The organism is Microcoleus sp. S13_C5 (assembly GCF_036700845.1).
Taxonomy (GTDB): Bacteria; Cyanobacteriota; Cyanobacteriia; order Cyanobacteriales; family Microcoleaceae; genus Microcoleus.
In genome coordinates this window covers 53,105-96,970 of sequence record NZ_JAUBPR010000006.1, presented here as the reverse complement: position 1 = coordinate 96,970, position 43,866 = coordinate 53,105, and the positions used below count along the sequence as shown (strand labels likewise).

46 protein-coding genes and 1 pseudogene are annotated in these 43,866 nt (G+C 45.0%); 20 read left to right on the top strand and 27 right to left on the bottom strand.

All coding sequences use genetic code 11. The annotated features are described in order from the left end of the window. The first annotated feature begins 1,093 nt into the window (after positions 1-1,093). Positions 1,094-1,930 carry a cyanoexosortase A gene (gene crtA, locus QUA04_RS03415; RefSeq protein ID WP_333253772.1) on the top strand — a complete coding sequence of 279 codons (837 nt, stop codon included), beginning with the start codon at positions 1,094-1,096 and terminating at the stop codon, positions 1,928-1,930. Positions 1,931-2,099: 169 nt separating this feature from the next. Beyond that, complete coding sequence (locus tag QUA04_RS03410) at positions 2,100-2,597, top strand: 2TM domain-containing protein (protein WP_333253770.1); 498 nt, start codon at positions 2,100-2,102, stop codon at positions 2,595-2,597. A 137-nt stretch (positions 2,598-2,734) separates the two neighbouring features. Here QUA04_RS03410 and QUA04_RS03405 read toward each other — a convergent pair whose 3' ends face one another. The 9 genes from QUA04_RS03405 to QUA04_RS03365 all read right to left on the bottom strand — a co-directional run bounded on the left by QUA04_RS03405 (position 2,735) and on the right by QUA04_RS03365 (position 9,156). Continuing rightward, a complete protein-coding gene (locus tag QUA04_RS03405) occupies positions 2,735-3,739 on the bottom strand; it encodes a CHAD domain-containing protein (protein ID WP_333253767.1) in 1,005 nt (334 codons plus the stop codon). A gap of 388 nt (positions 3,740-4,127) precedes the next feature. Continuing rightward, on the bottom strand, positions 4,128-4,466 hold the full coding sequence (gene petJ, locus QUA04_RS03400) for a cytochrome c6 PetJ (RefSeq protein WP_333253764.1): 339 nt from the start codon (positions 4,464-4,466) through the stop codon (positions 4,128-4,130). 125 nt (positions 4,467-4,591) lie between these two features. After that, complete coding sequence (gene psbV2, locus QUA04_RS03395; RefSeq protein ID WP_333253763.1) at positions 4,592-5,089, bottom strand: photosystem II cytochrome PsbV2; 498 nt, start codon at positions 5,087-5,089, stop codon at positions 4,592-4,594. A 154-nt stretch (positions 5,090-5,243) separates the two neighbouring features. Beyond that, positions 5,244-5,732: a photosystem II cytochrome c-550 gene (gene psbV / locus QUA04_RS03390; protein WP_333035576.1), complete on the bottom strand. Its 489-nt coding sequence runs from the start codon at positions 5,730-5,732 to the stop codon at positions 5,244-5,246. 145 nt (positions 5,733-5,877) lie between these two features. Beyond that, complete coding sequence (locus tag QUA04_RS03385; protein WP_006633443.1) at positions 5,878-6,069, bottom strand: hypothetical protein; 192 nt, start codon at positions 6,067-6,069, stop codon at positions 5,878-5,880. Positions 6,070-6,449: 380 nt separating this feature from the next. Beyond that, entirely contained in the window at positions 6,450-7,400 is a 951-nt protein-coding gene (gene accD / locus QUA04_RS03380; protein ID WP_333253761.1) for an acetyl-CoA carboxylase, carboxyltransferase subunit beta, read from the bottom strand. Positions 7,401-7,529: 129 nt separating this feature from the next. Then, positions 7,530-7,751, bottom strand: a complete 222-nt coding sequence (locus QUA04_RS03375; protein ID WP_006633441.1) for a hypothetical protein — start codon at positions 7,749-7,751, stop codon at positions 7,530-7,532. Positions 7,752-7,812: 61 nt separating this feature from the next. Beyond that, entirely contained in the window at positions 7,813-8,643 is an 831-nt protein-coding gene (locus tag QUA04_RS03370; protein ID WP_333253759.1) for a prepilin peptidase, read from the bottom strand. A 252-nt stretch (positions 8,644-8,895) separates the two neighbouring features. Beyond that, positions 8,896-9,156, bottom strand: a complete 261-nt coding sequence (locus QUA04_RS03365) for a hypothetical protein (RefSeq protein ID WP_333253757.1) — start codon at positions 9,154-9,156, stop codon at positions 8,896-8,898. A gap of 89 nt (positions 9,157-9,245) precedes the next feature. On the opposite strand from QUA04_RS03365, the gene QUA04_RS03360 reads away from it, so the two are divergent. The 9 genes from QUA04_RS03360 to ssuC all read left to right on the top strand — a co-directional run bounded on the left by QUA04_RS03360 (position 9,246) and on the right by ssuC (position 19,824). Further along, positions 9,246-10,823: an adenylate/guanylate cyclase domain-containing protein gene (locus tag QUA04_RS03360; RefSeq protein ID WP_333253755.1), complete on the top strand. Its 1,578-nt coding sequence runs from the start codon at positions 9,246-9,248 to the stop codon at positions 10,821-10,823. A 272-nt stretch (positions 10,824-11,095) separates the two neighbouring features. Beyond that, the gene (locus tag QUA04_RS03355; protein ID WP_333253753.1) at positions 11,096-12,160 is read left to right on the top strand and encodes a sulfonate ABC transporter substrate-binding protein; all 1,065 of its coding nucleotides are present in this window, start codon (positions 11,096-11,098) and stop codon (positions 12,158-12,160) included. Positions 12,161-12,184: 24 nt separating this feature from the next. Beyond that, entirely contained in the window at positions 12,185-13,888 is a 1,704-nt protein-coding gene (locus QUA04_RS03350; protein WP_333253751.1) for a fumarate reductase/succinate dehydrogenase flavoprotein subunit, read from the top strand. A 336-nt stretch (positions 13,889-14,224) separates the two neighbouring features. Beyond that, on the top strand, positions 14,225-14,452 hold the full coding sequence (locus QUA04_RS03345; protein WP_332959817.1) for a 4Fe-4S dicluster domain-containing protein: 228 nt from the start codon (positions 14,225-14,227) through the stop codon (positions 14,450-14,452). Positions 14,453-14,484: 32 nt separating this feature from the next. Then, positions 14,485-15,459 (top strand): HEAT repeat domain-containing protein, encoded by a 975-nt coding sequence (locus QUA04_RS03340; protein ID WP_333253749.1) that lies wholly within the window; start codon positions 14,485-14,487, stop codon positions 15,457-15,459. After that, a complete protein-coding gene (locus tag QUA04_RS03335; protein ID WP_333253747.1) occupies positions 15,452-16,564 on the top strand; it encodes an Mrp/NBP35 family ATP-binding protein in 1,113 nt (370 codons plus the stop codon). The genes QUA04_RS03340 and QUA04_RS03335 overlap by 8 nt, the downstream gene beginning before the upstream one ends. 194 nt (positions 16,565-16,758) lie before the next feature. Beyond that, entirely contained in the window at positions 16,759-17,841 is a 1,083-nt protein-coding gene (locus QUA04_RS03330) for a sulfonate ABC transporter substrate-binding protein (RefSeq protein WP_333253744.1), read from the top strand. 22 nt (positions 17,842-17,863) lie between these two features. Then, positions 17,864-19,042, top strand: a complete 1,179-nt coding sequence (gene ssuD / locus QUA04_RS03325; RefSeq protein ID WP_333253743.1) for an FMNH2-dependent alkanesulfonate monooxygenase — start codon at positions 17,864-17,866, stop codon at positions 19,040-19,042. Then, positions 19,039-19,824, top strand: a complete 786-nt coding sequence (gene ssuC, locus QUA04_RS03320) for an aliphatic sulfonate ABC transporter permease SsuC (protein WP_333253741.1) — start codon at positions 19,039-19,041, stop codon at positions 19,822-19,824. The genes ssuD and ssuC overlap by 4 nt, the downstream gene beginning before the upstream one ends. Positions 19,825-19,927: 103 nt before the next feature. Here ssuC and QUA04_RS03315 read toward each other — a convergent pair whose 3' ends face one another. From QUA04_RS03315 to QUA04_RS03295, 5 genes are all read right to left on the bottom strand, one after another. Next, positions 19,928-21,136, bottom strand: a complete 1,209-nt coding sequence (locus QUA04_RS03315) for an acyl-CoA dehydrogenase family protein (protein ID WP_333253739.1) — start codon at positions 21,134-21,136, stop codon at positions 19,928-19,930. A 63-nt stretch (positions 21,137-21,199) separates the two neighbouring features. Then, positions 21,200-22,021 (bottom strand): class I SAM-dependent methyltransferase, encoded by an 822-nt coding sequence (locus QUA04_RS03310; RefSeq protein WP_333253737.1) that lies wholly within the window; start codon positions 22,019-22,021, stop codon positions 21,200-21,202. A gap of 184 nt (positions 22,022-22,205) precedes the next feature. After that, complete coding sequence (locus QUA04_RS03305) at positions 22,206-22,958, bottom strand: ABC transporter ATP-binding protein (RefSeq protein WP_333253735.1); 753 nt, start codon at positions 22,956-22,958, stop codon at positions 22,206-22,208. Positions 22,959-23,010: 52 nt separating this feature from the next. Further along, a complete protein-coding gene (locus tag QUA04_RS03300; protein ID WP_333253733.1) occupies positions 23,011-23,838 on the bottom strand; it encodes an ABC transporter permease in 828 nt (275 codons plus the stop codon). Positions 23,839-23,974: 136 nt separating this feature from the next. Next, positions 23,975-25,021, bottom strand: a complete 1,047-nt coding sequence (locus QUA04_RS03295) for an aliphatic sulfonate ABC transporter substrate-binding protein (protein ID WP_333253731.1) — start codon at positions 25,019-25,021, stop codon at positions 23,975-23,977. 290 nt (positions 25,022-25,311) lie between these two features. Between QUA04_RS03295 and QUA04_RS03290 the strand changes: the two genes are divergently transcribed. The 3 genes and pseudogenes from QUA04_RS03290 (at position 25,312) to QUA04_RS03280 (ending at position 26,745) form a co-directional block, all read left to right on the top strand. Next, the gene (locus QUA04_RS03290) at positions 25,312-25,704 is read left to right on the top strand and encodes a carboxymuconolactone decarboxylase family protein (RefSeq protein WP_333253728.1); all 393 of its coding nucleotides are present in this window, start codon (positions 25,312-25,314) and stop codon (positions 25,702-25,704) included. Positions 25,705-25,740: 36 nt separating this feature from the next. After that, positions 25,741-26,127 (top strand): annotated as a pseudogene (locus QUA04_RS03285) (2-oxoglutarate and iron-dependent oxygenase domain-containing protein); the annotation flags it as partial. Next, positions 26,113-26,745 carry a 2OG-Fe(II) oxygenase family protein gene (locus QUA04_RS03280; RefSeq protein ID WP_333253790.1) on the top strand — a complete coding sequence of 211 codons (633 nt, stop codon included), beginning with the start codon at positions 26,113-26,115 and terminating at the stop codon, positions 26,743-26,745. The pseudogene QUA04_RS03285 and the gene QUA04_RS03280, both read left to right, overlap by 15 nt. A gap of 280 nt (positions 26,746-27,025) precedes the next feature. On the opposite strand, the gene QUA04_RS03275 is transcribed toward QUA04_RS03280, so the two are convergent. The 4 genes from QUA04_RS03275 to ssuE all read right to left on the bottom strand — a co-directional run bounded on the left by QUA04_RS03275 (position 27,026) and on the right by ssuE (position 29,227). After that, entirely contained in the window at positions 27,026-27,253 is a 228-nt protein-coding gene (locus QUA04_RS03275) for an EF-hand domain-containing protein (RefSeq protein ID WP_172190219.1), read from the bottom strand. 66 nt (positions 27,254-27,319) lie between these two features. Continuing rightward, positions 27,320-27,478 carry a tyrosine-type recombinase/integrase gene (locus tag QUA04_RS03270; protein WP_333253725.1) on the bottom strand — a complete coding sequence of 53 codons (159 nt, stop codon included), beginning with the start codon at positions 27,476-27,478 and terminating at the stop codon, positions 27,320-27,322. Positions 27,479-27,604: 126 nt separating this feature from the next. Next, positions 27,605-28,636, bottom strand: coding sequence for a sulfonate ABC transporter substrate-binding protein (locus QUA04_RS03265; RefSeq protein ID WP_333253723.1), 1,032 nt, complete (start codon positions 28,634-28,636; stop codon positions 27,605-27,607). A 33-nt stretch (positions 28,637-28,669) separates the two neighbouring features. Further along, a complete protein-coding gene (gene ssuE, locus QUA04_RS03260) occupies positions 28,670-29,227 on the bottom strand; it encodes an NADPH-dependent FMN reductase (RefSeq protein ID WP_333253721.1) in 558 nt (185 codons plus the stop codon). A gap of 541 nt (positions 29,228-29,768) precedes the next feature. Between ssuE and QUA04_RS03255 the strand changes: the two genes are divergently transcribed. Further along, on the top strand, positions 29,769-30,587 hold the full coding sequence (locus QUA04_RS03255; protein ID WP_333253719.1) for an ATP-binding cassette domain-containing protein: 819 nt from the start codon (positions 29,769-29,771) through the stop codon (positions 30,585-30,587). A 97-nt stretch (positions 30,588-30,684) separates the two neighbouring features. Here the strand turns inward: QUA04_RS03255 and QUA04_RS03250 are convergent, their stop codons facing one another. From QUA04_RS03250 to QUA04_RS03235, 4 genes are all read right to left on the bottom strand, one after another. Next, positions 30,685-31,194: an N-acetyltransferase gene (locus QUA04_RS03250; RefSeq protein ID WP_333253717.1), complete on the bottom strand. Its 510-nt coding sequence runs from the start codon at positions 31,192-31,194 to the stop codon at positions 30,685-30,687. Positions 31,195-31,427: 233 nt separating this feature from the next. Then, positions 31,428-32,444: a tetratricopeptide repeat protein gene (locus QUA04_RS03245; protein ID WP_333253715.1), complete on the bottom strand. Its 1,017-nt coding sequence runs from the start codon at positions 32,442-32,444 to the stop codon at positions 31,428-31,430. Between the two features lie 129 nt (positions 32,445-32,573). After that, on the bottom strand, positions 32,574-32,858 hold the full coding sequence (locus QUA04_RS03240; protein ID WP_333253713.1) for a hypothetical protein: 285 nt from the start codon (positions 32,856-32,858) through the stop codon (positions 32,574-32,576). 105 nt (positions 32,859-32,963) lie between these two features. After that, positions 32,964-33,221, bottom strand: a complete 258-nt coding sequence (locus QUA04_RS03235; RefSeq protein ID WP_333253710.1) for a hypothetical protein — start codon at positions 33,219-33,221, stop codon at positions 32,964-32,966. A gap of 297 nt (positions 33,222-33,518) precedes the next feature. On the opposite strand from QUA04_RS03235, the gene QUA04_RS03230 reads away from it, so the two are divergent. Then, positions 33,519-34,451: a LysR family transcriptional regulator gene (locus QUA04_RS03230; RefSeq protein WP_333253708.1), complete on the top strand. Its 933-nt coding sequence runs from the start codon at positions 33,519-33,521 to the stop codon at positions 34,449-34,451. 165 nt (positions 34,452-34,616) lie between these two features. On the opposite strand, the gene QUA04_RS03225 is transcribed toward QUA04_RS03230, so the two are convergent. Together QUA04_RS03225 and ispD are read right to left on the bottom strand one after the other, a co-directional pair. Then, positions 34,617-34,949, bottom strand: coding sequence for a hypothetical protein (locus tag QUA04_RS03225; RefSeq protein ID WP_333253706.1), 333 nt, complete (start codon positions 34,947-34,949; stop codon positions 34,617-34,619). Between the two features lie 76 nt (positions 34,950-35,025). Further along, positions 35,026-35,712 (bottom strand): 2-C-methyl-D-erythritol 4-phosphate cytidylyltransferase, encoded by a 687-nt coding sequence (ispD, locus tag QUA04_RS03220; protein ID WP_333253704.1) that lies wholly within the window; start codon positions 35,710-35,712, stop codon positions 35,026-35,028. A 172-nt stretch (positions 35,713-35,884) separates the two neighbouring features. Between ispD and QUA04_RS03215 the strand changes: the two genes are divergently transcribed. Further along, positions 35,885-36,847, top strand: a complete 963-nt coding sequence (locus QUA04_RS03215) for a glycosyltransferase family 9 protein (RefSeq protein ID WP_333253788.1) — start codon at positions 35,885-35,887, stop codon at positions 36,845-36,847. Positions 36,848-36,943: 96 nt separating this feature from the next. On the opposite strand, the gene QUA04_RS03210 is transcribed toward QUA04_RS03215, so the two are convergent. The 3 genes from QUA04_RS03210 to QUA04_RS03200 form a co-directional block, all read right to left on the bottom strand. Further along, positions 36,944-37,663, bottom strand: coding sequence for a response regulator transcription factor (locus QUA04_RS03210; RefSeq protein WP_333253702.1), 720 nt, complete (start codon positions 37,661-37,663; stop codon positions 36,944-36,946). 54 nt (positions 37,664-37,717) lie between these two features. After that, entirely contained in the window at positions 37,718-38,350 is a 633-nt protein-coding gene (locus QUA04_RS03205) for an ATP-binding protein (RefSeq protein ID WP_333253700.1), read from the bottom strand. Positions 38,351-38,555: 205 nt separating this feature from the next. After that, complete coding sequence (locus QUA04_RS03200; protein ID WP_333253698.1) at positions 38,556-39,182, bottom strand: ATP-binding protein; 627 nt, start codon at positions 39,180-39,182, stop codon at positions 38,556-38,558. Between the two features lie 344 nt (positions 39,183-39,526). Between QUA04_RS03200 and QUA04_RS03195 the strand changes: the two genes are divergently transcribed. The 3 genes from QUA04_RS03195 to QUA04_RS03185 form a co-directional block, all read left to right on the top strand. Further along, complete coding sequence (locus QUA04_RS03195) at positions 39,527-40,897, top strand: ATP-binding protein (protein ID WP_333253696.1); 1,371 nt, start codon at positions 39,527-39,529, stop codon at positions 40,895-40,897. Further along, positions 40,884-43,139, top strand: coding sequence for a WD40 repeat domain-containing protein (locus QUA04_RS03190; RefSeq protein WP_333253694.1), 2,256 nt, complete (start codon positions 40,884-40,886; stop codon positions 43,137-43,139). Before QUA04_RS03195 ends, QUA04_RS03190 begins: the two co-directional genes overlap by 14 nt. A gap of 1 nt (position 43,140) precedes the next feature. Next, positions 43,141-43,866 (top strand): WD40 repeat domain-containing protein (locus QUA04_RS03185; RefSeq protein WP_445242278.1); only part of this gene is annotated, 726 nt, incomplete at its 3' end.

Here is a 43,866-nt window from a genome sequence, read left to right as displayed (position 1 = left end):
CCGCTGTTGGGTTTGGTACTATGTTCAAAAAGCAACGCGCTCAAGCTCAAAAAGCTCAATAGGCTATCATTTGAACTGGTTTTCGATTCTGGCTTGATGCCAAACTGATTATTTTATGTTCGAGCTAAAAACCTGGTTTCACCAAGAAACCAGGTTTCTTAGTATCTGATAGCGCGCCACCGTGAAAACCCCAGACTTGGAAGCCTATCTCAAGAGAGCATCTCACATTTGTAAACACACTTCTTCTGGCTCGTTCCTTCTTCCTATTTCCTCCTGGCTCCCAACTCCAATTTTGGGCTTGGCTGCTTTCATTGAGATGCTCCCGTCAAATCGCCCCTAGACAGCGCATTTAAAAACTACCGTAAGGCTGTTTCTGAAGCATTTCCGATATATAGCAATCCTTGCAGAAGTCGTAAATTTTTTACCCCACCTTAACCCACCCCAACCCGTAGGGAGAAAGTAAGAAATTCACAAATGATGCGAGGATTGCTATAAAGACACGCTCGATTCTTGAAAAGCCGATAATCACCATTGAGCATGGCTCGAACTCTAACTCGCTCAGCCGTATTTACTCAAACCTCAGTGTCACACCATGCGCGGTGCCAATTGCGTCTACTCTCAAGAAATGCAAGCATCATTGAGGCTACTTATTTTTAATTATTGTTGATTCACTTCCTTTTTAGTCTTTGCTTACAGCGGCTGAGTAAGCAAGTGCTAGACACCCAACCAATCATTTGGAGTAGCAGTCTTTTCAATAGGTGTCCTAATGCTGAGCTATGCGTGGCCTCTGAGTCTCACCATTCATCAAATTCCAGAGTGTTTACTAATCTCATATCAAAAATTTACGGCGATTAAAATCCTCCAAGTCCTTTCCGTAGGAGGGGTTCAAGCTACTGAGTTGTCCACATCCCGTACTATTTTTATGATATGATCTAACAATAGTCTGGACTGTTTTTAGTTCGTAGTCTGAAACCCTCGATTTTCCTTGGGTACTTTGATTGCCGAATCGCCTTGAAACCCTTATTCTACGGTTGAAAATCAAAAACTGTCCGAAGTATGGCTCTCATCAATCAACTAATAACTAATATCTAAAATGTTCAAGAGAAAACTTTTTTGGCTCATCATTATCGCCACAGCTTTAGTAACTCTGAATATGACACTCCTGTGGAAACTGGGGGATATTGCTCATTTTTGGATGAGTATAGTTTTTTGGTTCGCTGTGGGTTCCCTGCTTTGGGACAACCAGGATATTCTCAAACAGAATGAGATAAAAAGTGACCTATTATCGACAGTAGCAGGGACTCTCTTAATAGCTTTTATTTTATTTGAAAGTGCTGTGGTTTCCAGTAAATTCGATCCTTTTTTAAGACTTGCACCTTTTTTGTCTGGTTTAGGTTTGAGCCTGATTGCAGTAGGTTTTCATAACTTAAAACTATATTGGCGTGAATTGGTAATACTATTTTTTCATGGCACCCCCAGTGTCATTACGTTACCTTTAGTGGATTTTATTACCTCGCTTACTGCGAAATTTGCTTATTATTCTTTGTGGTATATCGGTTTTAATGTAACACGTGACGGTAATTATGTTGCTTTACCTACAGGAAGGGTGTTGGTAAATGGGGGTTGTTCGGGTATAGAGGCAATGAATTACTTATTAGGTTTAGCTGTAGTTTGTTTGGTGATGTTTCCTACTAAACAAAATAAGGCTTTGGTAATAGGTGTCGCTGTTATTTGTGGTTTTATTATTAATGCTTTTCGGGTGGCGGGAATGGCTTTGTTAGTGGCATCTAATCGCCTAGATTGGTTTAAATATTGGCATGAGGGTGAAGGTTCTTTAGTCGTGGGAATGATTGCGGTGGTTTTGTTTGGGATATTTTATCAATTTATGTTGAAACGAGATAGCAAACTTAGTCAAAGTTCGGGAAATTAATTAGTTGCAATTTGAGGAAATATATCCGTTCTTCGATTTCCCCTCCCATAGTCACGAGTCTCGCTCACTCAAATGTCCGGGTGTTGAAATCCGCCAATGTCACTACCTGTCGTTTAACGGCCTCTATATCTATCATAGAAAGGATGTCAGGAATTATAGGAAACTTGTTATGGCGACAAATGAAAGTCAAATAAATCACATTTACGGTTCAGAGGATGCTCAGGGTATTTTACAGCTTGCGATCGCACGCCGACAAGATGAAGGGGAATTATCCAGAGTGCAGCTTTTCGAGATTGCAGCGGAATTGGGCATTTCCGAACAGGATATTGTAGCGGCGGAACAGCAATGGTTAGCAACTAGAGGAGAATTTCAAGAAAAGCTGGTTTTTAACTCTTACCGTCGTCGCAAATTGCAGAAAAATGTGACCAAGTACGGCATTATCAATACTTTTCTAGTTCTGTTTAATCTAGCAGGAGCGCACGAGCTTTCTTGGTCGCTGTTCATTTTACTAACGTGGGGATTGGGATTGTCGCTGAATGCTTGGAATGTTTATCAAACTGAAGGCGAAGATTACGAACAAGCTTTTCAGCGGTGGCGGTTGAAGAAACAAGTCGGAGAGTCTATTGGTACTGCGACAAATAAGTTTATGAAGTGGTTGCAGTCGTGATTTGCTATGGTAAAAAACGCCATCGCCCTTTATTTTACGTCATACTCCAAAGCGCTCGCCCTTTTCCTTCCCAAGGCGCGATCGCACTTTAAGTCCCCGAGTTCTTTTATAAATCGGGGATCGGCGTATAGTTACAGCTAATCGAGCTTAGCACCATCTTCAACCACAGGATGAATTAAAGCAGAGCGAAAACCTTGCCGAATTTCCGAACTCAAATACCTGCGCTGCAAAATTTGCCATTTTTGCCAAGCTGCATAGCGATTTTCTGTCAACAAACCAGTCAACTTCGGCAACTCTTTTTTCAGATCGCGAGCGACAAAATCTGTCAGAAACTCGCCTAAAACTTCGCTGTCTTGAATATCACCCAAACATTCCTGAATAGCTTTCACATCTTCGACATAAACTTCGTAAGTCTCGCTGTAAAAATCGCCAAACAGATTCATCAAATAGCGAACCCGCTTCGCTTGCTTCCGCAAATCGTGCAGAATAGTTCCCTCCGCTGCTAACTTCTCTTCGACAGCCTCAGCATTCAAATCATCAGCAATTTTAACTTTGCCATCCTCATATTCCGTGCCCAACAGCCAAGCCGGATGCAGGAAAAACTCGCTGACTTGAGGTAACAGTAAATCTGGCAAAACCTCAGCAATTGGCAAATGTTCGATCGCCTGAAACTGCGGTTTTTTCAGCCAATCCTCGATCGACTGCTTCAGCGATTCGTAGGTTTTGTGTTCTAAAATCGCCCTCACCCCTTTCAAAGCCCGGTGGCGCTGTTTGAGCAAATTCAACAAAGCTTTATCCAAAACTTCCTGTTCGTCAGCCGGCAAATTCGGGTAATAGCGGTTTTGGAGACTTTCGAGCATCACATCCAAATCCCTGAGCGTTCCCAGAATCCGCCCCACCTTACCAATTTTACGTTCCGAAGCCTCTTTTGGCCAATCTAAAACCGGAGCAAAACCAGTCACAGCCGATCGCAAACGTCTCAATCCCACGCGCATTTGATGAAGTTCTTCCGCGTCTTTGTCTTTGATAACTTCAGCCTCGTGCGCTACACTTTTGCGGAAATATTTCTCAATTGCCCCAGATGCAGCGTCTCCGAGAGTTTTAACTTGAGTTTTAACTTTTGCTGATGTTTTTACGTTCATAACAGGTGTAGATTGCGGATCACCGAGCAACTTTAATTTGGATTTCAAGGCTTTGGTAGTAAAGGGTTTACATCCTAGCACACAAGCCCAATTTATGAACCGCTTCCCTACATAAACCTTAATATAAGATGCTTGACAATTTATACAAAGTCAGCATTTAGCAATCTTCAATCTTCAATCTTCAATCTAAAATCTAAAATCTAAAATAAAATTACCCTCCCTCGCCCTTGAGCTAATAAAAATCGGATTTCTGGCGCGCTTTCCCAAATAGGTTAAGATCGCTGCAAACCGCTATTTATTCGCCAAAGGGTGAGAGAGGGTGCGATCGGGAGGACAAGTTTTAAATTAAATCAAGCCCGCCCAGCTTGTCCGACTTCAAAGAAGCAGTTTAGCCTTTCCAGTCTTTCTCAGATTGCTCGAGCACGTAGGTTGCTACATCCTCGATTTGTTCGGGCTTCAACTTGGCGCCGAAAGCAGGCATAGCATTTTTGCCCTTAGTTACCTGAGTGGTAATAGCTTCGAGAGAATTCATGCCGTACTTCTCAAGAGCACTCTTTTTCAAGGTTTTCATGGCCATAACCACGTTGCCGCCACCGATGTGACAAGCAGCACAGTTGGCGCTAAAGACTTTAGCTCCTTTAACGGCATCTCCTGCCAAAGCAGGGCGGCCAAAGCCGACGGTAAAAATTGCGATCGCTAACAGGGCGATCGATAAGAGTCTTTTCAACGCAGTTCTCCTCTAATGGACACGCAAAGGGTGATTCTTTAGATATTTTACCTGTTAAAACAGGCGCGATCGCGCAGTCGTATCGCCTTCTTCCGAGTAATTTACCACTTTTTGGCAGTGGCAGTTCAACTCTCAAAATTCTCCACGCCCCAGCCCGGAGCTTTCTGAGCAGCCCGGATCACAAAAGCCGCTAAATTTTCAATCTCAGCCTGTGGCATCCAGCTTTCCGGCACTTGGCGGCACCAAAAAGTCTCCTCAGTACCGTCATAAGTCATCGGTTCTCTCAGATACGCCACCAGACTATTGATGTTGTTGCGGGGAGGCGTTGCCCCCTGGAGGTCAGCCAAAGACAAAGATATCGTCGGATCAGGCAAATTAGCTCCTCCGACGTGACAATTCAGGCAATTTTGCTCGAACAATACCTTGCCCGCAGACAAATCCTGAGCCGAAAACAAGCGAGTATGTCCCTCAGAGTCCAACTCCAGAGCCACAGGTTCGCTGGCTTGTAAATACCTATTCACGTAAGAATCGGCAGCAGCCAAAACAGGTTGAGGAGCCAACAGCACGGGCAAAATAATTAACATCCCCAACAGAAAGCAGACAAAAGCACCACGACGCAGCATGAGGGACTACAACCTTTTGCGAGAATCAATGAGCCGGAGGTAAATTTTAGATTTCAGATTTTAGAGCGAAAAACGACGAGCCAGCAATTCTTGCCGAACTTCAGCGCTCTCCCAATCCAAAATCCAAAATCTAAAATCTAAAATCTAAAATCGATTAGCGAGCGCCTTTGCCACCAGCCCACTGTTTGGAAACAATTTTCGGCTGCAACAGAATGTGACCGGCAATCGCGTACAAATCGTCATCCGAGAGATTTCTCATCTCAGCGAAAATATCCGCGCTCTTCATGCTCGGATGCAGTTCCGAAATTTCCTCAAACCCGTCATAAGTGGTGGGATTTTTCATAAAGTCCACCAGCGACTCAATATTATTCCGGGGCGGGTTGGCCAAAGCCAGAGTTTCCGGGCTCAAATTCACGTTCGGGTCAGTTTTTGTCATGCCCGCAGCGTGACATTGAGCACAAGCCGAATTGAACAGGCGTTTGCCTTGCTGAACTTGTTTGAGGCTCAGCACCACCGGAGCACCCTTGTCATTCAAAGTCACAGTGCGAAGTTCAGGACTCAGTTCGACAGCCATCGCACTGCTGACAAATAACTGAAAGCTCAAGAATACAGCGGTCAGAGCAATGAAATATCTTTTAAGCATGGTTCTCCTTAAAAAAATCCGGCAAATTATTGAACGCTAAGAGATCGTACCTGGCAAACAGATTTGTGTTCAAAATTCCCTGATTCTGCAACAACTGGCGAAAGTTTCTGCAGCTATACCTTTAAAGGTAGAGGAATTTTGCGATCTAATCTGCAAGAAGTTTTGAGTCGCGCCTTTTTTCGAGAGTGGACATAATTGCCTTAACATCCTCCAAAGCCAAACGGGTTTGAGGGTGCTTGTAGGCAATTTCCAACTCGTCGCACAAACGGATCACGTCTTCAACAGGGACGTTGAAGTCCTCTGCTATTTCTGCGATGGACAGGTCTGCAAAACCCATAATTTTTAGGTCGCTGACAGGTCAAAATTGAGTTGACGGCTATTAACTGAAAGCCGGACAATTTTAGAAAGCGCTGTTAGCTTGTTCTGTTAGTTTGTTCTGAGATTTTGTTCGATCGCAAGCTAACTAACCGCTAACTGCGACTAGGCATTTTTGCCCAGCCCAACTTCAGGGCCAATCAACTTCCGATCAATATCATCCCACTGCTGGGTCGTTATTACCAATAGGAGTTGCGCGCTCTGGGATCAAAACCCGGTGTCTGCGTGAACGTCTCGTTACCAAACTAAATATTTTTGGTAGAAGCCAGGTTTTTGGCAACTCCTCAGAAATTTCCCTCTGTACCCCGCACTCACCAACAGACAATCCTCCAGCGCGGCAGCTTAGGGAGAAAGTTTGAAAGCGTGAGTCTGCGGGGGCAAAGCGTGGTTATCGCTGGCTTCGAGGGCGGGGAATTCCGAGCCGGCCAAGAAAGGCTGGGGCTGGTGGAGGCTGATGAGCTGACCAAGAGTTTTCTTTAATTGAGTCCGGGGTACAATCAAATCTACAAAACCGTGGGCGAAGGAATATTCGGAAGTTTGATAATTTTCCGGCAGCTTTTCCCGCAGAGTTTGCTCGATTACCCGGCCGCCCGTAAAGGCCACAGTAGCTTTTGGCTCTGCAATTATAATGTCTCCCAGCATTGCAAAACTGGCGGTGACGCCGCCGGTGGTCGGGTGGGTCAAAATCGGGATGTAAAGCAGTCTCGCTTCCCGGTGGCGTTCCAGAGCCCCGGAAATTTTAGCCATTTGCATCAAGCTGAGCATTCCTTCTTGCATTCTTGCACCACCGGAAGCGCAGACAATGATCACGGGCAAGCGTTCCCGCGTGGCGTGTTCGATGAGGCGAGTCAGCTTTTCTCCGACTACTGAACCCATGCTGCCGCCGATGAACTGAAATTCCATGACTCCGAGGGCGACGGGCAAATTTTCGAGTTTGCCGATGCCTGTTTCTACGGCGTCTAGGTGGCCTGTTTTTTCTTGAAATTCTCGAAGTCGATCGCTATATTTTTTGCGATCGCGAAATTTCAGGGGATCGGTGGCGTGCAGTCCTTCGTTAAGGGGCTCCCAGGTATTGGGATCAATCAACTGCTCGATGCGATCGTCACTGTAAACTCTGATATGATGCCCGCATTCCAAGCAAACCATTTGATTTGCTCGCAGGTCTTTGGTATAACTCAGGGCACCGCAAGCTTCGCATTTATTCCAAAGTCCGTCCGCAATTTCTCGTTCCGGCCGTTCTTGGGAGTTCGGTACTGATTTTCTTCGATTTGCAAACCAATCAAATAGAGACATTAAAACTTGGTAATTGGTAATTGGTAATTGGTAATTGGGAATTGGTAATTGGTAATTAGTAATTGTTAGTTGTTAGTTGCTAGTTGTCAATTGCTAGTTGTTCAGTGACTAATGACTAATGACTAATGACTAATCACCAGATTCTGGCTCATCTTCAACTGGACTGATGAGGAGCGATGCTGTTCGCTGGTGTTCTGGAAGAACTTGCAGGGCTGTAGCACTTCCAGCACCCAAATAAGATGCTATGCCCAAGTCTACAATCCGGGCCGGGATTTCATGAGCAGCTAGGAGCTGCTGCATTAATTCCGCTTCCCAACGAAAGCTAGTAGTTGTAAGTGTAATCCAAGACACGGAACAATTTTACCAATTTTTGAGACAATATCATGCTCGATCGCGCCTGACTACCTGCCGATCAGGAACTAAAATTCGGGAAAAACAACTGCCAGTAACTAGATAAGATAGCTTCGCCCCACAGAGCAGTAATTGCTGCACCGAGAGCCAGAAAGGGGCCAAAAGGCATGGGTTGACGCCGATCGAGCAAGCCGATGGCGATCGCCCCGCCACCGGCAAAAGCCCCGGCTACACAGGCGATGAATCCCGCTAGCAGCAAGTATTTCCAGCCCAGCCAAGCTCCCATCAAGGCGGCCAATTTGGTATCTCCGGCGCCCATCGCATTCTGGCCCAGGCCAATCGTCCCGGCGAGTCCGATCGCGTCAAACAGCCACAACCCGACAACTGCTCCCACGATCCCGTCGAGTACCAGATAGTGTATCGAGTCGATCAAACTAAATGTCGGCCACCAACCTTTTGCCACCTGGAAAACCAATCCGATCACCAAACCCGATCGAGTTAAAGAATTAGGCAAAGTCATTGTATCGCAATCAATCAAAGACAAAGCCAACAGCCAGCTAAACAAAGCCCAAAAACCAAGAGTTTGCACTGTTAGGCCAAACCGCCAGAAGATTAACAAAAACAGCAAACCCGTAGCTGCTTCCACCAGCGGATAGCGGACGGAAATCCGACTGTGGCAGTGATTGCAGCGTCCCCGCAGCCACAGCCAACCGAAAACAGGTATATTTTCGTAATTTCTGAGTTGATTTAAACATTTGGGACAGCGAGAAGGAGGGTGGATCACCGACAAACCCGCAGGCAACCGATAGACTACCACATTTAGAAAGCTGCCAATAGCAGATCCCAAAATAAAAACGATCGCCGTGACAAGGCAATTAAAGATAATTTCCATTAAGTTGACTGTTGACTGTTGACTGTTGACTGTTGACTGGGGTTATGTATCACTTGTTACTTCTCAATAGTTAGTTGTTACTTGTTAGATCGTGTCCGGTCTACCCATCATAAAAAGTGTTAATAGTCAGGAATCCAAGTCTTTATAAAATCCTGAAAACTTGTGTCTTCGCTAGAAACCTATTTTATTGCGAGCTTGCCAGCGGACATAATATTAGTTACCAATGATTAATGACCAATTACCAATTACCAATTAATACATTTGAGATTCAATTTCGTCAAAAGTAACAAAACGTTCACCGGGCAACAAAACGGGCTGCGAAGCAAAAATTAGCTGACCTCGATCGCTTCCTTGACTGACAACTACGCCGGCCGGACGCTGCATCTGGTCGGAATGCACTTTTAGATACATACCATAGGCGGAGCGAGCAGCTTTGATCAAATCGGGAGCTAGCAAACTGTGACTTTCGGAAGTTTCTATCCTGGGTTCTGGGTTGGGTTGGTATGGGTTCACTGGAAACTTATCATAATGGTATTAAGTCGAGCTATTGGTGTTGCCTCTAGAGCGATCGAACTTACCTTATTTTTTAAGAATAAACTTAGGTGGAAATTATTAATAGATTAACCTACAATCCTCCCTTAGCTGCGATCGAACTGCGACTGCGATCGCTCCTTTCCGCCCAACTGTACGCTGCTGCGTGGGTAGATCCGTCCCCCGCAACGCTAATGGGGGTTTTCGATCACCTGCGAACTCTGCGCTACATCCTCCACGACTACGTACCCAGGACAGTGTCCGAATCTCCGCCCAACCCCGGCGAGGTGCGCTACCAGTGGCAAACAGGCACCTTGCTGTTCACCGATTTGGAAGGGTTTACGTCGCTGTTGGAAGCGAACGCGGCCCAAGGGCGCAAGGGAGCTGAAAGCCTGCTGGGCGTGATTAACGACTATTTTGCCTCGATGATTGAAATTGTCAGCAAATCGGGCGGGGATTTGCTGGAGTTTACCGGAGATGCGATGCTGGTGCAGTTTCTGTCAGGGGTTTACCAAGAGGATACAGCGAGGGCGGTGCGGGCGGGTCTGCGGATGCAGCGGGCGATGGCTGAATTTGCCAATATTGAAACGGCGCGGGGTGTTTTGTCTTTGAGGATGCGGGTGGGCATCCACTGCGGTCGCTATATTAGTGCTGACATCGGTACCCCGCTGCGGATGGCTCACGTACTGCTGGGGCATTCAGTCCAGCAAGCCAAGCAAGCTGAGGGTTCTGGAACTGTGGGGCGGGTGTGTGTGACTGAAACTGCTAGAGAGTCTTTGGCAGAGCAATTTCGTTTTGAAGCCGGGAAACCGGGTTATTTTTTGGTGGCGGACGATTTCACCGACGATCAACTCGGAGAGTATGATATCACTTTGACTGGGCGACGGATGCCGAGTTCAGTATTGCTTGATCGCAGCGTTGCGGGCTTGGTAAAAGAAATCGGGGAAGCTGTGAATCGGCTTGAACCCCTTGCTAGTTATATTCCCAAAACGATCCTGAGACTGCTGGTGGAAAATGCAGACAGGCGGAAAATTCCGCCGGATTTTCCTGAACCGACGGTGATGTTTGTCAACTTGATTGGTTTACCGGAGTCTGTGGAAAAAGCTTCGCCGGAGGAAGAAGTTAATCTGGTAGTCGGTTTTTCTCGGGTGTTTGCGTCGATCGATGCTGTAGTGTCAGCTAAAGGGGGCGTGTTGCAAAAAGTAACGGCGCACTTAGACGGTTCGGATATGCTGATTTATTTTGGCGTGCCCGACGCTCACACGGATGACGGCAGCCGCGCGGCTAGTGCGGCGATTGCGATCCGAGATATCATTGCAGGTTTGCCTCTGGTAATTATCGCGGGTGAAGAAGTAAAAGTAAGCTGTCAAATTGGGCTTTCCCGGGGGCCGGTGTTTGCTGCTGAGGTTGGGGAACCGCGAGGGCGCAGGGAGTTTAATATCCTGGGCGATACGGTGAATACGGCGGCTCGGTTGATGAGCAAGGCAGGGGAAAACCAAATTTTGATTGGTGAAAGGGTGTGTGAGTCGATCGGGCTAAACTTCATTTGCGAGGCTTTGGGATCTGTTGCTCTGAAGGGGAAATCTGCTCCAACTCCGATTTTTGCTTTGCAAGGTGAAAAAGGAGAGAAGGGAAAAGGGGGCGTTTAAATAACTTTGCTGGGCAATAAGGGCATACTACTGGTCAATTGAGAGCATGACTAACCATTACCGCATAATAATGATGCGCGATCGTACCCCAAAAATTAAAATACTGTAAATCGATCAAATTAGCGTATATTGCCTGTAATACCGACAACTTCTAATATCTCTTTAGAAATAAAATTTTGCCCTCTGCTTAACTATTAACTCCGGTAAATTTATCGATATACAGTGGTATACTGCCAGTAAAGTTACTCTCCATCCCTTTCTTGTTGGCATTTATGTTGATTAAGCTGGCAGAAACCCACCTCTTAGGCATTTTGAGCTACTGCCGCCAAATTTTCCTTTTTCGGAGAGTTCGCAGTCTTTCCCTGCTATTTGCAACCGGACTCGGCTTGAGTTTGGTAGTGGCGGCTTGTTCTCCTACCGCTACCACACAGGGCACGGCCACTGCGAACACCTACGCACCTCCAAAAAGCATTACAGTTAGCATCGGCTACCAAAAATCTGCTACCGTTCTCAACGCCCTCAAAACCAAAGGTGACTTAGAAAAAGCCTTAGCAGCCTCCAAATCTTCTGTAAAATTTGTAGAATTTCCTGCTGGGCCTCCTCTATTAGAAGGAATGAACGCAGGCAGTATTGACTTTGGCTACACAGGAGAAGCACCACCAGTCTTTGCCCAAGCTGCCGGAACACCATTAGTTTATGTTGCTTACGAAACGGCAAATCCTCAATCTGAAGGTATTGTGGTTCCCAAGGATTCACCCATACAAACTATTGCCGATCTTAAAGGCAAAAAAGTTGCTTTTGCTAAAGGATCTAACACTAATTACCTCTTAGTTAAAGCCTTAGAATCTGCTGGACTTAAATACAGCGACATCACTCCAGTTTTTCTCAAACCAGCAGATGCCCGCGCCGCTTTTGAAGGCAGAAATGTTGATGCTTGGGCGATTTGGGACCCCTATTTAGCAGCCGCAGAAAAAACCGCCGGCGCGAGACTTATAGCAGATGCAACAGGAATCGCTGCCAATCGAGGTTACTATCTTGCCCGCAAGAGTTTTGTGGACGAACATCCTGAGATTTTGAAACTCATTTTAGATGAAGTCAAAAAGGTAGATCGATGGGCGGCCGACAATCCCGTAGAAGTGGCTAAATTTCTGGAGACGCAATTAGGGATAGAAGCCTCCGTGTTAGAAGTGTCTGAAAAGCGACGCAACTATGGCGTTTTTCCCCTCAGCGATGAAGAGATTGCCGGACAGCAACAAATTGCTGATACCTTCCAAAAACTGCAACTTATTCCTAAGCCCGTCCAAATTAAAGAAATCGTTTTGAAAGATGGTAAGTAGCGTCATTAGCCAGGAGAAATTAACGTGAATACTCAATGGATAAAAACTGATGTGCTTGTAATTGGTGGCGGTACGGCTGGCACAATGGCTGGCATCAAAGCTAAACAGGCAAATCCTGATAGCGAAGTGCTGATTTTAGAAAAGGCAAATATTCGCAGAAGTGGTGCGATCGCAATGGGAATGGACGGTGTAAACACAGCCGTCATTCCCGGCCATTCTACACCAGAACAGTACGTTCGCGAAATTACCCTTGCTAATGACGGCATCCTCAACCAAAAAGCCGTTTATCAAACTGGAAAATTAGGCTATGAAGTCATCCAAGAGTTAGAAACTTGGGGAGTAAAATTTCAGAAAGATGCCCAAGGTAACTACGACTTAAAACAAGTTCATCGCGTCGGCAAATATGTGTTGCCAATGCCCGAAGGCAAAGACCTCAAACAAATTTTAACCAGACAGGTAAAACGCCACAAAGTTAAAGTTACCAATCGAGTAATGGCAACCCGCGTTTTAGTTCAAGCAGGACGCGCTACTGGAGCCCTTGGCTTTGATGTGCGAAGTGGCGATTTTGTAGTAATTCAAGCGAAAGCTGTCATTCTTTCTACAGGTGCTTGTGGTCGTTTAGGACTACCCGATTCCGGCTATCTTTATGGCACCTATGAAAATCCGACTAATGCCGGAGATGGCTATTCAATGGCTTACCACGCTGGAGCAGAACTCACTAACATTGAGTGTTTTCAAGTCAACCCGCTAATTAAAGATTATAACGGCCCTGCTTGCGCTTATGTCGCCGGTCCCTTCGGTGCTCACACTGCTAATGCCGAAGGTCATCGCTTCATTAGTTGCGATTATTGGAGCGGTCAAATGATGCTGGAAATCTGGAATGAATTACACTCTGGTAAAGGCCCAATTCAATTAAAAATGACTCATCTCGATGAAGATACTATCGCTGAAATAGAGTCAATTCTTTGGTCAAATGAGCGGCCGAGTCGAGGTCGATTTCACGAGGGTAGAGGGGAAAATTATCGTGATCACGGCGTTGAAATGCACATTTCTGAAATTGGGCTATGCAGCGGGCACAGCGCCTCTGGTGTTTGGGTGAATGAAAAGGCAGAAACAACTGTACCCGGACTCTACGCAGCGGGAGATATGGCAAGCGTTCCTCATAATTATATGATCGGGGCTTTTGTGTTCGGTAGAATAGCAGGAACTAATGCCATTGACTACATCCAAAGTTTAGATTATGTCGAGCCGGACGCTGATTTTTTGGAAGCAGAAAAAGCGCGGGTTTATGCACCTTTAAAGCTGCCCAATGGAATCCCTCACACGCAAGTAGAATATAAGTTACGGCGCTTAGTGAATGATTATTTACAACCACCCAAAGTTGGAAACAAAATAGAGATTGGGCTGAAAAATTTTGTCCGTTATCAAGAAACTCTACAGGAAATGGGCGCTCGCGATCCTCATGAGTTAATGCGCTGCATGGAGGTTCACTTTATTCGAGACTGTGCGGAAATGGCCGCGAGGGCTTCTTTGTATCGCTGTGAGACTCGTTGGGGGCTTTATCATTATCGGCTAGATTACCCTGAGAAAAATAATGAAGAGTGGTTTTGCCATGTTAATTTGAAAAAAGGGGAATCAGGAGAAATGAGCTTGTTTAAGCGTCCAGTTGAACCTTATATTGTGGAGGTTGATTTACATAAAGAGGATTATAATGTTGTAGCGCGTTGAGTTATAGTAAGATTAGGTTATTTGTTCCCGTCATTGGGATCAATAACACTAAGATTACTATACATTCAAGTGGGATGTAAGATATTGTCGAGTTGATTTATTTGTAGATAGAGAAGATATTGTAGAGTGCGTCAGTTCTAAATAATTTGTGAGTTCTACAAAACTTTGGATCTAACGCACCAGGCTCCTATAATAAGTTGTTTAAATGCTAGACAGCTTATTGTAGAGGTGAGTTCTCGTCACTATCTTTGATTTCTCACTATCATATCCATAAACTCACTCCATCCCACTTGACAATCGGATAACTCTATTCACCATTAACCATCGCACCTAACTATGGCTTTAATTACACAACGAGTTGATGTTCCAGTCACCGTAGATGAGTCTAAGTGTTTGGAGAAGTGCCAGGTATGCATTGATGTTTGTCCTTTGGATGTACTGGCCAAAAATCCAGAAACAGGGAAAGCTTACATGAAATACGATGAATGTTGGTTTTGTTTGCCTTGTGAAAAAGAATGTCCAACTAATGCCATAACGGTTAAAATTCCCTTCTTGTTGCGCTAAGTTTTTCTATTTTGTATAGAGTGTAAAAATTCATGATTGCTGAGAATGATAGTGAATTAAATCAATGGCTAGAAATGCTGCGATCGCCCGAACTAAGCGAGCGCCTTGTTGCCGTTAAAAATTTACAATATTTGGGTGATGAAGAAGCTACAAATGCCCTACTTCTCGCCCTGTCCGATGAGAGTGTTGCCGTTCAAAAAATTGCCATCTCTGCCCTTTGGGAAATTGGCAATCCTGTGGTCATTCCTGCTTTTATTGAGTGTCTAGGTTCCGCTGATGCCGATATTCGCCAAGAAGCATTATCTGCATTAAATGAATTAGTTTCACCAACTGACTTACGACAACTACTAGATGCACTTCACCGCGAAAATGTTAATATCCAACTCAATATCTTAACCTTGTTGCGGAAGATTCACGATGCTCAGTCTTTACCCGATATTTTACCATTTTTTGCATCCGATGTTCCTGAATTGAGAGCAACAGCAGTAACCACTCTCAGCTATCTCAATCAGGTCGAAAAATGTCCCCAAGCTTTGGCTTTAATATCTGATACAGATTTAAATGTTCGCCGTGCTACGGCTTTAAGTTTAGGACATTTAACAGATCCAGAAGTCATCTCAATTCTGTGTCAAGCACTCAAAAGCGATACTGACTGGCAAGTGCGACGAAATGCAGCTAAATCTTTGGCAATTCATGCCGATTCTGCGGCAATTTTGGCACTGGAAACAGCGGTAAGTGACGAACACTGGCAAGTTCGCAAATTCGCGCTACAAGCGTTGCAAAAAATTCCCGATGAACGAGTCATGCCTGCTTTGATTAGAGCCTTAGCTGATGAATATTCAGATGTGCGGAAAGAAGCTGCGATCGCCCTCGGCAATCTCAGCAATCCTGCCGCGATGCCTGCGCTGCAACAATCTCTGGACGATCCCGATAAAGAGGTTACTATTTTCTCTCAAAAAGCGATTCAGAAAATTCAAACATTACTGCAAAATTCCCAAAATGGTTGATTCTTCCTCTTTACCAAAAACCAACTCACATTTACCCTCAGAAAATCCCAATTCTGTGGAAAAATTACGACATCAAGAAGTTGTCAACTATCTCAAACAAGTCATCGAACCCACACTCAAAAATGATATCATCACTTTGGGAATGGTGCGAAATTTGCGAATTGTTGAAAATTACATTTATTTGCGCCTTTATATTGGAGGGCATCAGCAAGAGTTACCAAAAATAATTGAATCTGTTTTATCGCCTGTAAGCTGGTGCAAAAAAACTTATATTCAAACTTGCACCATAGCCAACGTGCGAACTACCTTGGCTATTTCTAGCGGCAAAGGTGGGGTGGGAAAATCTACAACGGCTGTGAATTTAGCAACAGCGTTAAAATTACAGGGAGCCAAGGTAGGCTTGCTTGATGCTGATGTTTACGGCCCCAATATTCCTCAAATGTTAGGCTTAGGACAAGCCGATGTAGAGACAATTAATACTGCTAAAGGTCAGAAATTTTTACCCCTGGAAGCACAGGGAATTAAAGTGATGTCAGTGGGTTTATTAGCCGAGCCAGAACGTCCTTTAGCATGGCGAGGCCCAGTTCTCCACAAAATTATTACGCAGTTTATTCAAGATGTAGAATGGGGCGAATTAGATTATTTACTCATTGATTTACCCCCCGGTACCGGAGATGCTCAAATTACCATTGTGCAAGAAAGTCCTATTTGTGGAGTGATTCTCGTTACTACGCCGCAACAAATATCTATTTCAGATGTCCGTCGCAATATTTATATGTTTCGCCAAGTAGGGGTTCCAGTGCTTGGGATTATTGAAAATATGAGTTATTTAATCTGCGATCGCCATGCAGAACCGATACAAATTTTTGGTAGTGGTGGGGGTAAACAGTTAGCAGAAGAACTTCAAGCACCCCTCCTTGCCCAAATTCCTATAGATCCGCGCATTTGTGCGGGAGGTGATACAGGAAAACCCCTAACAATTGCAGATCCGAACTCGGCGGTATCTCAGGTTTTTATGCAGATAGCAGCAGGGCTAAATGCTACTTTTTCTCCTGCGAGTGCAACTGATATATTGCCCGCGAATATTAATCATGTAAGTAACTAGAGAAGGAATACAAACAAAAATCTACAGAATGTGCTTGCATTTTTGAAGCCATCTGTGGAATAATAGGAGCTTGTCAGACTTAACTACGGTATACCGCTCGATTTATCGTAGTATGCTCATCAATAATGATTAGCTCAGCTTTTGCATGGTTATTACGTTGCTTGGTTTTCCGCACTTAAATTCAGGAATAGACAATGTTAACCCCATTGAAAGAAAACCGATTTTCAGGCAGATTGAGACACCTTTGGAGCAAACTCAAACATAGTTCTATCAAGACCTTTGCTTTGCTTTTTGCATTTGGCTTCAGTTTGAGTTTGACAGTCTCAGCCTGTACTCCTACTCAGCAAACAAATACAACTACTGCCCCGACTTCTGCTGCCACATCGGTGGCTAGTTCTAACTCACAACAGAGCAATGTAATTCGGATTGGCTATCAAAAATATGGAACTCTAAGCATCCTTAAATCACGGGGAAGTTTAGAGAAGCGTTTGGCCTCCCAAAACATTTCTCTACAGTGGCTTCAATTTCCCGCTGGTCCTCAATTACTAGAAGCTTTGAATGCAGGCAGTATTGACTTTGGTCATACAGGAGAAGCACCGCCTATTTTCGCACAAGCCGCTGGCGCACCATTGGTATATGTTGCTAACGAGCCTCCTAATCCTAAAGGCGAAGCTATCTTAGTACGGAAAGATTCTCCCATTCAAGATGTGGCTGGGTTGAAAGGCAAAAAAGTTGTATTTAATAAGGGTTCAAACGTGCACTACCTAGTAGTAGAAGCATTAAGAGCAGCCGGATTAAAATATAGCGACATTCAGCCTATTTACTTGCCACCAGCAGAGGCGCGGGCAGCTTTTGAACAAGGTAGCGTTGATGCTTGGGCGATTTGGGACCCGTTTTTTACAGTAGCGAAACGAGCTACTGATGCTCGCGTTCTTAAGGATGGAGAAGGGCTTGTAGCTAATCGGGAATTCTATCTAGCTGCTAAACCTTTTAACGACCAATATTCTGACCGGACTAAGGCAATTTTAGAGGAACTTCAAAAAATCGATGAATGGGCGGCGACTCAACCAACTGAGGTCGCAAAACTGCTATCTCCCGCTCTTGGTATTGACGTTCCCACTTTAGAGGAAGTGGCACGGAGACGGCCTTACGGCGTGCAGCCCATTACAGCGGAAGTCATCACTTATCAACAAAAAGTTGCTGATACTTTCTTGGATTTGAAGCTGCTTCCCAAACAGATCAAAATTAGTGAATTGGCTCAGGTAACTAAACAATAAATAGTGATGGAGACTAAGGCAAATGGAATTATTTTGGTTTATCCCAACTCACGGAGATGGACGGTATTTAGCGAGCGGAATTGGAGGGCGATCGGGCAGTTTTTCCTACTTAAAGCAAATTGCCCAAGCCATTGACCATTTAGGATTTACGGGCGCTCTACTTCCGACTGGACGCTCTTGCGAAGACGCATGGGTAGTGGCTTCTTCCCTCATGTCTGTAACGGAAAAAATGCGTTTTCTAGTAGCAATTCGTCCGGGATTAATGTCTCCGGGGGTAGCAGCACGGATGGCCGCAACCTTTGACAGATTATCTAACGGGCGCTTGCTGATTAATGTGGTTACGGGCGGCGATCCGGTTGAATTAGCTGGAGATGGAGTGCATCTGAGTCACGACGCACGTTATGAATTGACTGATGAATTCTTGACTGTTTGGAGGGCAATGCTTGAAGGAAGTAACTCGACTAATCTGCGAGAGCAAGAAGTAGATTTTAGCGGTGAATATCTTCAAGTTAAGGGCGGAAAAGTTCTATTTCCACCTGTACAAACTCCTTATCCTCCGTTATGGTTTGGGGGTTCGTCGCCAATCGCACAACAAATTGCAGCAAAACATATTGATGTTTATTTGACTTGGGGGGAACCGCCGCAACAAGTGGCAAAAAAAATTGAAGCTGTAAAAAAATTAGCAGCAGAACAGGGTAGGACTGTGCGGTTTGGGATTCGCCTTCACGTCCTTGTACGCGAAACGGAAAGCGAGGCTTGGGAGGATGCAAATCGATTGATTAAATATGTCGATGAGGATGCGATCGCGGCCGCCCAAAAAGCTTATGCCAGAATGGATTCTGAAGGGCAAAAGCGGATGACAGAACTGCACGCAGGCAACCGCGAAGCTCTAGAAATTAGCCCCAATTTGTGGGCGGGAATTGGGTTAGTAAGAGGCGGTGCCGGTACTGCCTTAGTGGGAGATCCCGATACCGTTGTCGAGCGAATATTGGAATATTCCGAATTGGGGATTGAAACTTTCATTTTTTCCGGTTATCCCCACTTAGAAGAAGCGTATCGAGTCGCTGAATTGCTATTCCCCCGCTTGCCGCTGAAGAACCAACCGACTGTAAATCAACCGCAAATGTTTAGTCCTTTTGGCGAAATTGTTGCCAACGAAAAGTTTCTCCACCAACAAGTTATTCCTACGAGTGCGTCATGAATAAAAAATGGCTCAACAACCCCTATTTTCAGCAGGTAATCCCCTGGATTGTCCCAATGCTACTGATTGTTAGCTGGCAATTATTGGTGCAGGTGGGTTGGCTTTCCACAAGAGTTTTACCCGCCCCAACAGGTGTTTTAAGTGCAGGAGTTAGATTGGCAATTACCGGGGAACTGTTTCACCATATCGGAATTAGCGCTTGGCGTGCCGTCGTTGGTTTCATCATCGGCGGAGGAATTGGTTTGACTCTTGGTTTCGTCAATGGTCTGGTTCCAATCGCCGAAAAGCTGCTAGATACTTCTGTACAAATGGTTCGTAATGTTCCCCACCTCGCCTTAATTCCCCTAGTGATTTTGTGGTTTGGAATTGGCGATCCAGCTAGATTGTTTTTGGTAGCTTTGGGTGTGTTTTTTCCAATGTATATCAATACATTTCACGGCATCCGCAGCGTAGATGCCGGATTGATTGAAATGGGAAAAGTTTATGGCTTGAGTGCCACGTCTCTTTTGTGGAAAATTATTTTGCCTGGGGCCTTGCCTTCAATTTTGGTAGGTCTGCGATATTCATTGGGGATTATGTGGCTGACGCTGATTGTCGCAGAAACAATTGCTGCGGATTCTGGTATTGGTTACATGGCAATGAATGCTCGCGAGTTCTTGCAAACTGATGTTGTGGTGTTGAGCATTATTATGTATGCTTTGTTGGGTAAGTTTGCAGATGCGATCGCCAGAAAGTTAGAAGAGAAATGGCTGGCTTGGCATCCCAACTATCAGCCCGCTTAGGTTGAAAAAATAAGCCATAAGAAAGAAAGATGAGAGTGTCCCATTTTTCTTTCTTAGTTCCTCTAGAAATGCTGTCCCTCACGCTCTGCTCAGTTAGTGTTTTTTACGTATAAAAGCTGGGATTGGGGAGCTGATCGTTGAGTACCCAGTTACCCAGATCGTGAATTTTATAGTCAACAGAATCATGTAGCGTAAACGTTCTCAGATTACGCCAGTAGCGATCGAAACCATATTTACTGGTGGTAGCACGCGCCCCCATCACTTCAAAAATGCGAGTAGTCACATCTAAACCTATTTTTGTGGCAGCAACCTTTGCCGTTGCGATCGCGATCGCGCATTTTCCACGTTCTTCTGTTGTTAAATCTATGCCTTTTTCCCAAGCTGCTTGCACAATGGCGGCGGCTCGCTCCGTCAAACTGCTAACCGCTTGCAGATCGACCCACATTTCTCCGTAGTGTTTCAGAATGTAGGGATCAAGCGTCACACTAGGAGCATTGGAAGTCAACCAGGGTCGTCCTTGGGTACAAGTATAGTCTTTGGCAGCAGCAAATGCTCCTTCCGCAATACCCAAATAAATATGGGCAAGATTTATTTGCGTCAAACAAGCTCGTAAAGTACGGAAAGGAATATCAGCACGGGTGCGATCGCCAAACACTTCCGAGTCATAAACGCGCACTTGGTCGAAACTAATACTACCGCTATCGGTTTGGCGTTGCCCCATATTATCCCAATCGTCATGAATTTGTATTCCCTCTCTTTGACTGGGAATTACAATAATTGCGAGTTCGGAGGTATCTTGATGAACCGCAGTTATGGGTAAGATATCAGAATCTTTAGAGCCAGAGCAAAAGCTTTTTGTCCCGTTCAGTAAAAAGCCTGTACCATCAGGAGTTAAAGTCGCACGGCGATCGAGGGGATTGAGAGCATTGCACCAAAACCAATTGTTTGTCACCGTATCTTTGTAGAACTGCGCTTTGCGCTCCTCCGTGCCAAAAAGATGCGGGATAACAACCCCTAAATGGTGATAGGAGTAAACATGGGCTAGAGAACTATCAGTCTTTGCCAACTCGCGGGAAATTTGGAGTGCAGTAATCCACGTTTCGCCAATACCGCCATATTCTTTAGGAATAATCAAACCGAGTAAACCGCTAGAACGAATGCGATCTCGTTCATACTTTGGCGTACCGCCAACACGATCTCGTTCGATGGCAGTAGCAGCAAATTCTTGAGCCAGCGATTTTGCGATCGCTACATAATCTTGCTGGCTGTCTTGTTGTGTTGTGCTTTTCGAGTCTACAAGGGATATTTTCATATTGATGATACAAAATTGAGGGAAGTAATGAGGTACAAATGATTTAGGATTCCTATAGGTTGGTCAGTCCTTAAAACCCAAGTAAACAGAAATCGGTACATCTTCAACAAACTGACCTGAAGGTTCTGCACTGAGAATTGCTGCTTTAATTTCCGCCTCAAATACGGAAGTATCACCGTTAAAGTAATCACGACGGCAGTAAGCGGTGGAGTAGAGATAACCAATAAAATTATCAATCGTCCAGTGTTTTTGAAAGTCAATCTTATGGCGCTTAATCCGAACGAATGGCGATCGATCCAAAACTTCTAAATCTGACTTGTAGAGCAAAGGAACGCTACTCGATCCGACACGCCGCTCTTCTCCTAGCCACCGTTTGATTGTAGCTAGCACATTTTGTGCCCAAACAGAGTCATTTGACCAAATATCTTTTTCAGTTTGAATAATCGCTATCCCACTATTGGCGTTACTGGTGCGATCGAGCACATCGTAACTGCGCTGTAGCACCAGTTCTTGATCCATCCAATGAAAAGCACGACCAATGGTGACAAGGGAAAACGTACCGATTGCCAGGGAAATATTTTCTGCTAAATCCCTTACCCAAGCGATATTTGAAGCATGAGCCAGTTTAGCTTCTTGCTTGGCAACTTCGAGCATTTCTGGATCGGGATCGATACCCAAAACAGATTGAAATCGATCGTGTAAGGCGATCGCTACCAAGCCAATCCCACAGCCGAGATCGAGAAGCTTGCCTTGCCCATCTAATTGAAATTCCTGTGAGATTAAATCGTAAAGAGCATTTGGGTAGCGCGGTCGATATTGCAGGTAATAAGAAATGGCTCCTTGAAAGAGAGTGGGATCGTAGCTTGGGAGTAGTTTAGCAGTCATGATTGAAGTCCTGTTTTGCTCAGTTAGGATTTAGGTTTTGAGATAGCTGCTTTGATAATGATGGGTTTGGGCAACAATTTTATTCACTATCATATAGAAATTGTTACATCTTTAAATTTATGGAATTTTCAAATGAAACCTCCTCCTTCTTGATTAGATATTAATTGCGATCTATGCCTGGGATTTAAACCTCTAAAGGAAGAGTTTGCGTATTGGATAAATCCAAGGTACTCAATAATTTTTCTTTCCAATATTGCAAATCGCGATCGGTACGCCTGCGGGGACGGGGAAGATCGATATCTAGCTCAAGATGAATGCGTCCAGGGTTGCCACGCATAACGATCGCGCGATCGCTTAAAATCAGTGCTTCTTCAACATCATGGGTGACAAGAATCATGGTCTGGCGATCGGATTGCCAAATTTCTAACAGACGATCCTGTAATTGCATTCTAGTAAAGGAATCGAGAGCACTAAAGGGTTCATCTAGCAATAAAATAGAAGGATTAGTAACAAGGGCACGCGCGATCGCCACCCGTTGAGCCATTCCTCCTGATAGTTGGCGTGGCAGCAAACGAGCAAAATCTTGTAATCCAACCTTAACTAGAGCATCACTTGCCCGTCCCTTGCGTTCATCCTTCGGTAAATGATGCAAACCAAACTGCACATTTTCCCAGACGGTTAACCAAGGCATCAGCCGAGGTTCTTGAAATATTACACCAATTTCTGGATGAGGTTTGTTAATGCGAATATCGTCAATTTGCACATCTCCATAAGTTGGCATATCTAATCCGGCAACGATACGTAAAAGTGTACTTTTGCCGCAACCACTCGTACCAATTAAACTAATAATCTCGCTACGATTAACAGTTAAATTAATAGACTCCAACCCTACAAAGCCATTTTTAAATCGCTTATGTAGTCCTTCGATGAGTAGCATATATGTTTCCTCCTTGGCGCTTTGAATGAATGCTTGAAATTAATGCTTTGAACTAATGGTTGGAAGCGTAAACATCCTGCCAATGGAGTAGCCAATGCGATGCAATGCCAATAATTGAGTCAGTCACTTTTCCGAAAATCGCAAACAAGAGAATGCTGGCGAGGGTGATGGCGGGTCGTCCAGTCGCTTGCCCGTCGATCAATAAGAAGCCTAAGCCCTGACTGGCTCCCATCAATTCAGCCGCCACGACAAACATCCAGCCCAAACCCAAGCCACTTCGCAAACCGACAATGTAGGCAGGCAATGTCGCGGGCAAGAACACACGACTGATAAGCTGCCAATCATTAAGTCTATAGATTTTGCCAACCTCAACCAATTTGCGATCGACATTGTGAATGCCGCTCATGAGATTTAAGTAAACGGGGAAAAAGACTCCAACGGCAATCAGAGCAATTTTAGAAGGCTCATGAATTCCCATCCAGAGGATGAATAGCGGCACCCATGCGAGGGAAGGAATGTTGCGGAGTGACTGCAAAAGTGGATCGAGTAAATCGTGAATTAGGCAAGAATAGCCTGTTAATCCTCCTAGAATAGTGGCAAAAAATGTACCAATCAAGAAGCCAACGAAAACCCGATAGAGTGTAATGCCGATGTGCTGCCAGAGTTCCCCGGCTACACCGAGTTTCCAAACTGTTATGACAATAGTTGAGGGAGCAGGTAACAAGTTAGGAGCAACAAAGCCAAACCTAGACAGACTTTCCCACGATATTAAGAGAAAGACTGGCAAGAGCAAGCCTTTTGCTCTGCCTAGACGACTGAGAAGTTGCCAAATATTACCTGTTTGTGCGCTTGGTATTGCGATCGCAAGTCTTTGTTCCATAACTTAGTGTTTGCTGTTCTGCATAGATAGCTTTGGGGCGGAATTAAAAATTAAAAATAATAATTTTGCATTTTTAATTTTTAATTTTTAATTTTCTGAGCTGCGTTGGTCTATATCCACAGCAGATGTTTTTTACTTAGGATTTAGCAACCTTTGCCACATACTGCGGATCGATTAAATTGTTAACTACTGTACTGACATCAACGGAATTCTCGATCACGCCGCTTTTTTTCAAGACATCCCCAGCAGCACTAATAACGGCTTTTTGTTCGTCACCAATCGATGAGTTTGAGAGATTGGTTCGCTCCTCTAATTGTTTAGTTGCTACCGCTTCTGTCAGCTTCGATGCTTTAATCACCACTTGCTTGAGTTCACTAGGATTTGCGATCGCCCATTTCCGTGCCTTCTCATAGGCGGTTAGCACTTGACTAACTTGTTCAGGATATTGTTTGGCAAATGCCTCGCGGACATTCAAAAAGCCTTGACTAATTAGTTTGGGATCGCGGAAGAAGAGTTTCGAGCCTTTTTCTACTTCTGTCTGTGCCATAAATGGATCGAGACCAGCCCAGGCATCGACATCGCCTTTCTCAAGGGCAGCTTTACCGTCAGCGTGGGGCAAAGGCACAATTTCCACATCTTTGGTAGTCAAACCGACTCGATCCAAGGCACGCAACAAGAAAATAAACGGATCTGTGCCGCGCGTTGCTGCAACTTTCTTGCCTTTTAGATCGGCGACTTTTTGAATGGAAGAATTTGCCGTAGTTACTAATGCTGTCCATTCGGGCTTCGAGTAAACGTAAATAGACTTGATGGGATTGCCATTGGCTTTGGCAATCAGTGCCGAAGCACCAGAAGTCGAGCCAAAGTCAATGCTGCTGCCATTGAGAAACTCTAATGCCTTGTTACTACCTTGACTAAGCACCCATTCCACTTTGATATTGGTTTTGGCTAAGTCTTCCTCCAGCCAGCCTTTCTCTTTCAGCACGAGACTGACAGGATTGTAGTAGGCATAATCTAAACGTACTACCGCAGGAACTGCCGTAGGAGATGAGCCTGGCGATGCTGCTGTAGTGTTAGTTCCAGGAGAGGAAGAATTACAGGCATTGACTAATAGCGATAGAAACAGCCCAGAAATAAAAAATAGCAGTAACCTGCGTCTGGCAATGGCAAACCACTTGCTCATGATTCGTCTCCTCAACTCCTTGCTAAATGTCTCGTTTAATTAGGACTTACGTAGTTTATACTATAAATCGATTGGTTTGCCGTAGTATAGCTGAATTTTATCTTACAGCAAGGCACACTCAAGATCAATGGTTAAAAGACCAACTGGACTGTTGGTGGTGCTATGGGCAACTCCCTTGCCAATATGGCCGCGCTCAGTCAGCTTGATTAGCAAGGGGCGGTTAGCTGTTTTTAACAGGTGAGTCGCTACTATGAATTAGTGCTTTTCACGATCTCACCCTTATTGCAACTATGAGCCATTTGATTGAATACGAAGACGCAAATGATGAAGTACGCGCCGTGTATGACGACATTCGCGCGACACGCAAAACGGAGTACATCAACAACTTTTGGAAAGCGATCGCCAACCATCCGCCTACCCTGCAACGTACCTGGCAGAATGTGAAGGAGGTGATGACGGGTCCGGGAGAACTCGATCCCCTGACCCGCGAGTTAATCTACATTGCTGTCAGCGTTACAAATGGTTGCCCATACTGCATTTCATCTCATACAGCCGGAGCGCGAGCCAAGGGAATGGGTGATGCCCTATTTGGGGAACTGATGGCGATCGTGGCAACCGCAAACGCTACCAATCGACTGGCTAATGGCTATCAAATTCCGGTGGATGAACAATTCAAAGTATAAAAGGCTTTCAATCTTAACCAGCTATAATCCATCTCTATGGCAACTGAATTAACAGTAGATGTTTCTCAGATTCCGGTTATCGATATTAGTTCGCTGGTATCGGATAATCCCGTAGATACAGTTGCAAACCAAATCCGGCAAGCTTGCCGCGACACAGGTTTTTTTTACATTGTTGAGCATGGTGTAGACCAAGGCTTACAAAACCGTTTGGAGCAACTGAGCCGTCAGTTTTTTGCTCTAGATTGAGAAACCAAAATGCAAATTCGGATGGCGCTGGGAGGTCGGGCATGGCGCGGCTACTTTCCGGTTGGAGGTGAACTGACGAAGGGTAAACCAGATTTGAAAGAAGGAATTTATTTCGGATCTCAATTGAATCAAACCCATCCGGCTGTTCAAGCGGGCGTTCCCATGCACGGAGCAAACCTGTTTCCAGATATTCCTCTTTTTCGCGAAACAATACTAGAATATCTGGCGGTGATGACTCAACTGGGTCACGCAGTAATGGCTGGAATTGCCCTGAGTTTGAACTTAGAAGCATCTTACTTCCGCGATCGCTATACGACAGATCCCCTGATTTTATTTCGCATCTTCAACTATCCACCACAAACCAATCCGCAAGGGCAATCCTGGGGAGTGGGAGAGCATACCGATTATGGTTTACTCACGATTCTCAAGCAGGATGATTTAGGTGGGTTGCAAGTGAAGACAAAATCAGGCTGGATTGATGCTCCGCCGATCGCCAACTCATTTGTTTGTAACATTGGCGATATGCTCGATCGCCTCACAGGTGGACTTTATCGCTCTACTCCTCATCGAGTCAAGAATGTGTCGGGACGCGATCGCCTCTCATTTCCATTCTTCTTCGATCCCAATTTCAATGCTGAACTCCACCCGATCGAAATCAAGGGAGCGATCGTCGATGACAACAAGAACGAACGCTGGGATAAAGCCAGCGTTCACGAGTTTCGCGGCAGTTACGGCGATTATGTCCTCAATAAAGTTGGAAAGGTTTTTCCCCAATTGCGCCAGGAAGTTTTGTAAACAGTCACCCATTGGTGACAAGTTAAGGCTCAAAGCCAGTTGTCAAGGGGATTTTCGGAGGTAGCTCAAAGAAAAAAGGTTTTCCACTGCCGACATTATAACTCTAATGTCAACTGGGGCTTAAATCCCTGCCAGAGGAAAGGATAAGAAGCAAGTTCTTATCCTTGGTAGTCAGCGATCGCTTTTTGCCCTATAACTACTGCAACTATTACCAGGGGAAGACACTCATCCACTTGGATAAATGATTTTATTTCAATCGCTGCTGGCTAGGCGATCGCGCTTATTCTAAATTCCCTGCTTTCTTAACAGCTTGTTTCAAGTCTTCAAAGGTAATATTACCCTCTTCATCTCGATACGTCGCTAGCAGTTCCGCGGGGCTAGTACCTGTTTCTGCTAAAATGACTGCATTTAACCCAGGACTTAAAAAAAGCTCATTACTCGATATTTTGCCATCTTGATCGCCATCCAAGGCATTAAAAAGAGATTGAAGCTCTTGCTCAGTTGCCATAATTTTCTATTTGAATTAGTTTTTTCAATTCAATATCCCATAATGTTGAAAAAGATGCAAGGAAAGTTATTTTTTACCCTGGCAGATACAAGCTGTTGCTGTCGTTTGGGCGTGTGCGTGTAGATACCTGGAAGTAGTCGCTACCGATTCATGCCCTAACGTCTGCTGCACCAAATGAATCGGCGCGCCCCTGTCTAGTGAATGCGAAGCGTGGGCGTGACGCAACCAATGGGGCTGACCTTTCCTGTAATCCCAGCGCGGTTCCCCAGCATCGTCTTCCCCCCGCTATTTGGAAGGTAGAAGATATCAGGTGTTTTGCTTTATCCAACATTTACCCACAAGCGGGGATTTTTAATTACCTGGTTTCCAAACTACTTCTTCAACTTTGAGCTGCTTGGGAATTAAGCCGAGTTCAAAAAAAGTATCCGCAATTTCCTGTTGCTCGGCCACCATATCAGCTTGGATCGGTTCAAATCCATAACTCCGCCGTCGAGTCACTACATCTAAGATAGAAACATCAATTTTCAGAATGGGAGCGAGAATCTTGACTACTTCTGCGGGATTCGCATCAGCCCAAGTCGCTACTGCTTGAGTTTCTTCTCTAATTGCGTCAATGATTTTGACATTCGGCTGAGCAAATGAGCGATTAGCTAAGTAAAAATCTCGGTTAGCTGCTAGTCCTTTACTATCTTTAATAACACGAACATCTCTTGGCGCTTCAGCTGCTGCATAAAACGGGTCCCAAATTACCCAAGCATCTACGTTACCTTGTTGGAAGGCAGCTCTGGCATCGGCTGGTGTCAGGTTGGCCGGCTTAATTTCACTCCATTTTATCCCGGCGGATTTCAATGCTTTTGCTAGCAGGTAATTGGCGCTTGAACCTTTTGTAAAAGCTATTTTCTTACCCCGTAAATCTGCAAGGGTTTGAATTGCCGAATTAGCAGGAACTAAAATACCTGAACTGCGGTCTTTGGGGGCGCTACCGCCAATGTAAAGCAGGGGTGCGTTAGCAGCCTGGGCAAAGACTGGAGGAGCGTCCCCGGTGCGGCCGATGTCGATGCTGCCGGCGTTTAGCGCTTCCAACATCGGGGGGCCGGACTGAAATTCTTTCCACTCAACGGATATGCCTAGAGGCTGCAAGCGTTTCTCTAACCCGCCTCTGGCTTTGACTAGCGTGAAGGGGTCTAATTTCTGATGGCCGATGCGGACTACCTGAGCTTGAGCTGCTGCGGAGGAAGCGGCGGGGCTTGCAGATCCCGTAGGGGTGGGAGTATTGCAGGAGGCGATCGCCCAATTTAAGCTGATTCCCAATAGAAATAGCGCTGCTAGGGAAAGGTGCGATCGCCATAATTGAGCAAGGAATGAAATCAGTCTTTTGAGCATAAACAATAATATTGTTTGTTGGTAACTTTCCGATCACAGACTTCCAACTAATTCGGGTTTGCCAGTTTGCAGGGCACCAACAAACTCTTGCAACTGCGCTCGCAATCCTTGTTCTGTTTCCTCTTCAAGTTGTACGCTTGTTTCGTCATAACTTTGGATCTGCGTGTCTAAAACATAGACACCAGCCAAGATATGACTAGCGCCCAGCTCGGATAACACGGGTTTGAGGGCGTAGTTAATTGCTAATAAGTGACCCAGGGTACCTCCGGTGGCGATGGGGAGAATAACTTTACCAGCTAAACTCTTCTGCGGGAGCAAATCTAAGTAAGCTTTGAGTACGCCTGTGTAGGCTGCTTTGTAAACAGGTGTGGCGATGATTATGCCCTTGGCTTCTACTACTAAATCATTGACTGCTTTTAAGTCTGGGTTCGCGAATTGTCCGTAAATTAATACCTCTGGCGGGAGATCGCGGACGTTGATAGAGGCCGTACTCAGTCCCTCTTTCTCGACAGCGCGGCGGGCGTATTCCAGCACCGCAAAGGAGCGGGATGGATGAGACGGGCTACCTGCGATCGCAACAACATTAGGCATTTAATAGTCCTCCTATTTTTGACTCATTTAAAAATGAACGATTTACGGAATCGCTCATAATTACGGTAACTCTGTAGGTTTACCGTAATTTATAGATAGTAAGCTAGCACGGTCAATTTTAAAAGGCAAGTAAGTGGAGATGTAAAGCTTGATAACTCTGATGCAAATTTTGCGCGATCGCGAATCTCGGGGGGAATTAACTGTCAGGTTTTTTCTCCCAAATACAGCATAATCCCACCGGACTCAAAAACAGAACCTTTACAGGAACAGGGTTTGCTTGTTCTGAACAATTATTTATCAAAGCCGCAGAAGTTGGGCGAAAAATTATCTTGCTTTTTGTAGATACCTATGCAATAATCATGTTTAATCCAAATCTACTATAACTCGACTGATTTACAGTAGATTAAATTTAGAAATGCTAATCTCCTCTTCACCAGCAGTGGTGAGGAGGAGACGAATTGGCATTTGCTCAACAGCCACCTTTGAGAGCGAAAAAGGTTTTTAGCCTGTAGCATAGAGCGCGATATGGAGGTTTTTTAGAATGGAATCAGCAATCTCAGGAATAGGTCTAGAATTAGTACAACTCCAGAAGTCATTTGGAAATATTAAAATTTTGCGGGATATCAACATAGAAATAAATCCCGGAGAATTTGTAGCAATTGTAGGTCGCAGCGGATGTGGCAAAAGTACCTTACTGCGCTTAATCGCCGGACTAGAAGTTCCCACTCAAGGCACTGTCTTTCTAGATGGAAAGGCGTCCCGCAAACTCAACTCTAAAGTGACAATGATGTTTCAGGATGCACGGCTACTACCTTGGCAAAAAGTGGTGGCAAATGTGAAATTAGGGCTACTCACGGCCAAAGAAAACACGCACTACAAAGCGATGCAAGTCCTTCACGCCGTAGGGCTTGGCGATCGCGCCAACGATTGGCCGGCGGTACTCTCCGGCGGTCAAAAGCAGAGAGTTTCTTTAGCAAGAGCCCTTGCTTGCGAACCTCATTTACTGCTGCTTGATGAACCCCTCGGCGCGTTGGATGCTTTGACTCGCATTGAGATGCAGCAATTGTTAGAAAATTTATGGCAAGAAAAAGGATTTACCGCGCTACTGATCACTCATGACGTAGAAGAAGCAGTGCTGCTAGCTGACCGAGTTATTTTAATAGAAAATGGTCAGATTGCAATGGACTGTTCTATTGATATGCCACGACCGAGGCAGAGAGGAAATGCTCTATTTGCTGCGAAAGTAGAGGCGATTTTGCAGCGCGTTATGGGTCAAAAAGAAAGTAGCAAAGATGCAGAGAAAGTTGCAATAGGTAGGTACAAAAAACCCAACTATGTAAAGATAAGTAAATACGGATAACAGATCTACCAAGGTAACTCAGATATGGGCGCTCGTTTAAGAATATTTCTGACTCGCGAGCTCTTCGTCAGCGAATCTGATGCACCGGGATTTGATATCACTCGCATAGACTAAACTCCGATCGATACTTCACCGTTCCGCTGCAATCCTGCAAAGCTCCACTTTCTAACTCCAACACCATAAAAGCCTCATCGGGCACATCATATTCACATCTCAAGCCCTTCCTACTAGCAGGAATGAATCCAAAACGCGGATAGAAATCTGGATGACCAAGCACAACCACTGCCTGAAATCCCGATCGCCCGCACTCTTTTAAACCTTCCTGAATCAGCAGCGTTCCTATACCTTGCCGCTGATAGTTGGGTAGAACTCCGAATGGCGCCAACCCCTGAATCGACAAATTCCTAGAACATTTTCCTTCCACGACAACCGGACTGAAGAAAATGTGTCCGACAACGCGATCGGATTGTACCGCAACGAAGGAAAATGTAGATGCAATTCCCCGCAATTTATCGACTAAGTTAGCCTCATTTTCTCGCCCGAATGCCGCAATATTAATGTTGCGAACAGCTTCTACATCTTCTGGATTTTCGGTGCGGATATCCATAGCTTAGATTAATGGTTGTGCGGCAGCTCTGGCAGACGAATTACTACAGAAACTGTTTCTATCTTTCGATCGCGATATTAATCAAATTATAGCGCCCCTGAAGCCTTTTTCCTCTTTGTAATTTATATATATTTGGCAACGAATTATACAACGACTTGCAGATGAATGCCAAATCGTCGCCAAAGTCGATCGCTTCCAATCTTCACGCCCGATGCGGAACCGCTTAACTCTCCTTATTGCGGTACAAGCTGACTTGAAGACAATCGCTTAATGCCCTCCATCGCAGTAGTTTCTCCGGCTTTGTCACCGCCCTCACGAGCAATTTTTAAAGCTCCCTCGTAGGATTCGAGAGCTTGAGCATATTGACCGAGACTTTCATGAATTGCGCCCATATTGTTGAGCAAGCGTCCGATACTTGTCTTGTCGCCGATTGCTTCTAACATCGGTATTGCTTGCTGAAAATAGATCAGCGCTTGAGTATCTTTGCCGAGTTTGCGGGAGGTAAGTGCCATGTTGTTGAGGAGACGGCCGACGCCCGCCCTGTCTCCGATTTCCCGGCGAATTGCTAAAGCTTGGTGGTAAAATTCCATCGCTCTATTAAAGTCGCCGATGTTGTAGTATACGCCGCCCATGTTATTAAGGGTACGGCCTAAATCGCGCCGATCGCCGACAGCCGTGCGAATCGTCCGCGCTTGCTGGTAAAATTCTATCGCCTTGGCGTAATCTGCCTGTTCTGCGTACACGGCCGCGATGTTGTGGAGAGATTCTCCAATTTCAATTTTGTCGTCAGTAGTTTTGGCCAGTTCCAAAGCTTCTTGGTGCAGTTTCATCGCTTCGGAAAAATTGTCCCCAATTCGGTTGACGAAACCTATGAGATTGAGAGTGCGCGCGATACGACGCCCTCCGCTGATTTCTCGGTGAATGACTAAAGCTTGCCGCAAAACTTCCAAAGCTTCGGGCCTCAAACCCATTTCGCCATAAACTTCCCCCATATTGTTGAGAGTTTCTCCGATTCCGGCTTGGTCGCCTAGTTGCTTGCGGATTGCCAAAACTTGCTCAAAAGTCTGAATTGCTTCTCGAAACAAACCCTCGCGGTGCTGTTTTACTCCTGTTTCAAAGAGTTCGTCTGCTTGCGTTTTGGGGTCAGTTGCCTGAGCGTGATCGATCGCTTGGGCGTGCCTCGCATTTATAATTGGGCCATAAGCCCGGGCGTCTGAAATTGCCAGCAAGCTGAGTGCGGGCGATAACACAATACTTATAGCTGCGAGATAGCTGAAGTGGTAAGAGCGGCAGTGCACCGGTCGAGTCCTCCAATAGCTAAGTGATAACTATTAAGATAGAGCTTTTTGGGGTGTTCATGCCGAATTTTTTCTCAATCCCTAGGTTCTAACTGGGTTTTTGTCTTGCCAGACGGCCATAATCAGTGGCATATTGTTGAGAGCGGATATGAGAGCAAAGTTTTTGCTGGCTGGAAGCGATGCTTTTTCACAGCTTTGCAAGATGATGTCCTGTTGGTCAAGCGTGATCCAAGCTATTCCTGACAACACTTGAATTTCTCGATGAGTTTGAGGCAATCTGTATACCTCGTTTTCCATCAGAATAATGCGATCCTCTTCGAGGGCTCCGCTAACGGGCGCTGCACATTCGGAAGATATTTGAAGCATAGCATCTCCTACTTGGTAATTGGTAATTGCTAATTGGTAATTGCTAATTGGTAATTGCTAATCGAGGACAGTATTTCACTTCATTTCCACGTAACCCACACACTACTATTGGCAATAACGCCGATCGATCCAAGCGCGCATTTCATCATCCGTCGCCACGCAGGTAGAACGACCAGTCGCTCGATCGCAACCGTGCCACCAAGTGTTACCATAGCGATCGCACGTCTGCCAAATTCTCAGTTCGTCCTCACCCGAAATGAGGTAGAGCAAAAACTGCCCAATTTTATTTATAGCTAAAAAGAGAGATTGCCCTTTCTGTTTTTCGGATGGTTTAGCTCGATCGGCTATCAAAAAAAACATCATTATTCGGGGGTTTATCCGACTGTTGTAAGTAGACATAGCCAACACCTTAAAGTGATAACTCCTACAAAAATTGCACCAATAAAATTACAAAAAACAGCTTTTAACTGCAATAATTTCATCACAATTACAGCACAATATTTTTGTCGTGCAAGTCCTGTAAAAGTCTATCTGTTACCTAATAAATTAACCTTAACTCTAGGGCAATTGACAATCAAAGCATTGCTTGCATAGGTTGTATGAATAAAATCGATATATCGAAGCCCTTGTGACAATTTGGGTACTACTGGCACAAACGCTATGAACGAAATCAATACGCGGCGGATGAAACTCTCTCAAATTCAGGCTTTTATCGCAGTAGCAGACTGTGAAAACTTTAGCGAGGCGGCTTTGCAATTGGAACTGTCCCAATCCGCCATCAGCCACGCCATAGCCTCTTTAGAAACAGAATTAGGAGTGCAACTGTTCCACCGGGGGCGACACGGTGCTCAACTGACGCCGGTGGGGGAAAGGGTCCTGCTTCACGGGCGCCAAATAGCCTGCGCCTTAGAAATGATGGTCAAAGAAGCGGATTTAGAAAAAGGTTTGCAGGGAGGCCAGGTACGGATAGTTACTTTTCGGAGTGTCGCAACTCATATCCTACCGGGTATTATTGCTAAATTTCGCAGTTGCTTTCCCAAGATTGCGGTCAGCATTGCCGAAGTTTATTATACCCAAGCTGTGGAGGAGGCTTTGCGATCGGGCAAAGCAGACATCGGCTTTGTCTCTCTTCCCATCTCCGATGAATTTGAAACTAGAGAAATTTTGCGGGATAAATATGTCGTGTTGCTGCCGCCAACTGCCAAATTTTCAAGTGATAAGATTACCTGGGAAGAATTAGCGGCTTATCCGTTGATTTTGCAGCCACCCGAAACCGCTTGTTCTGTACCGCTTCGCAAATATTTGACAACTTCGGGGTTTCCCTTAAATATCGCTTACGAACTCAGCGAAGATTCAACTATTGTCAGTATGGTGATGCAAGGTTTGGGTGCAGCAATTCTGCCCCGTTTGGCTGCGGAACCGATACCTGCTAAGGTGAAAATTTGCAGTTTTCCGGCGGATTTTGAGAGAGTAATTGGGGTGGCTGTTTTGAGGGATGCGCTGTTAGTTCCGGCCGTGTTTGCGTTTTTGGATGTAGTGACAAGTGCGGCAGATGTTGATAGTGAGGGCGAGTTTGCGATTAATCCTTCATGAGAAACCTAAGTCAGTTGTTATTGGTTATTGGTTAGATTGGGATTTTGTTACCGCAGATATCAGCGGATGGACACAGATGAACGCGGATGGGATTGTATCTGCGTTCATCTGCGTTCATCTGCGGTAAAAAAAAATCGCATAACCAATAGTGCGATCGCTGATTGCCTATTTCATGCGCTTTGCAACAAGACTAGAACTGTCGCCTTGGTGGAATTTGATTCGACCGTCTATGGAGTTTTTATCCTTTAATTTGAGCCAACCGCTACCAGATGCAGGATCGTTCTCGTCATTACCATCCCATGTAAACTCGAATCGCTGATCCTTTCCATCTTGTACGACTTCGCCGTCAATTTCACCTGATACTAAACCGAATTGAAATTCTCCTGAACCTGCTTCATCAATCTCGATATAGGCTTCAACTTCCATGTCCAAATAATCACTATCCCACATTGCCATCTCTGTGATCCGCCATGTACCGCTATATTGCATTGCTTTCATCCTCCACTTGTGTTACAGATTTTCTCCTAATGACGACAACATAGCTGAGTTGCATTCTCAATTACACAACTCAAAACTATTCCCCGTATCTCTGCCGCAAAATAAATTCAGCTAACGCCATGTCAACCGGTGTTGTGACTTTCAAATTCGTCTCTTCCCCCTCCACAATTTGTACTGGTAAACCGCATTTTTCAAACAAAGCCGCATCGTCGGTAACTTCCCAACCTTTTTGTCGCCCTTGTTCGTGACACTGCTTTAACAATTTCACTTCAAATCCTTGGGGAGTCTGGGCTGCCCACAAATTGCGTCTGTCTGGGGTGTCTCGCACGATCCGACGCTCATCTACGACCTTAATCGTATCCTTGACCGGGACGGCGACAATCAAGCCCGGACAGCCCAACAGAGCCTCGGCGGATCGATCGAACAATTCAGCAGTTGCCAAACACCTGGCGCCGTCGTGAATCAACACTCGATCGGCATTGGGGGGCAAAGCCTGCAAACCGTTGTAAACTGACTCTTGCCTGGTCGCCCCTCCTTGAATCAGTTCCACCGGCTTGACCAAAGATAAATCGCTCAGAATTGCTTTAAAATCAGGAAAATCGTCTGGCTGGCCCATGATCCCAATCCAGCTAATGTGCTGCGAAGCTTCAGCAGCAGCCAAAGTCCAACTCAGCAAAGGTTTAGAGAGCAAAGTCAGCAGCAGTTTGTTCCGCTGACTCCCCATCCGTCGCCCCGAACCTGCTGCAGGAATTAATAAGTGCATTTACTAACCGTTTTTAACCCAACTAGATATATATAATAAGAGCGTCCTGTACTTTTGAGTCAGTTGTTTAGCTGTCAGCCAGTAGCTTTTAAGGTCTAGAAATACTATAAGCTGATAGTTGAGAGCGGATCTCTGAGAGCTACCTCGATCAATAATAGCCCGATCGTTTATGATGCGAATACTAGCACTTGTCCCTGGCGGGATTGGCGACCAAATTTTATTTTTCCCCACTCTTGATGACCTCAAGCAGTCTTATCCCGACGCGCAAATTGATGTCATCGTGGAACCGAGGGCAAAGGGTGCTTACCGAGTCTGCAAATCCGTCAAAGAAGTCTTGACGTACAATTTCAAAGACCGCAACGCTATGGCAGATTTGGGCAATTTACTGGGCGTAATTCGCGATCGCGAATACGAAGCAGTGATTTCCCTAGGCCAGCGGTGGACTGTAGGGCTGCTGCTGTGGCTGACCGGCATTCCGCAGAGAGTTGGCTATTCGGGAACCAACGGCGGTCGATTTCTCACTGCTGCTGTACCGCTGAAAACTGAACAGTATGCGGCTTCAATGTACCACGATTTGCTGCAAGGATTTAACATTACAAATCCTTGTCCGCCACTGGCAATTAATGTACCAAAACAGGACATTCAGTGGGCAGAAGCCGAACAGCAGCGGTTGGGCGTAAAAGAAAGCGGCTACATTTTGATTCACGGCGGTTCGAGTCAATTAGCTGTGTCTAAAGGTATTGACAAAATTTACCCTACAGACAACTGGAAGCAAATAATTGAAGATTGTCAGCAGCGGCAGCCGAATTTGCCCGTTGTTGTTGTGAAAGGCCCAGAAGATGCAGACTTCGTGACAAAGTTAGTCGAGTTATGTCCGAATGTAAAAGTTATCTCGCCGGATGATGTCGGCAAGTTGGCTGCCACTATTGCTGCTGCTAATTTGATGATATGTACTGACAGTGCGCCGATGCACTTAGCTGTGGCGGTTCAAACTTATACAATAGCTTTGTTTGGCCCGACGGAACCTGCGAAATTGTTGCCAAAGAGCGATCGATTTTTGGGCATTAAATCTCCTACTGGCAAAATGGCAGACATCTCTCCTCAAGATGTTTTGAAGAAGGTTTGGGGCGGCTAAAAACTAGGATATCTTAGCTGGTTCCCAGGCAGATCCTGGGAACCCATATCTAGAGGCTAGGTTTTTCACAAAATCAAGTGGTTAATGCCGATGAGCTTAGGAAATTGCCATTGCAGTGCGATTGGGCGGCTCGAACCTGTAACCGTAACCCCGAATTGTTTTAATAAACTGCGAGGCATTAGCATCAACTTGAATCATTTTCTTGCGAATCTGACCGATATGTACCCTAACAACTTGCTCTTCTCCTGTGTCGCCGCAGTTCCACCCCCAGATTTTTTCGATTAGCTGTTGGCGACTCCAAGATTGACCGGAATGACTTGCCAAAAAATACAAGATATTAAATTCCAAGGTTGTTAACTTGATAATGCGATCGTTGAGTGTTGCTTCCCGACGCGCTGAATCGATCACGAATTGATCGAATACAATACGTGATGGAGTGACAGGCCTCATGCGTCTCAACACAACTTCTATACGAATTGCCAACTCGGCCAAACCAAAGGGTTTGCAGATATAGTCATCAGCACCTGCAGACAGGACTTTAAGTTTATCAGCTTCGTCTGTGCGGCTGCTTAGCATAATCGCAAATACATTAGTACGGCGCTGCATTTCCTGGCAGAGGTGATAGCCTGTAGTATCGGGCAAATTCCAATCGAGAATTACTAGCACAGGCTTGAATTTCTCAAACAATGCTAAAGCACTCTCGCCATCGGCTGCCGAATCTACTTGATATTTCTGATTTAAAAAGCGATGAACTAGAGTACGGATGGATGGGTCATCATCCACAACGAGAATCTTGGGAGTAGTATCAGTAATCATTACAAAAAAGTTCCTTGTTGTTGTCAATGGACAACTGGCCATTTCAGAACAGCTTTAGTGAAGAGTAAAGGCCAGGTCGTTCCAACTAAACAAAGTTTTTTCGGGCAATTCTTCTTTCAGCTTGGTCTTGAGGTCAAAAGGCTTGCCCCAATCCCATATTTCGATCTCTAGGCGTTCGTTAAATACTGCGATCGCCAGTTCTATTTTCGGAGTTTCCAATGACAGATTTTTGCGGGCGTGGCGAACAGCATGGGCAAAACCCTCGATCGCAGCAAGTTTACTAAGCTGCAAAACTGCTTCGGGAATGGGTAGAAGCTCTAAAAACTGCTCGACCCACCCTAAAACTTGAGTAACCGCCTGGAGCTCGCTATTTACTTGAATCTTAAATTTGTGAAGTGGCTGGTTATAAGTTGGCTCGGATTGGGGATTTCGTTGCTCTTGAAGCCAGTTAAAACTGTGTAAAACGTCGATCGCACGCTTAAAGAAATCAGGTTGAGTGCTAGGTTGGGGTGGTACTAAAGCTGGCTGAAAATATTTTACAATTAACAGACAGTTTCGCCCTTCAGACGTGCGGGTATAACTTAGCTCATCGGCTATTTTGCCAATAAGTTTTATACCTATTTTCCCTATTTCATCGATTTCGCTAAAATCTTCGTCACGGTGCGAATTTTCAAAGTTAGAGTTCATAACGGTTTTCTCTGCTAAATATTGATGGTTTTTGTTTCTACAGATATCCTACTGAAGCAAAAAGGGAGGATGTAGGGGAGACCAGGTGAGTTTTAATTTGCGATCTGCCATAATTTTGAGGGCAAATCGGGCAGGAGATTAAAACCTATCGGCTCTAGTCAGGCAGCACTAATTAAAGAATGATTTGCAGATATAGTCATCTTTGCTAAAACATAAATTCCAGCTCTTTTAAACCGAACGGCTCTTTTGCTTGCGATTGTTCAATTTCAACTTTGCTTGGGGAATTAAGAGGCTTTCCCCAATCCCAAACTTGAATTTCTATGCGTTCGTTAAATACTGCGATCGCAAGATCGATCGGAGTATTTAATGGCATATTTTTGTGGTGGTGAATAGCATTGATAAACCCCTCGACCGTCGCAAGTTTACAAAGCTGCAAAACTTCTTCGGGAAGTGGTAGATTCTCTAACTGTTCGACCCACCATAAAACTTGAGTTATAGTAGCAAATTCACTATTGAGTTGAAGAGTAATTTTTTGCAGTGGCTGGTTAGAACTGCGATCGGATTGGCTAGTTTTTTGCTCTTTCAGCCAGTTGAAAATATTTAAAGTATCGGTCGCTCGCTTAAAACAATCAGCTTGAGTGCTAGGGTGAGGTAGTACAGGCTGAAAATATTTTACAATTAACAGACAGTTTCGACGGTCAGAAGTGTGGGTATAACTAAGCTCATCGGCAATTTGGCTAATAATTTTTATACCTATCCCAAGTGACGGGATTTCATCCATTTTGCTAAAATCTTCGTCACCGTGCGAGTTTCCCAATAATTTAAAATTCATTTGATTGACCTCTCTTGTTTACCAATAACTGCTTGTCTGTGTTCTGATCAAATCATCGCATCACTTTAATTGAGTGAAGTTGACCAGAGGTATAAAGTTAGGTCTATTAGAGGTCGGTATAATCAAAGTATACTCAAGGTATAATTAAACTACTGTCATGCAGAGTCCCTATCCTTCGCAAGGCTCACGACTGGGAAGCATTCCAGCCGTCTAAGAGTTCCTTGGCAAGGCTCAGGATGATTTAAGTGCATGACGCGTAAGTTGTAATAAAGTTAAATTAGGGGTTAACCTATATGGATTGGCAAGAATTCCTTAGAGGCGAATCTGGGACACATGGATTATCGATGGAACACACAGAAACATTATTAGCAGCACTCTCCTCTCCTGAAAGAGAACCCCTCAACCACGTACAGCTTTCAGGAAAATTCAACATAGCAGAAGCTACTGTAAAACAGCGGTTGAGAGAGATTTACAGTAGTTTTTCAGCCAGTTTTCCTGAACTAGATCACCACGCAGGTGCAGGTAAGTTGAGGATTCTGCGAGCTAGATTAATACAGAAGTATTATCAACCATCACAACCAGTAGTTGCGCCCTACCCTGAAGAATTTATATCGATAATAGAAGAAAAAATTCGGAGGTTTTGCGGTCGCCAATTTGTTTTTGAGACGTTTGAGCAATTTATCACCGACAACCCTCACGGTTATTTTACGATCGTCGGGGATGCGGGAATGGGCAAAAGTTCGATCGTTGCCAAATACGTTTCTGAACATAAATCTCCCTGCTATTTCAATATTCTCGTCGAACGGCGCAACAAACCGGAATTGTTTTTGAAGAGCATTCGCCGACAATTAATAGACCGCTATGAATTGCCAAATTCAGAAGACGCCGATTTACCAACTTTACTGGCACAGGTGGCAGGAAAACTCACGGCGGGCGATCGTTTGGTAATTGCAATTGATGCACTGGATGAAGTTGAACAAGAATCGGGAGAAAATCTTTTACATTTGCCGACAACTCTGCCCAATAACGTATATTTCCTGCTGACGCGGCGGCCCTTTAACCTCAGTCAAAGGCGGCTGGCTGTATCTCCGGGAGTTCCGGTAAAAGAGTTGGATTTAAGAGACAGCGACTATGTTCATTTCAATCAGAATGATATCAAACAGTATATTCAGTATGTTGTGATAAATCCCGAGTCTGAGTATAAAGATGCACTTAGAAAATGGATTCAAACCCGCAGCATTACCGATACAATTTTTGTCGAAGAAGTGGCAAAAAAGAGCGAAAACAATTTTATGTATTTGCGGTATGTTTTGCCCGCAATTGCTAAGGGCGATTACAATGACCTGAGTTTAAAGCAATTGCCAGATGGGTTGTTAGAGTATTATCAAAGCCATTGGGTGGGGATGGAGATGGAAGCTAATCCAGGACAATTGATGGAGTATGTCTTGTATATTTTACTAGAGATTGGCACGCCGATTCCCTGCGAGATGATTGCTGGAATTGCCAAGGTGGATGAATGCGATGTGGGAAAGGTTTTAGATAAGTGGGTTGAGTATTTGAAAAAGCAGAATGTAGAGGGAGAAATCTGCTACACCATCTATCATGCTAGTTTCCTTGACTTTCTAAAAACCAAACGGGAGATGGATTCAAATCGGAGAATTTTTCGGGAAGTAAATCAACGGATTACTGAGTATTTAGAAAATGGGATGGCGTGAGATGGGAGAATTTGCTGAAAAGTTAGCGACCCAACCCCTTTCCTATCAACGTGCTTATCTGGGCAGCTTACTGCCAAATTATGTCAAGTCAGGTAATTTAGAAAAATATTATCAAAAACTGACAGATTTTAACTTTCTGATGGCAAAAATTCAGCATCCTGAATTTGGGATGCAGGCACTGATGGATGATTTCGATTTGGTTGACGCTTCTGAAGCAGTAACTCACCCAGAGTACAACCCAGAAAAAGTGAAATCCCTGAACTTGATTCAAGCGGTACTGTGGATGTCAGCCGAGATTTTAGAGCAAGATAAAAGCAAACTGGCGGAACAATTGTTAGGGCGCTTACTGTACTTTGAAATATCAGAGATTCAGGCAATGTTGGAGGTAGCCAAGCAGTGGAAAGCAGCACCTTGGTTGCGTCCTTTGACACCCTGTTTAACTCCCCCTCGTAGGGGACTGATACGCACGCTTAAACGTCACAGCAACTCGGTAAATGCAGTTACTGTCACTGCTGATGGCAAGCGGGCGATTTCTGGTTCATCGGACACCAGCCTTAAAGTCTGGGATTTAACAACTGGAAAGGAACAGTTTACTCTCAATGGTCACACCAACTCAGTAAATGCAGTTGCTGTCACTGCGGATGGCAAGCGGGCGATTTCTGGTTCATCGGACAACACTCTAAAAGTCTGGGATTTAACCACTGAAAAGGAACTGTTTACTCTCACGGGTCACAGCGACTTAGTATATGCAGTAGCCGTCACTGCTGATGGTCAGCGAGCGATTTCTGGTTCGTGGGACAACACCCTCAAAGTCTGGGATTTAACCAGGGGAAACGAACAGTTTACTCTCAATGGTCACAGGCAATTAGTAAATGCAGTAGCCGTCACTGCTAATGGGAAGCGCGCGATTTCTGGTTCAAGAGACAAAACCCTTAAAGTTTGGGATTTAACCACTGGAAAGGAAGAATTTAGTCTCACTGGTCACAGGAAATCAGTATATGCAGTAGCGGTCACTGCTGATGGCAAACAGGCGATTTCTGGTTCTTTGGACAACACTCTAAAAGTCTGGAATTTAACCACGGGAAAAGAAGAATTTACTCTCAAAGGTCACAGCAACTCAGTAAATGCAGTAGCCATCACTGCTGATGGCAAGCGAGCAATTTCTGGTTCAGATGACAACACCATCAAAGTCTGGGATTTAACCCTTGGAAAGGAAGAATTTACTCTCGAAGGCCATAGAAACTCAGTAAATGCAGTAGCAGTCAATGCTGATGGCAAGCGGGCAATTTCTGGTTCAGATGACAAAACCCTCAAAGTCTGGGATTTAACCACTGGAAAGGAAGATTTCACTTCTGAAGGTCACAGCAACTCAGTAAATGCAGTTGCTGTCACTGCTGATGGCAAGCGGGCGATTTCTGGTTCATCGGACACAAGCCTTAAAGTCTGGGATTTAACCACTGGCAAGGAACTGTTTATTCTCAATCACAGCAGCTCAGTAAATGCAGTTGCTGTCACTGCTGATGGCAAGCGGGTAATTTCTGGTTCAATAGACAACACCCTGAAAGTCGGAGATTTAACCACTGGAAAGGAACTGTTTACTCTCAATGGTCACAGCAACTCAGTAAATGCAGTAGTCGTCACTGCTGATGGCAAGCGGGCGATTTCTGGTTCATCGGATACAAATCTTAAAGTCTGGGATTTAACCACGGGAAACGAACAGTTTACTCTCAATGGTCACACCAACTCAGTAAATGCAGTTGCTGTCACGGCTGATGGCAAGCGGGTGATTTCTGGTTCTTTGGACAACACCCTCAAAGTCTGGGATTTAACCACTGAAAAAGAACTGTTTACTCTCGCGGGTCACAGCGACTTAGTATATGCAGTAGCCGTCACTGCTGATGGCAAGCGGGTGATTTCTGGTTCGTGGGACAACACCCTCAAAGTCTGGGATTTAACCACGGGAAACGAACAGTTTACTCTCACTGGTCACAGCAGCTCGGTGAATGCAGTAGCCGTCAATGCTGATGGGAAGCGGGCAATTTCTGGTTCGTGGGATAGCACCCTCAAAGTCTGGGATTTGTCGAGTGGAAATGTCATTGCTAGTTTCACGGGTGAAAGTTCGATCGCCTGTTGCGCCATTGCACCCGATGGAGTCACAATTGTGGCAGGCGACGCATCCGGCCGCGTATATTTCCTGCGACTAGAAGGGATTGCTGAGTATTTAGAAAAGGGGATGGCGTGAGATGGGAGAATTTGCTGACAAGTTAGCGGCCAAACCACTTTTCTACCAACGTGCTTATCTGGGTAGCTTGCTGCCAAATCATGTCAAGTCAGGGAATTTAGAAAAGTATTATCAAAAACTGACAGATTTTAATTTCCTGATGGCAAAGATTCAGCATCCTGAGTTTGGGGTGCAGGCACTTATTGATGATTTCAATTTGGTTGGCGGTTCAGAAGCAGTAACTCACCCAGAGTACAACCCAGAAAAAGCGAAAGCCCTGGACTTGATTCAATCGGTACTATGGATGTCAGCCGATATTTTGGAGCGAGATAAGGCAAGACTGGCAGGGCAATTGTTAGGGCGCTTACTGTACTTTGAAATGCCTCAGATTCAGGCAATGCTGGAGGTAGCAAAGCAGTGGAAAGCAGCACCTTGGTTGCGTCCTTTGACACCCTGTTTAACTCCGCCTCGCAGGGGACTACTACGCACCCTCACAGGTCACAGCAACTCAGTATATGCAGTCGCAGTCACCCCCGATGGCAAGCGGGCAATTTCTGGTTCAACAGATAACACCCTCAAAGTCTGGGATTTAACCACTGGAAAGGAAGAGTTTACTCTCAAAGGTCACAGCAACTCAGTATATACAGTCGCCGTCACTGCTGATGGCAAGCGGGCAATTTCTGGTTCAACAGACAACACCCTCAAAGTCTGGGATTTAACCACTGGAAAGGAAGAGTTTACTCTCACT

Excerpts from the sequence above, each read along its gene's own strand:
- QUA04_RS03215 (WP_333253788.1), top strand. The coding sequence starts at position 35,885 with ATGCGAATACTAGCACTTGTCCCTGGCGGGATTGGCGACCAAATTTTA.
- QUA04_RS03230 (WP_333253708.1), top strand. The coding sequence starts at position 33,519 with ATGAACGAAATCAATACGCGGCGGATGAAACTCTCTCAAATTCAGGCT.
- QUA04_RS03330 (WP_333253744.1), top strand. The coding sequence starts at position 16,759 with ATGTTAACCCCATTGAAAGAAAACCGATTTTCAGGCAGATTGAGACAC.
- psbV (WP_333035576.1), bottom strand. The coding sequence starts at position 5,732 with ATGCTTAAAAGATATTTCATTGCTCTGACCGCTGTATTCTTGAGCTTT.
- QUA04_RS03200 (WP_333253698.1), bottom strand. The coding sequence starts at position 39,182 with ATGAATTTTAAATTATTGGGAAACTCGCACGGTGACGAAGATTTTAGC.
- QUA04_RS03410 (WP_333253770.1), top strand. The coding sequence starts at position 2,100 with ATGGCGACAAATGAAAGTCAAATAAATCACATTTACGGTTCAGAGGAT.
- QUA04_RS03315 (WP_333253739.1), bottom strand. The coding sequence starts at position 21,136 with ATGAAAATATCCCTTGTAGACTCGAAAAGCACAACACAACAAGACAGC.
- crtA (WP_333253772.1), top strand. The coding sequence starts at position 1,094 with ATGTTCAAGAGAAAACTTTTTTGGCTCATCATTATCGCCACAGCTTTA.
- QUA04_RS03240 (WP_333253713.1), bottom strand. The coding sequence starts at position 32,858 with ATGCTTCAAATATCTTCCGAATGTGCAGCGCCCGTTAGCGGAGCCCTC.
- QUA04_RS03370 (WP_333253759.1), bottom strand. The coding sequence starts at position 8,643 with ATGGAAATTATCTTTAATTGCCTTGTCACGGCGATCGTTTTTATTTTG.
- QUA04_RS03305 (WP_333253735.1), bottom strand. The coding sequence starts at position 22,958 with ATGCTACTCATCGAAGGACTACATAAGCGATTTAAAAATGGCTTTGTA.
- QUA04_RS03340 (WP_333253749.1), top strand. The coding sequence starts at position 14,485 with ATGATTGCTGAGAATGATAGTGAATTAAATCAATGGCTAGAAATGCTG.
- ssuC (WP_333253741.1), top strand. The coding sequence starts at position 19,039 with ATGAATAAAAAATGGCTCAACAACCCCTATTTTCAGCAGGTAATCCCC.
- QUA04_RS03235 (WP_333253710.1), bottom strand. The coding sequence starts at position 33,221 with ATGATGTTTTTTTTGATAGCCGATCGAGCTAAACCATCCGAAAAACAG.
- ssuD (WP_333253743.1), top strand. The coding sequence starts at position 17,864 with ATGGAATTATTTTGGTTTATCCCAACTCACGGAGATGGACGGTATTTA.
- accD (WP_333253761.1), bottom strand. The coding sequence starts at position 7,400 with ATGTCTCTATTTGATTGGTTTGCAAATCGAAGAAAATCAGTACCGAAC.
- QUA04_RS03255 (WP_333253719.1), top strand. The coding sequence starts at position 29,769 with ATGGAATCAGCAATCTCAGGAATAGGTCTAGAATTAGTACAACTCCAG.
- QUA04_RS03280 (WP_333253790.1), top strand. The coding sequence starts at position 26,113 with ATGCACGGAGCAAACCTGTTTCCAGATATTCCTCTTTTTCGCGAAACA.
- psbV2 (WP_333253763.1), bottom strand. The coding sequence starts at position 5,089 with ATGCTGCGTCGTGGTGCTTTTGTCTGCTTTCTGTTGGGGATGTTAATT.
- QUA04_RS03310 (WP_333253737.1), bottom strand. The coding sequence starts at position 22,021 with ATGACTGCTAAACTACTCCCAAGCTACGATCCCACTCTCTTTCAAGGA.
- QUA04_RS03205 (WP_333253700.1), bottom strand. The coding sequence starts at position 38,350 with ATGAACTCTAACTTTGAAAATTCGCACCGTGACGAAGATTTTAGCGAA.
- ssuE (WP_333253721.1), bottom strand. The coding sequence starts at position 29,227 with ATGCCTAATGTTGTTGCGATCGCAGGTAGCCCGTCTCATCCATCCCGC.
- QUA04_RS03190 (WP_333253694.1), top strand. The coding sequence starts at position 40,884 with ATGGGATGGCGTGAGATGGGAGAATTTGCTGAAAAGTTAGCGACCCAA.
- QUA04_RS03295 (WP_333253731.1), bottom strand. The coding sequence starts at position 25,021 with ATGAGCAAGTGGTTTGCCATTGCCAGACGCAGGTTACTGCTATTTTTT.
- QUA04_RS03300 (WP_333253733.1), bottom strand. The coding sequence starts at position 23,838 with ATGGAACAAAGACTTGCGATCGCAATACCAAGCGCACAAACAGGTAAT.
- QUA04_RS03225 (WP_333253706.1), bottom strand. The coding sequence starts at position 34,949 with ATGAAAGCAATGCAATATAGCGGTACATGGCGGATCACAGAGATGGCA.
- QUA04_RS03405 (WP_333253767.1), bottom strand. The coding sequence starts at position 3,739 with ATGAACGTAAAAACATCAGCAAAAGTTAAAACTCAAGTTAAAACTCTC.
- QUA04_RS03275 (WP_172190219.1), bottom strand. The coding sequence starts at position 27,253 with ATGGCAACTGAGCAAGAGCTTCAATCTCTTTTTAATGCCTTGGATGGC.
- QUA04_RS03265 (WP_333253723.1), bottom strand. The coding sequence starts at position 28,636 with ATGCTCAAAAGACTGATTTCATTCCTTGCTCAATTATGGCGATCGCAC.
- QUA04_RS03345 (WP_332959817.1), top strand. The coding sequence starts at position 14,225 with ATGGCTTTAATTACACAACGAGTTGATGTTCCAGTCACCGTAGATGAG.
- QUA04_RS03195 (WP_333253696.1), top strand. The coding sequence starts at position 39,527 with ATGGAACACACAGAAACATTATTAGCAGCACTCTCCTCTCCTGAAAGA.
- QUA04_RS03250 (WP_333253717.1), bottom strand. The coding sequence starts at position 31,194 with ATGGATATCCGCACCGAAAATCCAGAAGATGTAGAAGCTGTTCGCAAC.
- ispD (WP_333253704.1), bottom strand. The coding sequence starts at position 35,712 with ATGCACTTATTAATTCCTGCAGCAGGTTCGGGGCGACGGATGGGGAGT.
- QUA04_RS03355 (WP_333253753.1), top strand. The coding sequence starts at position 11,096 with ATGTTGATTAAGCTGGCAGAAACCCACCTCTTAGGCATTTTGAGCTAC.
- QUA04_RS03210 (WP_333253702.1), bottom strand. The coding sequence starts at position 37,663 with ATGATTACTGATACTACTCCCAAGATTCTCGTTGTGGATGATGACCCA.
- QUA04_RS03385 (WP_006633443.1), bottom strand. The coding sequence starts at position 6,069 with ATGGGTTTTGCAGACCTGTCCATCGCAGAAATAGCAGAGGACTTCAAC.
- QUA04_RS03290 (WP_333253728.1), top strand. The coding sequence starts at position 25,312 with ATGAGCCATTTGATTGAATACGAAGACGCAAATGATGAAGTACGCGCC.
- QUA04_RS03335 (WP_333253747.1), top strand. The coding sequence starts at position 15,452 with ATGGTTGATTCTTCCTCTTTACCAAAAACCAACTCACATTTACCCTCA.